Raw genomic sequence first — 54,781 nt, 5'->3', positions numbered from 1 at the left:
CTCGTCGGCGAGGGCGAGCGCACCGGCGCCGACCTGGTCGTCGCCTCCCGCTACATCGCCGGCGGCAGCCGGGCCGGACTCGCCGGGAGCTACCGGATCGCCGTCTCCCGCGGGGCGACCTGGCTGACCAAGGGGCTCTTCCCGCGGGCGCTGCGCGGGATCAGCGACCCGATGAGCGGCTTCTTCGCGATGCGCCGCTCGGCCGTCACCGCGGACGCGCTGAAGCCGCTCGGCTACAAGATCCTGCTGGAGCTGGCGGTGCGCTGCCGTCCGCGCCGGGTCGCCGAGGTGCCGTTCGTCTTCCAGGACCGCTTCTCGGGGGAGTCCAAGTCCACGGCCCGCGAGGGCATGCGCTTCCTCGCCCATCTCGCCTCGCTGCGCTCCGCGACCCCGCTGGCCCGCATGATCGGTTTCGGGCTGATCGGGCTCTCCGGTTTCGTCCCGAACCTGGCCGCGCTCTGGCTGCTCACGCACGCCGGGATGCACTACCTCCCCGCCGAGATCGTCGCCAACCAGGCGGGGGTGCTGTGGAACTTCCTCCTCATCGAGTCCCTGCTCTTCCGCGACCGGCGCCGGCACCGGCACTGGGCGGACCGGGTGGGGCGGTTCGCCCTGCTGGCCAATGCCGATCTGCTGCTGCGCATCCCGTTGATCGCGGTGTTCGTCGCGCGGTTCGGGATGGAGGTGCTGGCGGCGACGGCGCTCGCGCTGGTCACCACCTTCGTCCTGCGGTTCGCGGCCACCGAGGCCCTCGTCTATCTGCCGCGCAGGTCGCGTGCGCCGCGTACCCCGAGCACCCCCGGCGCCCCGCCCGAGGCGGGTCGCCACTCCAGGAGTTGAGCCGCACAGAAGGGATCCTTTCGATGCGTCTGACGATCCGGCGGAGGTCCGGGCGGCGGGCCGCCCTGCTCGCCGTCGGGGCGATGACCGCGGGCCTGCTGCTCACCGCACCGCAGCAGGCCACGGCCGGTCCGCCCAATCTGCTCTCCAACCCCGGCTTCGAGACGGCCGGCCCGGCCGGCGCCGACATGCCGTCCTGCTGGTCGAAGTCCGGCTGGGGCGACAACGACTTCACCTTCGCCACCGTGGCCCAGGCGCACACCGGCACGAAGGCGATGAAGGTCTCCCTCACGCGCCGCGTGGACGGCGACCGCAAGGCCCTGGTCACCGAGAACAGCACCTGCGCCCCGACCGTCACGCCGGGGAGGCAGTACGACCTGTCGGCCTGGTACAAGTCGGACACCCCGGACGTGTCGGTGACGGTGTTCCGGCGGGAGGCCGCGACCGGGACCTGGCAGTACTGGACCGACCTGCAGAATCCGCCGGTCAGCGCCGCCTGGGCGCGTACGGAGGTCCGTACGCCGGCGGTGCCGCCGGGCACCGACAAGATCGCGTGGGGGCTGTCGGTCTACGGGGTGGGCACGCTCACCACCGACGACTACGCGCTGGAGGAGGTGGGCGCGGTGCCGCCGCAGCCCACCTGTTCGGGCACGGCGGAGGAGTGCGCCAAGGGCAAATGGGAGGTGATCCCGGCCAAGAATCCGGTGCGTTCGATGCACGCCGTCGTGTTGAAGAACGGCAAGGTGCTGCTGATCGCCGGGTCGGGCAACGACATCGCCCAGTTCAACGCGGGCACCTTCACCTCGGCCGTCTACAACCCGGCGAACGGCACCTTCAAGACGATCCCGACGCCGGTGGACATGTTCTGCGCGGGCCACGTGCAACTGTCGGACGGCCGGGTGCTGGTGATGAGCGGCAACAAGGGGTACCCGTCCGCCGACGGCAGGATCGGCTACCAGGGGCTGAAGGACAGCTACGTCTTCGACCCGGTGACCGAGGCCTACACGAAGACGAACGACATGAACGGCGGGCACTGGTACCCGTCGGCGACGGTCCTCGGCAATGGTGACGTGATCTCCTTCGGCGGGCTGAAGGAGGACTCCACGGGCAACGTGACCGCCGAGAAGTTCTCGGCGGCGCAGAACAAGTGGCTGCCGATGAACGAGGTCAACCAGACCTGGTCGTACTGGGGCCTGTACCCGTCGATGATCCTCATGCAGGACGGACGGCTCTTCTACTCGGGCAGCCACACCTTCGGCAACGGCACCCAGGGCAGCGGCGCCTCGGTCTACGACTACGCCGCCAACACCGTCACCGACGTGCCGGGCCTGCGGAACAAGGACCAGCGCGACGAGTCGGCGAGCGTACTGCTGCCCCCGGCGCAGGACCAGCGGGTCCTGACCATCGGCGGCGGGAACAACGAGACCAACCCGGCCGCGAACCGGATCACCGACATCATCGACCTGAAGAAGCCGAGCCCCGGCTACACGGCCGGCCCCGACCTCCCGCAGGGGCTGGTCGACACGGGCACGGGCAAGCGGCCGCAGACCGGCGCCGAGGGCAAGATGTACGTGTCGGCGGTGCTGCTCCCGGACGGCAAGGTGCTGGAGACCGGCGGCGGCCTGCACGACCGGGCGGACCCCGTATTCGAGGCCTCCTTCTTCGACCCGGCGACCAACACCTACCAGCCGGGCCTCGCCACCGACCCGATCCCGCGGACCTACCACTCGGCGTCGTTCCTGATGCCGGACGGCCGGGTCATGTCGGTCGGCGACAACCCGGGCAACGGCACCTACAACCACAACGTGTCGATCTACACCCCGCCCTACCTGTTCAAGGGCGCCCGCCCGCAGATCACCTCGGTGATCGACACGCAGTGGGTGTACGGGGACACGCAGCGGATCACCGTCAACCGCCCGGTCGCCAAGGCGGAGCTGATCCGTCCGGCGGCGGTCACCCACTCCTCGGACCCCAACCAGCGGTTCGTGGACCTGCCGATGACCGTCAACGGGAACAACATCGACCTCAACGTGACGAGCAACCCCAACCTGGCGCCGCCCGGCTGGTACATGCTCTTCGCGGTCGACGCGAACGGCGTCCCGTCCCTCGCCACCTGGGTGCACCTGGGCGGCCCGTCGGCCCTGGCGGCCGCCCAGGAGCAGCCGTCCGCGCACGAGCACTCCTTCGCGGACAAGCTCGGGCCGGCCAAGCAGAACCCGGCCAAGCGGGACTCCGTACCCGTCGCGCCCGGCGTGGCGGGCTGCGACCGGCACTACGGGACGGTCAACGTGTGCGTGCCGACCCGCTTCCCGGCCGAGGTGAAGGAGACGGCCAAGGCCCGCTGTGACTGGCTGGCCTCCCACCAGTACCCGAAGCGGCTGAAGGTCAACGGCAGCGACCCGCTGCGCCTCGACCCCGACGGCGACGGCCACGCCTGCTGATCCCGACGGGAAGGGGCCCGGCCGCGCGCTCGCGGCCGGGCCCCTTCTGCGGGCTCAGTGCGCGTAGGCGGCGAGCGAGATGCCGATGTAGTGGGCGACGAAGGCGGCCAGGGTCAGCAAGTGGAAGACCTCGTGGAAGCCGAAGAAGCGGGGGGAGGGGTTGGGCCGCTTCATGCCGTAGATGACGCCGCCCGCGCTGTAGAGGAGGCCGCCGACGATCACCAGGACCAGGACGGCGATGCCGCCGGTGCGCATGAAGTCGGGCAGGAAGAAGACCGCCGCCCAGCCCATGGCGATGTAGCAGGGGGTGTAGAGCCAGCGCGGGGCGCCGACCCAGAAGACGCGGAAGGCGATGCCGGCGGCGGCCGCGATCCACACCGCCCACAGCAGGGTCCGTCCCGTGGAGGGCGGGAGCAGCAGGACGGTCAGCGGGGTGTACGTGCCCGCGATGATCAGAAAGATGTTGGCGTGGTCGAGCCGGCGCAGGATGGCCTCGCCGCGCGGCCCCCAGGTGCCGCGGTGGTAGACCGCGCTGACACCGAAGAGCAGGCAGGCCGTGAGGACGTAGACCCCGCAGGCCACCCGTGCCCGGGTCGAGTCGGTGAAGGCCATCAGCACCAGGCCGGCGACGACCACGGCCGGGAACATCCCGAGGTGCAGCCAGCCGCGCAGCAGCGGCTTCTCCTCCAGGGCGGTCTCAGCCGTCTCCAGGGCCTCGACTACCGGTGTGGCCTCGGCGGCCGGGACGGTGGCGGGGTCAGAAGTCATGAACGCCATGCTACCTACGGGCCCGTAGGTTTCCGTCGGTCGTCTTTACGGAAGATTGACGGACGTGGCAATGCTCACGTGAGAGGCCCTCTGGACATATGCGCACATCCACCGGATGATCAGATGAGTGCGGTCGGCACCGGATGAGCGGAGCGCGAAGCGTCCGGGTCGCAGCCCCCACGGGGCAAACACCAAACACACCCCTCAACAAGGAGCAATCGTGGCGCGCGACAACGCGGCTCCCACTTCCATCCCGACGAACCACCAGGAGCTGATCTCCTGGGTGGACGAGATCGCAGCCCTCACCCAGCCGGACCGCGTCGTCTGGTGCGACGGCAGCGAGGGCGAGTACGAGCGCCTGTGCGAGGAGCTCGTCGCCAAGGGAACGTTCAAGAAGCTCGACGAGACGAAGCGCCCGAACTCGTACTACGCCGCCTCCGACCCCTCCGACGTCGCGCGCGTCGAGGACCGGACCTTCATCTGCTCCGAGAAGGAGGAGGACGCGGGCCCGACCAACCACTGGAAGGCCCCCGCCGAGATGAAGGAGATCTTCGCCGGCGGCGAAGGCATCTTCCGCGGCTCCATGAAGGGCCGGACGATGTACGTCGTCCCGTTCTGCATGGGCCCCCTCGGCTCCGAGCTCTCCGCGATCGGCGTCGAGATCACCGACTCCGCCTACGTCGCGGTCGCCATGCGCACCATGACCCGCATGGGCAAGGCCGTCCTCGACGAGCTCGGCACCGACGGCTTCTTCGTCAAGGCCGTCCACACCCTCGGCGCTCCGCTCGCCGAGGGCCAGGCGGACGTGCCGTGGCCGTGCAACACCACCAAGTACATCTCGCACTTCCCGGAGACCCGCGAGATCTGGTCCTACGGATCCGGCTACGGCGGCAACGCCCTGCTCGGCAAGAAGTGCTACGCCCTGCGCATCGCGTCCGTCATGGCCCGCGACGAAGGCTGGCTCGCCGAGCACATGCTGATCCTCAAGCTCACCCCGCCGCAGGGCGAGGCCAAGTACGTCGCCGCCGCGTTCCCGTCCGCCTGCGGCAAGACCAACCTGGCCATGCTGGAGCCCACCATCCCCGGCTGGACCGTCGAGACCATCGGCGACGACATCGCCTGGATGCGCTTCGGCGAGGACGGTCGCCTCTACGCGATCAACCCCGAGGCCGGCTTCTTCGGCGTCGCGCCCGGCACCGGCGAGCACACCAACGCCAACGCCATGAAGACCATGTACGCGAACACCGTCTTCACCAACGTCGCGCTCACCGACGACGGCGACGTGTGGTGGGAGGGCATGACCGAAGAGGCGCCCAAGCACCTCATCGACTGGAAGGGCAACGACTGGACTCCGGACTCGGAGACCCCCGCCGCCCACCCCAACGCCCGCTTCGCCGTCCCGGCCTCCCAGTGCCCGACGATCGCCCCCGAGTGGGAGGACCCCAAGGGCGTCCCGATCTCCGCGATCCTCTTCGGCGGCCGCCGCGCCTCCGCCGTGCCGCTGGTCACCGAGTCCTTCGACTGGAACCACGGCGTCTTCATCGGCTCGAACATCGCCTCCGAGAAGACCGCCGCCGCCGAGGGCAAGGTCGGCGAGCTGCGCCGCGATCCCTTCGCCATGCTGCCGTTCTGCGGCTACAACATGGGCGACTACATGGGCCACTGGGTCGACGTCGCCAAGGGCAAGGACCAGTCCAAGCTCCCGAAGATCTACTACGTCAACTGGTTCCGCAAGAACGACGCGGGCAAGTTCGTGTGGCCCGGCTTCGGCGAGAACAGCCGCGTCCTGAAGTGGATCGTCGAGCGCCTCGACGGCACCGCCGAGGGCGTCGAGACCCCCATCGGCATCCTGCCGACCAAGGACTCCCTCGACCTCGACGGCCTGGACCTGCCGGCCGCGGACCTCGACTTCCTCCTCACGGTCGACAAGGAGGTCTGGCGCGAGGAGGCCGCCCTGGTCCCCGAGCACCTGAACACCTACGGCGACCACACTCCGAAGGAGCTGTGGGACCAGTACCACGCACTCGTGGAGCGCCTGGGCTGAGCCAGGACGCGCCCTGAAGAAGGGCCAATGAACGTGGGAGCCCCCGACCAAGCGGCGCCCACCGCTGTGGGAGCCCCCGACCAAGCGGTTCCCACCGCTGCACCGGCCTGTCCTCAGGAGCGTCCGCGCTCCTCCAGATAGGCCGTGTGCGTCTGCTGACGGCGGGCCTCTGCTTCGCGGAGGTCCGCCGTCACGCTTTCCGCCTCCTCGAACAGCAGGTCCAGCTGCCGCTCCAGGTGCCGCTCCGGGGACTCCCCGCCCGGCGTCAGCCGGTTCCACCAGCGGGTCCGGTGGTACGTGTCCACGCACTCCGGCACGTCCCGCCGGATCGCCCGGGACAGCCCGTGCACCGCCTCCGGCTCGGTGACCAGGACCTCGGCCACCCACCCCGGCTCCAGCAGCGCCCCGTACAACTCCAGCAGCCCGGCCCGCCGGCTCCCGGCCGCCTCCGGCAGCTCCACCTCGGCCAGGTACTCCCGCAGCCGCGCGAAGTCCCCGCGCAGTACGTCGAGTTCCTCGCTCGGGTCGAACGGCGGCGGCGCCACCCGCTCCGGCGGGGCGATCAGCGCGCCCGCCCCGTACAGCCCGGCCACCACCAGCGGCCAGTACCCGCCCCCCACCCCGGCGAGGGTGAGGCCGAGGCCCACCACGCCACAGGCGGAGCCGGTCAGGTTCTTCCCCGACTCCAGGTAGCGGAGCACCCGGCCCGCCACCCCGCCGCCCCCGCGGCCGCCCCTACTGGTAACCACGGATCTCCTCGAAGGCTCCGGCCAGCGAACCGGTGCCGCCCGTCGCGTCGAAGAGCCGCCCGCCGGTCAGTTCGGTGATGTGGGTGAGCTCCTTGCGGTCCGAGTCCCCGAACAGCACCGCGAAGACCGGCGCCTGCCGCTGCGCCTCGGGCAGGGCCGCGTAGAAGGAGTCGAAGTGCCCGGCCCCGACGCCCTCGGTGTTCTCCCCGTCCGTCATCAGCACGATCGAGGTGAACGCGTCCGCGCCGCCCTTGCCGAGGTGCTGGTAGGCCGCCTCCAGGCTGCTGTAGACCGCCGTACCGCCGTCCGGCTCCAGCGACTTCACGTCGCCGCGGATCGCGTCCAGCGCCGGCCCCGGATTGCCGGGCTCGACGACGTGCGTCAGCACCTTCCTCACCTTGGAACCGAAGGGCAGCAACGTCACCTCCTCACGGTCCCGGAACCGCCGGCCCGTACCCGAACTCCCGCTTCCCGTCAGATCGGTGAGCGCCGACTTCAGGCGCCCGATGCGGTCGTCCTCGCTCATCGAACCCGAGGTGTCCAGCACGTACACCGTCCGCGAGGGCCGGCGCAGCTCGTTCTCGTACGAGGCCAGCAGCCCGTCCGCCACCGCACGCGAGCCGGGGAAGGGCAGCTCGTGCCGCTTCTCGGGGTCCAGCCCGGGAGCCGGCGCCACCCCGGCCGCGACCGGCCGGCGGAAGGTCTGCTCGGTGATCGCCCTCTGCGCCCCGGGGCCGCGCAGGTAGTCCGTCAGCGCCCGTCCCGCGTCGCGCGCCCCCTCCGGGGCCGAGGTCAGCAGGGTCAGCGGGTAGTGCGCGGTGACCACGCCGTCGCGCGGCCGGATCACCGTCAGCGGCGCCTTCGCGTCCTTCGCGTCCCGGTTCATGGACAGCAGCACCGACTCGTAGTTCACCAGCGCGTCCACGTCACCGCGCTTGCCGTACGCGGTCGCCAGCCAGCCGGAGGAGCCCGAGGTCAGCTTCTGCCCGGCGAAGAACTCCTTCAGCTTGGGCCGGGCCGCCTGCACGTCCGCGTCGCTCAGCGCCGCCTGCGCGCCCGACAGCCCCGACGCCACCGAGACCAGCGCGGAGAAACCGGAGTTGGAGCGCACCGGGTCCGTCATCCCGTACGTCAGCTTCCCGCCGGCCACCGCCTCGTGCACCGCCGACCACGTCACCTCGCCGGGCTTCCAGCCCAGCCGGGCCAGCGCCTCCGGCTTCACGCCGATGGCCACCGGCGAGGACATCACCGGGGTCTCGCTGGACAGCCTCCCGGCGGCCTCGGGCCGCAGCCGCAGGTAGTCGTTGGACGACAGCCAGACCGCGTCGTACCTCCCGTCGGCCTTCCCCGAGGCGATCTGCTCGACGGCGTCGAGGGTCCCGGACGAGGTCAGCTCGACGCTCACCCCGGTGGCCGCCTTCGCCGACCTCAGCACGGGCTCCATGTCGGAGAGTTCACTGGAGGCCAGCACCCGCAGGTGCCCCTCCCTGTACTTCGACTCCGCCGGCTCGGCCGCGCCCTCGCCGGTGCAGGCCGTCGCCGTGACGAGCGTGGCGAGTGCGATCAGCGCACCGGTCCAGCCCCGCCTCACCGGGCACCGCCTTCGAGCGCACCGGCGGTACGGGTACGGGCCAGGTACGCCGAGGCGGTCCGCAGCTCCCCGGCCAGGGACTCCACCGTCGCCGCCATGTTCTGCGTCGCCTGCACCTTGAAGGTGTCGATCGCGTCGAGGGTCCGGTAGATCTGGGCGAAGGCCGTCCGCAGCGTCTGCGCTCCCACCGCCGGATCGGCCGCGATCCGCTGGATCTCGCCGCTCTGCGTGGCCAGCATCTCCGCGTTGCCCCGGATCAGGTCCTCGGTGGTTCCCTTCAGGGCGTTGACCTGCTCGATCACCGTGCGCTGGCTGTCGAGGGCCGCGGCCAGCATGACCGCGATCCGCAACGCCGAGACAGTGGTGGTGGCCGCCCGCTCGACGCCCTTGATCAGCTCGTCGTTGTTGCGCCGGACCACGTCCATCGCCAGGTAGCCCTGCGCGCACACGGCCAGTTGCGTCAGCAGGTCCTGGTGCTTCTGCCGGACCGGGAACAGCACGTCCGCGCGCAGCGCGTCGGCCGCCTGCGGGTCGGTGCGCTCCGCCTCGGCGATCCGCTGCTCGACGGCCCCGTCCAGGGCCTCGGTGAGGACGGCGTACTCCTGGAGCTTGCCCATGGTCTCCCACAGGCGGGCCCGCTCGGTGTGCAGGGCCGCGTTGTCGCGGCGCAGCTCGTCCTGGCCGCTGCGCAGCGAGCCCACGATCTTGTTGAGCGTGGCCTGCGAGGAGGCGTACTTCGCCACGTGGTCGCGGAACCTGTTGCCGCCCGGCAGCTTCGCCAGCAGCTTGCCGAGCCCCTTGCCGGGCGTCTCCCGCGGGTCGAGGTCCTCGACGGTGCGGCGCAGTTCGACGAGGGAGCCGGAGACGCGTGCCTGGGCGTCGCCGCCGCCGTCCGCGCCGAGGGAGCGCACGGCCCGCTCCAGCATCCGGTTGGACTGCTGGGCGGCGCTGCGGATGTCGGCCGCGCCGAGCCCGGCTATCTCGCCGATGCGCTGCGCGAACTCGGGGGAGCGGGCGTCGATCCCGGCGAGCGAGCCCACGTACTCCCCGGCCCGGCGGGCCATCTCGTCGCGTACGCCGTCCTGCAGCGGGACCAGCCCGGAGGCCTGCTCACGGCGGACGGGCGGGACCGGCTCCGGTGCGCTGAGGACGAACGTGCCGTCCTCGGGAGGTGTCAGTGTCATGGTGTGGGCCCCTAACCCCTGGCGCGCTGGGCGAGCGCCATGAGGATCTTGACGGTGGGTGTGCCGACCTGGCGGATGCCGGTCAGCCCGGGGTTGAGGTAGCCGGCGTGCGGTGCGGTCGCGGCGGTGAACTCGGGCACCCCGTCCTGCGGGCGGAACCCGCGCCGTACGGCCAGCTCGCGCAGCCTCGGATCGGTGGCGAGGAGGGTCCCCAGCTCCTTGGCCCGCTCGGTGATCGGGACGAAGGTGTGCGCGGTGTTGACGGTGGTGTCCGGGTAGAGCACGACCATGTCGCCGGGGTTCTGGTGCTGGAGCAGCAGCGAGGCCACCTGGGACTCGTACACCAGGATGAGCGGTTCGCCGCTGCCGCTGATGAAGGCCCGGAAGGGGGCGTCGGTGCTCTGCTCGAGGGCGCCCTGGACGGAGATCAGCTTGCGCATCAGCGGTGCGGTGCGCTCGATCCCGGCGTCGTCGGCGACCACGCTGTTGCCGTTGGCGACGTTGGAGGTGGCCGCGAGGAAGAGGGCGCCGGAGTTGGAGGAGGCCGGATCGGTGGTCTTGACGAACACCGTGCCGGTCAGCTCGGCGTGGGCGGCGGAACCGGGCAGCTGCTGCCAGGTGCGGTCCTCGGCAGCGGCCTTGAGGAAGGGACCCATGAGCAGGGTCCCGAGGTTCTTGCCGGTCATCCTGGCGAGGCCGTTGTCGGCCAGCACCTTCGCGGCGCCCGGGCGGGCGATGACCACGAGCGGGGAGTAGAAGGGCTTGGTCTCCTGGGCGCCCTTCACCCCGGCGGCGGCCGCGACCTCCTTGGCGGGTTCACTGCTGCCGGGGAAGGCGAAGTCGAACTCCTCGAGGGCGAGCTGGTCCATCGCCCAGGAGCCCGAGGTCTCCGTCTTGACGGTGTAGCCCTTGGCGGCAAGGGCCTTGACGACGTCGGGGTCGCGGAAGAATTCGGACTTCTCCGAGCCGATGACGCCACGCACGGTCTTCGTTGCCGTGGTTTCTGGGTGATCCTGCCCCTGGAAGGCGACGACGTAGAGCACGCCGCCGATCAGGAGGAGGCCCAGGACGATTCCTAGGATGCGTCTCACGGGTGCAGCGTGCTCGCGGAAACCCACATTCCGCGCTGAGTTGAATGAACGTCAGGTGTCCAGGCGGTCCCACTTCGAAATGCTGTGTGAGCCCTCGGGTGCTGGTGGGCGGGGCGGCCGCCCGGGAGGATCGGGGCATGGGCGTGAGCGCGTTGAAGTGGCAGGGCTGGCTGGTCGGCCTGGTGACGCTGGCCGGACTGCTGGTGTTCGCCCCGCTGGGCCTGTACGTGTGGGCGAGCGGCGGCGAACCCCCCGGGGCGCCGCCCAGGGCGGCCCTGGAGGACGTACGGGTCACCGGGTGCCGAATCGATCCGGCCAGCCGGCGGGTGGTGGCCGCGGTGGAGGCGGCGGGGCGGGCCGAGGGCGTCGGCGCGTACGTCGTCACGGTGGAGTTCCGCGACGGCGCCGAACCGGACCCCGAGCGCCGGGCCGCCCAGGCCCTGTTGCGGATCCCGGGCGTGGCCCCGGGCGCGACCGAGCACGGGGAGACGGTCGGCCCCGTGTGGCCGGTGGCGACGGTGCCGTGGTGCGGGGTCGCGGGAGCGGAGTTCGAGCGGACGCCCGAGGCGCCCTGAGGCGTCCGGTCCCGCGCCGGCGGCCCGCGCCGTGCGGCGCGGGCCGGTGTGGGCTCAGCGGGTCACTTCACCTTGACGACGACGGTGCTGCACACCTTGTCGGCGAAGGTCTGCTTCTTGGCGTCCCACAGCGGCCAGAGCCAGCCGAGGTAGCAGGGGATGCCGTCGAGGATGTGCGCCAGCTTGCGCACGAAGGCCATGCCGAAGCCGAGGGTCGCGCCGTCGGCCTCCTTGTGGAGGCTGATGCCGACGACCTTCTTGCCGATCGTCTGGCCGGTGGTGCCCTCCTTGTAGAGCTGGAAGAAGAACATGCCGAGGGCGTACAGCATGCCGATGAGGCCGAGCACGCCGGCCGCCGCGGAGTCGGAGTCCCCGCCGCTGATGGCCGCGCCGATGCCGGCCAGCGCGTACATCGGGCCGGCGATGATCAGGGCGTCGAGCAGGTACGCGCCGACGCGCAGGCCCCAGTGGGCCAGCGGCGGCATACCCGCACCGGGCATGCCGGGCATGCCGGGCTGCTGCGGGTAGCCGTAGGCCGGCGGCGCCTGCTGGGGGTAGCCGTACTGCGGAGCACCGCCCTGCGGGGGCTGCTGCGGGTAGCCGTACTGCGGGGGGACGCCCTGCGGCGCCTGCTGCGGGTAGCCGGGCTGGCCCTGCGGGGGCTGCTGGCCGTAGGGGTTGTTCGGGTCGCCGAAGCTCATCGGTGAAGTCTCTCCAGGCTGCTGAAACGGGGACGAAGCGGCGTGGAGGAGATGAACTTGTGAGCGGCCTCCCCCGTGCTGCCGCGAACTTTCAGCCCTCATCGTGTTCGGAGCACCGGATTCTGTCCAATTCCCGCCCCTGTCACGCACCGCGGGGGGTGCCGCGGGGCCTGTCGAGCGAGCCCGGTGGACACCGGGACGTGGCACCCGGTCCGGAGCCTCCGCGGCCCCGGACCGGGGCCGTCTAGAGGGCGCCGGCCAGGTCCGAGGACTTCAGGGCGGCGGCGTGCGCGTCCATGCGCTCGGCGGCGAGGATCGCGGCGGTGGTGTCGGCACGGGACGCGGCGACGAGGAGCGCGCGGGCGGCGAGGTCGTGCGCGCGCTGGTGCAGCGCGGCGGTGTCCACGGCCGTGCGCTGCGGCGCACGTGCGGGCTGGGACCCGCGCAGCCGGGCGACCTGGACGGCGATCTCGGCGGCGGCCTCGTCGAGACCGAGCTCGTCGGTGACGGCCAGCAGGGCCGCGAGATGGCCGGCGAGCTGGATGTCCAGCGCTTCGCCGCGGCTGCTGTGCGGATAGTCGGACGGTGCGGCGCCCACGCGGTGGACGACCGACTTGGTGCGGATCGGCTCGTACATGAGGTGGCCTCCTGCGTGGTCAGGAGACCATCCTACATTGGATTGGTTCTAAAGTTGAGCTGGATCCTGTTGTTGGTCGTGCGTGTCCACCGCTAGAGCTGGCTGTAGCCGTCGAGGAAGTTGCCGATCCGCGTCACGGCGTCGGCCAGATCCGTGGCGTTCGGCAGGGTCACGATCCGGAAGTGGTCGGGCTCGGGCCAGTTGAAGCCCGTTCCGTGCACGACCATGATCTTCTCGGCCCGCAGCAGGTCGAGGACCATCTGCCGGTCGTCCTTGATCTTGTAGACGGACGGGTCCAGACGCGGGAAGGCGTACAGGGCGCCCTTCGGCTTCACGCAGGTGACGCCGGGGATCTGGGTGAGCATGTCGTACGCGACGTTGCGCTGCTCCAGGATCCGCCCGCCGGGCAGGACCAGGTCCTCGATCGACTGCCGGCCGCCGAGCGCCGTGGCCACGGCGTGCTGCGAGGGCATGTTCGCGCACAGACGCATGTTGGCCAGGATCGTGAGGCCCTCGATGTAGCAGGTGGCGTGCTTCTTCGGCCCGCAGACCGCCATCCAGCCGGCCCGGTAGCCGGCGACGCGGTAGTTCTTCGAGAGGCCGTTGAAGGTGAGCGTCAGCAGGTCGGGGGCGATGGCGGCGGTGTTGTGGTGGACGGCGCCGTCGTAGAGGATCCGGTCGTAGATCTCGTCCGAGCAGACGACCAGGTTGTGGCGGCGGGCGATGTCCGTCAGCCCGCGCAGCATCTCCTCGTCGTAGACCGCGCCCGTGGGGTTGTTCGGGTTGATGATCACGATCGCCTTGGTGCGGTCGGTGACCTTGCGCTCGATGTCGGCGAGGTCCGGCATCCAGTCGGCCTGCTCGTCGCAGCGGTAGTGCACGGCCGTACCGCCGGCGAGGGACACGGACGCGGTCCACAGCGGGTAGTCCGGTGCCGGGACCAGCACCTCGTCGCCGTCGTCGAGCAGCGCCTGCATCGACATCTGGATCAGCTCGGAGACGCCGTTGCCGAGGTAGATGTCCTCGACGTCCAGGTCGATGCCCTTGGTCTGGTAGTGCTGCATGACCGCGCGGCGCGCGGAGAGCAGCCCCTTCGCGTCCCCGTAACCGTGGGCGTTGCCCAGGTTGCGGAGCATGTCCTCAAGGATCTCCGGCGGGCAGTCGAAGCCGAAGGCCGCGGGGTTGCCGGTGTTGAGCTTGAGGATGCGATGACCTGCTGCTTCGAGCCGCATGGCCTCTTCGAGCACGGGGCCGCGGATCTCGTAGCAGACATTGGCGAGTTTGGTTGACTGGATCACCTGCATGACGGGAGCTTACGGGCCCGGGTGCGGGCTTGACGTGCCTTTTCGAAGACAGGCTCGAAGAGCGAAATGTCCCATTTCGGGTAATGGGTGGGTGGTGGCGGCGTCCCCCCTTGGAATCCGGGGCCGGCGCGTGCTGCGACCTGCGGAATGGGTGGGGGTGGGGCCGGCGGAAAACCGCGATGTTGCGCTCGTCACCTCGGTGGACGGGTGGGGGCCGAGGGTGACGGGGTACTCCGTCCGAGTTCCCGCCGGGTTCCCGGCCGGAGTGTCCCGGCTGAGTACGTCGGCTGAGTACGCGCACTCATGCGGCGGGGCGGGGTCCCGTGGAGGCTGGGCGCATGAACCAGGGCAAGTGGAAGCCGGCGGACCACCGCCGGGGCGCGGAGAGGGTGGGCACGGCGATCGTGGCCGCCGCGGGCGCCCTCATGGCGGCGGGGGCGGTCTTCGCGGCGCTGCTCTTCCTGGTGTTCTTGGACAGCGGCTACTGAGGGGCGCGTGCAGTGGAGTTCGTAGTCGGTGACATGGCGATCACCACGGTCGGCACGGACGGCGACGACCGGGCGATCGAGTTCCTGGTCAGGCCGGAAGGGGCCGCGGCCGAGGGGCACTTCGCGATCTTCCGCGAACACGACGAGGGCTGGGAGTCCGCCCGCATCACCATCGCCCCGGAGTCGGCCGCGATCCCGGTGGCGGCGGTCGAATGGGCGGTGGAGTTCGCACGCGAGTACCTGTGAGGGGTGGCGGCCCGCCCCGCGTTGTCGGTGCCCCCGCCTACCCTTCGGGACATGAAGCCACTGCGGGAGGCACCCAAGACCATCGCCCACCTGCGGCCCGAGCCGGGCCCGGGCGCCGTGCAGGTGGTCCGGGGCGAGCCCGGCACCCGGGTGGCCGGCACGGCGCGTACCGGGTGCGTCCACGACCATGCGTGAGCCCGAGGTGCCCTGGGCGGGCTCGGGGGCGGTCCACGAGGACCTCCTCGCGGCGAAGGCGCTGGTCTACGACGCTTGCGGGTTCACGTCCTCCAGGCCGGTGCCCGAGGCGGAGAGCGCCGAGTACGGGGCGTACACGTTCACGCTGAACGGCCTGCGCGTCACCTTCCGCGCGGCCAGGACCACCCCGACCAAGGCCGGGCAGTTCGTCACGGTGTGGAAGCGGTCCGAAGAGGGGCCGATCCGGCCCCTCGACGTGGCGGACCCCGTCGACCTCCTCGTCGTCAGCACCCGGGACGCGGACGGCTTCGGGCAGTTCGTCTTCTCCCGCGAGGTGCTGCGCGAGCGCGGCGTCCTGTCCGTGGACGGGGCGGGCGGCAAACGCGCCTTCCGCGTCTACCCGCCGTGGACCGCGGTGGAGAGCCGGCAGGCCCGGGCGACACAGGCGTGGCAGGCCGACTGCTTCCTGCCCGTGGGCACCGGCACCCGGGTCGACCTCACCCGGGCCCGCACCCTCCTTCAGCCGTAGCGGGGTGTCGGCGGCGGGGGCGGGCGGTGGGGGCGTGGCACGATCGGCGGCATGCAGTACCGGTACGCCACCGAGGCCGACGCGCCCGCCATGGCCGAACTCTTCGCCGCCAACCACCACGACGCCCTGACGGAACGGCAGCGGGCGGAGCAGGGGTTCGTACAGGGCCGCTTCGACGCCGGCGTCCTGGAGGCGATGGCCCGGGCCGGGGAACTGCTCGTCGCGGACGACCGCGGCCGGATCGCCGGCCTGCTCGCCCTCTCGGTGGCGGCGGACCTGGCCGATCCCCCACCACCGGTCACGGGCCTGCTCCGCGCGCAGGACACCCTGGAGTGGGACGGGCACCCCCTCGGCGAGACGCGGTGGCTGCTCTACGGGCCGGTCGTGGTCGACGCCGCGTACCGGGGGCGCGGTGTGGCCCGGGCCCTGTTCACCATGGCCGTGGCGGCGGCCTCGGAACGGGCGGACGCGATCGTGGCGTTCATCGAGGCCGGCAACGTGCCGTCGTGGCGGGCGCACGTCGACGGCTTCGGCATGGTCCCGCTGGGCGAGTACGTCGCGGCCGGCCGCACGTACGACGCCGTAGCCGCGCCGACCACCTGACCCGCCCCGCCTCCCGGCCCCGCCCAGCGCCTCAATCGCCGGCGAGGCTGAGTTTGCGCGGCCCAGGCCGGATGGTGCGGCGCGGCTGGCCGGTGCGGCGCAAAGACCGGGGCTCCGCCCCGGACCCCGCTCCTCAAACGCCGGAGGGGCTGAATTTGCGCGGCGGAGGCTGGATGGCGCGGCGCAGCCGAGGGTGCGGCTCAAGGATCGGGGCTCCGCCCCGGACCCCGCTCCTCAATCGCCGGAGGGGCTGGATCGAGCTGGGTCGGTTGGGGTGGGGGTGGGTGTGTGTCGGGGTGATCCCCGCAGGGTGCCGAACGCACTGCCGCCGAGCTGTCCGACCTCCCGACACGTTCGGCGCCCGAGGAGACGCCCCGGCGCGCGCCCGCCCCCACCACAACCGACCCCCGCTCCCGCTAGGTCGCGCCGCGACAGGCCCCCACACCGGCCCAAGCGGCGCAGCCGACCGCGCAGCTGACCCGCGCCACGCCGAGCGGTCCCCGAGGATCGATTCGTCCCGTTCCGTGCGAACGGCAGCCCACCGCGCCAGCCCGGGGCTGCCGGGAGCCGGTCCCGTGCGGGGATCCGTACGCGCTACCCCTCCAGGATCACCAGCGGGATCTCGCGGGGCCGGGCGGTCCTCTGGTCGTCCTCGAACGGCGGCCAGAGGGCCGTCATCATGTCCCAGTACGTCTCCCGCTCCTCCGGCGTCGCCGTGCGCGCCGTCGCCTTGACCGTGGCCGCGCCGACCTGGAGGCGGACCTCCGGGTGCTCCGTGAGGTTCAGGTACCAGTGGGGGTGGTCCGGGGCGCCGTCGCCGGCGGCCAGGACGACGAAGCGGCCCGCGTCCTCGCCGTAGATCAGCGGGGTGCGGACGGTGCGGCCGGTGCGGCGGTCCACCGTGGTGAGCAGCAGGGTGGGGACCCCGTGCCACAGGTGCCCGTCGGCGCCCGCGGTGGTGACGTACGCGCGGACGTGGTCGAGCCGTGGGCCGGGTCGCGGGTCCGTGGGGTGTTCCCAGTCGACATCGAGTGCGTGCATTTACCTGTCCTTAGGGTCGTGGCCCCCTGGCGGCTAACGAGCATTAACGATTCTGGATGCGCACGACCCGTAGCGCACCCCTGTAGGTCTGGACCAAGCTCGACGCATGGATCTGGAGCTGAGGCACCTCAAGATCGTCAGGGCCGTCGCCGACGCCGGGAGTCTCACCCGGGCCGCCACCGCCCTCGGCCTCGCGCAGCCCGCACTCAGCACGCAGCTGAAGCGGATCGAGCGGGCGCTGGGCGGGCCGCTGTTCGTGCGCGGCCGGGAGGGCGTACGGGCCACCCCGCTCGGGGAGCTCGTACTGGAGCGGGCACGGGTGCTGCTGCCCGCCGTGTACGAGCTCCAGGAGGAGGCCAAGCGGTTCACCCGGCAGGGGGCGCAGGGCCACCGGCTCGGCGGGACGCACGGCCCGCTGCTCGGCGGGCTCGTGGACCGGCTCGCGCGCGCGGAGCCCGGGGTGCCGGTGACCACGTACACCTCCTGGTCCGAGCGGGAGGTCGCCGGGAGCGTCGCCGACGGGCGGCTGGACTTCGCGCTGGTCGGTGTCTGCGGGGAGAGCGCGCCGCCCGAGCCGGGACGGCTCGCCTGGATGGAGGTGGCGCGGGACCCGGTGCACGTGATGCTGGCCGAGGACCATCCGCTGGCCCTCGCCGCCCGCGACGAGGTCGACCTGGCCGAGCTCGCCGCCGAGGCGTGGGCGGACGTGCCGGGGGACGGGTGCTTCGGGGACTGCTTCGCCGCGGCGTGCGTGCGGGCCGGGTTCACGCCCGCCTGCGTCTACGAGACCGACACCGCGTCGTGCGTGCACCTGGTCCAGGTCGGGCGGGCGGTCGGACTGTGCCGGGCGACGTTCCCGGCGACCGCGGGGGTGGTCACGCGGCCGCTGGCCGGCACGCCGCTGGTGTGGCGGCACCTGCTGGGCTGGCACCCGGCCGGGCGGGCCGCCGCGCGGGCCGCGGAAGTGCTGGGGCTGGCGCGGGCTGCGCATGCGGAGGCGTTGGGGCGGGCCGGGGGCCTGCGGCCCGCTCTGCCGTGGTCCGCTGCCTAGCCCACCACCCGGCCGCGGCTCCGCTGCCGGGGCTCCGCCCCGGACCCGCGCCTCAAACGCCGGCGGGGCTGGATCCGCGTGGCCCAGCCGGGTGGCGCGGCGCAAGGATCCGGGGTGTCGCAGCCTTGGGCGCGGCTGCCTACGGCAGGTAGCGCTCGATGACCTGCGGGCCCTCCTTCTCGATCAGCTCGCGTGCCTTCGCGACCCGCTCCGGAGTCGGGTCGTGGCCGGTCGCCATCACGAGGTCCTCGGGGTCGTACGGCCGTTCCCCGCCCGTGAAGAGCCGGTCCGACCGTGTGGGCTGCTCGTCGGGTTCACTGACCATCGCGTACCTCCTACGGTTTCCCCTTCCCCTGGCCCCATGGTCCGACCCCCGGCCCATGAACGCCACCTCGACGCCCTCGGCGCCGCGGGCATAGCACCGGGGGAGGGGCCAACCGGCAGCTCCCGCAAGCCGGTTCGGATTTCTACGGTTTCCGCAGACGCCACCGGAAACCGAGGAGACCCCCCATGCTCAAGCGACACGCCCGCACGGCGTGTACCGCCCTGGCCGCCGCCGGGCTGCTGCTGGCCGGGACGGGCGGCGCCACCGCCGACTCCGGCCCCGCCGCCCCCTCGGCGGCGACGACCCTGCGCACCGCCGACGCCCCGCCCGAGCTGCTCGCCGCCATGCAGCGCGACCTCGGCCTGACCCCCACGCAGGCCAAGGCCCGACTGGCGCACGAGGCCGAGGCGGGGGCCACCGCCGCCCGGCTGCGGGACCGGCTCGGCGCGGCCTTCGCCGGGGCGTGGGTGGACGGGGCCGACGCCGCCACCCTCACCGTCGCCACCACCCGCGCCGCCGACACCGCCGCGATACGGGCCACCGGAGCCCGGGTGCGGCTCGTCCCCCGCGCCCTGGCCGACCTGGACTCCGCCAAGGCGGCCCTGGACCGGGCGGCCACCGCCGCGACGCCCGTGCGGTACGTGGACCCGCGTTCCAACTCCCTGGTCGTCGAGGAGACCGAGCCGGGCGCGGCCGCGCGGCTGCTGGCCGCCACCGGGACCGACGCGGCCCTGGTCACGGTGGTCCGTACGGCCGAGGCCCCGCGTCCGCTCTACGACCTGCGCGGCGGCGACGCGTACTACATGAACGGCAGCGGCCGCTGCTCGGTCGGCTTCCCGGTCACCAAGGGGACCGTGCACGGCTTCGCCACCGCCGGACACTGCGGTCGCGCCGGCACCACCACCAGCGGCTTCAACCAGGTCGCGCAGGGCTCCTTCCAGGCCTCGGTCTTCCCCGGCAACGACATGGCCTGGGTCGCCGCCAACACCCAGTGGACCTCCACCCCGTACGTGAAGGGCAGCGGAGGTGCGAACGTGCAGGTCACGGGCTCGGTGCTACAGCCGGTCGGGGCCTCGGTGTGCCGTTCCGGCTCGACCACCGGCTGGCACTGCGGCACGATCCAGCAGCACGGCACCAGCGTCACCTACCCCGAGGGCACCATCTCCGGGGTGACCCGTACGACGGTCTGCGCCGAGCCGGGCGACTCCGGGGGCTCCTACATCTCCGGGAGCCAGGCCCAGGGCGTCACCTCGGGCGGCTCCGGCAACTGCTCCGGCGGCGGGACCACCTTCTTCCAGCCGCTGAACCCGATCCTGTCGGCGTACGGACTGACCCTCAAGGTCACCGGCGGCGACCCGGGCCCGGGTCCCGGCCCCGGCGAGCCCGAGCCGGGCGGCACCTGGAAGGCGGGCACCGTCTACGCGGCCGGCGCCACCGTCACCCACGGCGGCGCGAGCTACCGCTGCCTGCAGGGGCACCAGGCGCAGCCCGGCTGGGAGCCGCCGAACGTCCCCGCGCTGTGGCAGCGCCTGTAGCAGAAGCGGAGCATGCCGGTGCCGTGGCTGCCAAGGGGGGAGTCACGGCACCTCCGCGTGCCCGGGGTCAGACGAGGACCGCGGCCAGCGTGCCGAGGGCGCCGAGCACGGTCAGCAGGCCGCAGATCGCGAGGTTCACCGTCCGGTGCTCCCAGAAGACCGCGACGAACTCCCGGATGGTGGCGCTCGGCCAGTAGTACTTCGCGGTGGGCGCACCCAGCACCTGACCGTTGACGCCGGTCTTGCGCGCCAGCATCGCCGCCCGGAAGGCGTGGAAGTTGTTGGTGACCACCACGCACCGGTAGCCCGGATCGTGCGCCTCCATGAGCTCCCGGCTGAAGCGCATGTTCTCCTCGGTCGTGGTGGACCGGTCCTCCAGCACGACGTGCTCCGCCGGCACGCCCTCCGCGATCAGCCAGTCCGCCATCGCCCGGGCCTCCGAGACCTTCTCGTCCGAGCCCTTGCCGCCCGAGACGATCAGCACCGGCGGCCGGCCGCCCCGCGCCAGCTGGCCTTCGTAGATCTGCTGTCCCTTGCGCAGCCGCGAGGCCAGCAGCGGCGGCACGCGGTCCCCGCCGATCAGGCCCGAGCCCAGCATGACGACGTGGTCGACGTCGCCGCGCACCTTGATCCGCCCGTAGAGGAAGGCGTAGCCGAGGAAGCAGAAGAAGACGAAGGAGACGTAGCCGGCCACCACGGTGAGCGTTCCGGCGATGCCGCCCAGCACGGGGGAGCCGACCACGCCCACGAGGACCAGCAGGGCGATCAGCGCGAAGATCGCGAGACCCGCGAGCATCGACAGCAGGTTGGCCGGCCGCAGGCCCTCCTTGCGGACCATGGTCACGCCGTTGCGGACGAGGAAGACGCCCAGCGCCACGACGGCGAACGCGGGTGAGGCGAAGACGAGCACGGCGATCGTGACGGCCGCCCAGGTGGGCAGCTTGCCCACTTGGAGGAACAGCGCGGAGCAGGCGCTGAGGAGGGTCAGTCCCAGGAGCACGGCGTTGCTGAAGCGGCGCCGGTCCTGCCGGACGCTTATGCAGAACGCGAGGAACAGCAGGGCGGCGAGGGCGAAGGCGACCATGCCGCCCATCGTAGGCGTCCGGTCTACCGAAGATCGCGGGCGGTCCGGCGCACGGAACGCCCGGCCGGCACGTCCGTCCGGCGCACGGAACGCCCGGCCAGCACGTCCGTCCGGCGCCCGTCGCGCAGGACGAAGCGCCCGTCGATCAGGACGTGCGGGATGCCCGTCGGCAGCACCCGCGGCCGCTCGTACGTGGACCCGGCCGCGACCGTGCCGGGGTCGAAGAGGACGAGGTCGGCGCGGTACCCCACGCGGACCAGGCCGCGGTCGGGCAGGCGCAGGCGCGCCGCGGGGCGGCCGGCGAGGTGGGCCACGCACTCCTCCAGGGAGAACAGGCCGAGTTCGCGGACGTAGCGGCCGAGGTAGTGCGGGAAGGTGCCGTAGGCGCGCGGGTGCGGTTTCGCACCCTGGAGGATGCCGTCGGACCCGCCGGTGTGGACACGGTGGCGCATGATCGCCCGGACGTTCTCCTCGTGGCCGACGTGCTGGAGGACGGTCGGCGCGAGGCGGTCGTCCAGCAGCAGCCGGCGGGCGGTCTCCCAGCCGTCCAGGCGCGTGCCGACGTACCCGGCGAGGGCGGGATCGGCGACGCCCGAGATCTCGACCGTCGACCAGTCGACGGGGACCCCGTGACAGCCGTCCGCGCCCTCCACCTCCAGCGCGTGGCGGATCCGCCCGGCCTGGACGCCGTCGCGCAGGCGGGCCAGGACCGCCTCCGGGCCGCCCTCGTTCGCCCAACCGGGCAGGAGCGCGACGAGGGTGGTGCAGCCGGGGGTGTACGGGTAGCTGTCGAGGGTGATGTCGGCGCCCTCGGCCAGGGCAGCGTCGAGCAGGGCGAGCAGCTCGGGCGCGCGGCCCTCGTTCTCGCCGAAGTTCATGGTGGCGTGGGCCAGGTGCAGGGCGCAGCCGGCCTCCCGGGTCAGCGCGACCATCTCGGCGTACGCGGCCAGCGCGCCGTGGCCGTACGAGCGGTGGTGCGGGCAGTAGTAGCCGCCGTACCGCGCCACCACCCGGCACAGTTCGGTCAGTTCGGATCCGGAGGCGTACATGCCGGGGGTGTAGGTGAGGCCGGAGGACATGCCGACGGCGCCCTCGGCGAGGCCGTCGGCGACGAGCCGGCGCATCCGGTCCAGCTCGGCCGCGGTAGCGGGGCGGTCCTCCCAGCCGAGGGCGTGGGCGCGGACGGTGCCCTGCGGGACGAGGTAGGCGGCGTTCACGGCGATGCCCTCGCCGCCGAAGCCGCGGTCCAGGCGGTCGAGGTAGCCGCCGACCGTGCGCCAGTCGAAGTCGATGTCGTCCCCGGGGCCGTTCCACCCCGCGATGGCGGCCCGCACCTCGCCCAGGGTCCGGTCGTCGGCCGGCGCGTACGACAGGCCGTCCTGGCCGAGGACTTCGAGGGTCACGCCCTGGGCGGCCTTCGCGCTGTGGTCCGGATCGCGGAGCAGGGCGAGGTCGCTGTGGGCGTGCATGTCGACGAAGCCGGGCGCGAGGGCCAGGCCGTGCGCGTCGAGGGTCCGGCGGCCCCCGGGGAGCGAGCCGATCTCGGCGATCCGGCCCTCGTGGACACCGACGTCCGCGGTGTACGAGGGCCCGCCCGTGCCGTCGACGACGCGGGCCCCCCGGATGACCAGGTCCACCGGTCCGTTCCTAGAAGAAGGTGCGGACGTAGTCGGTGACGGAGCCGTCCGCCTCCACGACCGGGATCAGCGGCCACTTCTCGAAGATCGTGCAGGGATGGGACATGCCGAGCGCCACCCAGTCGCCGACCTGCACGTCGTCCGCCGAGTCGGTCTCCAGCCAGGCGTGCTGGTCGGACAGTTTGACCACGCGGATGCCGGTGGCGGGGCGTTCGACGCCGGTGAGGGCGTCGCGGACCAGCTCGGCCTCCGGCAGGCCCAGGTCGTAGGCGATGTCCCGCTTGCCCGCGTTGACGAAGGCCTGGGTGGGGGAGGGACGGGAGACGACCTGGGTCCACAGCCGGAACGCGGGGCGCAGGCCGCCCTCTTCGGGGTGGCGGTTGAAGGGGGTGAGGCGGGTGTACCAGCCGTGGTCGTGGGAGACGTACGCGCCGGAGCGGAGCAGCTTCAGGGTGGGGCGGGACAGCTCCGGGAGCTCGGCGAAGACGTCGGCGACGGCGTCGAACCAGGCGGAGCCGCCCGCGCTGACGACGATCTCCTCCAGGTCGGCGGCGAACCGGCCCGCCTTGTCGAACTCGACGGCCAGGGCGGTGAGCCGGCGCAGGTACGCGTGGACGCGCTCCGGGTCGGCGTCGGGCACCTCGGCCTCGTAGCCGCCCGTGCCGACCAGCCGCAGGGTGGCGGTGGCGGCGACCGCGTCGGCGACGGCGCGGCAGTCCTCTTCGGTACGGGCACCGGTGCGGGCGCCCTCGCCCGCGCCGAGCTCGACGACGACGTCGACGACGGCCGGGGCGTCGCGCAGGGCCCGGTCCATGAGGTGGACCCCGCGCACGGAGTCGACGTAGCAGACGAAGCGGAAGTCGGGGTCGGCGGCGAGCTCGCCCGCGACCCAGCGCAGGGCGGCCGGATCGACGAGCTCGTTGGCGAGGAAGATCCGCTGGATGCCGAAGGCGCGGTAGACGCGCGCCTGGTGGGGAACGGCCGCGGTGATGCCCCACGCGCCGTGGTCCAGCTGGCGGCGGAAGAGCTGCGGGGCCATGCAGGTCTTGCCGTGCGGGGCGAAGGCGAGGTCGTGCCGGGCGGCGTAGGCGCCGAGCGCGGCGAGGTTGTGCTCCAGCGCGTCGGCGTCGAGGGTCAGGACGGGTGTGGTGAAGCCGCCGGTGTGGAGGTCCCGTCGCTGGGCGGCGAGCTGCCCGACGGTGAGGCCCTGCGTCTGGGCGTCCGGCGGGAGCCCCTTGAACCGGTGGTCGACGAGCTCGTCGGCGAGGTCCTGGACGGGGTCGCTGGCGCTGGCCATGCGGGTGCCTCCCGGGGGGTTGCGTGGTGTGCAACGGTCGTTGCGTATGCCGCTGCACGCTGTCTAACATCCCGGGTGACGGCGGGTCAACGCGCGTGGCCGCGCCACCCCCTGCGGAGCCCGGGGCCCGGCGGAGCCGGGTGGGTCTGGACGCGTACGGAAGGGGACGGGCGATGAGCCAGTCGGTGGAGCGGGCGCTGCGGATCCTGCCGCTGCTCGCGAAGGGCCCCGCCCCGCTGGGGGCGGTCGCGGACGAGCTCGGCGTACACAAGAGCACCGCCCTGCGCCTCCTGCGCACGCTGGACGAGCACGGCTTCGTCTACCGCCAGCCCGACGGCCGCTACCGACTGGGGGCCGGGCTCTTCGCGCTCGCCGCCGAGGCCGTCGAGAACCTCGACGTACGGGAGATCGCGCACCCCCACCTCGTCGAACTCAACCGGGCCACCGGCCACACCGTTCACCTCGCCCTCCACCAGGACGACGAGGTCGTGTACGTCGACAAGGTCGACAGCCGCTACCCCGTCCGCATGTACTCCCGCATCGGCAGGCCCGTCCCCCTCACCGTCGCCGCCGTCGCCAAGCTGCTCCTCGCCGACCTGCCCGAGGCCGAGCGCCGGGCCCTCGCCGAGCGGATCGAGTACCCCCGCTACACCCCCCGCTCCACCCCGGACGCCGCCGCCTTCCTCCGCGAGCTGGACCTCGTGCGCGAGCAGGGCTGGGCCACCGACCTCGGCGGGCACGAGGAGTCCCTCAACTGCCTCGGCGCGCCCGTGCACGGGCCGGACGGGCGGGTCGTCGCCGCGCTGTCCGTCTCCGCGCCCGGCGTGGTCGTCTCCGCCGACGGGCTCCTCGCACTGCTGCCGCAGGTCCTCCGCACCGCCGTCGCCATCAGCCAGGACTACTCAGGAGCACAGGAGAGAACGTGACCGCGAACACCGCAGGCACCGCGAAGACCGCCCTCACCCCCGACACCCACACCGTTCCGCCCGCGAGGTTCTCGCACGGCGTGCGCAAGGGGAACATCCTCCAGGTCGCCGGCCAGGTCGGCTTCCTCCCGCACGTCGACGGGCGGCCGCCCACCCCCGCCGGGCCGACGCTGCGCGAGCAGACCCTCCAGACGCTGGAGAACGTCCGCTCCGTCCTGGAGGCGGGCGGCGCGAGCTGGGACGACGTGATGATGATCCGCGTCTACCTCACCGACACCGGGCACTTCGCCGAGATGAACGGCATCTACGACGCCTACTTCGAGCAGCAGGGCCTGAAGGAGGCTCCCGCCGCCCGCACCACCGTCTACGTGGGCCTGCCCGCGGGGCTGCTCGTCGAGATCGACGCCCTCGCCGTCCTCGGCTGAGCCGCGGCCGGGCACGCGGGTGGGGCGCCCCCCTGGCGGCGGGGCGCCCCGTTCACGCGCGTACTAGGAGCAGTACTGCGCTTCCTTGCCGATCGAGCGGTACATGCAGTCCGCGTTCTCCAGCAGCTGGAGCACGGCGTCCTTGTTCCGCGCGGTCTCGCGGTCGATCACCTCGTCCGGCGGGTAGAAGCCGCCCCCGCCGCTCTCCGGGTACATCTCGAAGGTGTAGGCGAAGATCTTCTGGTTGCCCCACAGCCAGTCGTCGATCGTGCCGTCGGTGATGTACAGGTCGCTCGACTGCTCCGGCGTGTAGCCGTTGCTCGCCGCCATGCTCGTGCCGATCTTCTTGTACACGGCGAGGTCGTCGGCGGTCAGGCCCGGGGCGGTGTCGTTGTAGGTCCAGCCGAAGGGCCACAGGACCAGTTCGCTGTACGTGTGGAAGTCGATCGCGGCCTTGATCTGCTGCTTGCCGCCGATCACCCGGCTGCGGACGAAGTCGGAGACGACCTTCACCTCGGGCGCCGACTCGGCGGCCGCGCCCCGGTAGGTCTCGGAGCTCTTGCTGCTGCTGGAGCCGCCGCAGCAGCCCCACTTGTAGTTCCAGTTCCGGTTCTCGTCCGTGCCGATGTACGAGGATCCGCTGTTGGGCTGGCGGTTCTTGCGCCAGGAGCGGTACGAGCCGGTGGCGATGTCGTACTCGCCGCCGTCCGGGTTGAGGTCCGGGACGATCCAGATCTCGCGGCTGTTGACGGCGTTGGTGACCCGGGAGTCGGTGCCGTACTTGGAGCCGAACTCCTTGAGCAGGTAGAGCGCCATCTCGACCGTCAGGTGCTCACGCGCGTGCTGGTGGTGGGTGAAGAGCACCTCGGGCTCGGCCTCGTCGGTCGCGACGTTGTCGCTGATCTTGATGGCGATGAGGTCCCGGCCCTGGTACGACTTCCCGATCACCTGCTTGCTCATGATGCCCGGGTACTGGGCGATGCGCTGGTCGATCTCCGTGTTCATCTCGGCGTAGTTGTGGTACTTCGAGTCGGCCGAGGGGAAGTCCATCGGGCTGGCCGCGATGCCGGGAAGGGAGCGGTCCGGCGGCCCGGGCAGCGCGGTCAGCCGGTAACCGAGCGCGCGCAGGTTCTTCGCCTGCATGGTGTCCGCGCTGACCACGACCGTGTGGTCGTCCACCTCGTCGATCGAGACGCCCGTGCGGAGCAGGGCGGTGCGGTCGGCGGGGGTGGAGGGGCCGTGGATCCGGTACTGGACGATGGCCTCGTCCTGGGTGGCGGTGGACGGGGTGGGCGGTGGCGATGCCGTCGCGCTCATGCCGTAGGCGGGTGCGCCGAGCGCGAGTGCCAGCAGGGCCGCCGTGACGGCGGCCCTCCGGCGGGTATGGAGCCGCATGCGTTCTCCTGGGTGGGAGTGTGGGGGTAGCCGTGCGGACGCGCACAGCGTGCTCTCATGGCATGTTCCGGTCAAGGACCCGCCGTGCGGGCCGAACCGATCCGGCCACCCCCACACGTACCGCCTACGGGAGCCCGTGGACCTTGGGACCCACCGAGTTCGACCAAGCACTACCCGCCTTGGCGTCCCAGTTGGTCGACCAGGTCATCGCACCGCGCAGCCCCGGGTAGGTCTTCGACGGCTTGAAGGACCCGCAGTTCGTCCCCCTGGCCAGGCAGTCCAGGGCGTTGTTGACGACGGTCGGGGAGACGTAGCCGCTGCCCGCGCCGCTCGGCGAGGCCGGGACGCCGATGCCCACCTGGGAGGGGTCGAGGCCGCCCTCCAGCTGGATGCAGGCGAGCGCGGTGAGGAAGTCCACCGAGCCCTGGGAGTAGACCTTGCCGTCGCAGCCGTTCATCGAGCCGCTGTTGTAGTACTGCATGTTGACGACGGTGAGGATGTCCTTGATGTTCAGCGCCGTCCTGAAGTAGCCGCCCTGCGTGGACTGCATGTCGATGGTCTGCGGGGCCATGGTGATGACCAGCGACGGGCCGGCCTTCGCGGACAGCGCGCGCAGCGCCTGCGTCATGTAGGTCGGGTTGAGGCCGTTCTCCAGGTCGATGTCGATGCCCGTGAAGCCGTACTCCTGCATCAGGGCGTACGCGGAGTTCGCGAGGTTGTTCGCGGAGGCGGAGTCGTTGACCGAGATGGTCCCCTTCTCGCCGCCGACGGAGAGGATCACCGACTTGCCGGCCGCCTTCTTCGCGGCGATGTCGGCCTTGAACTGGGCGACTGTGTAGCCGCCCAGGCCGGCCGAGTCGAGGTTGAAGGTGATGGCGCCGGGCGTGGTGGTCGCGTCGGCGAAGGAGACGGCGATGATGTCGTACTGCGCGGAGACGTCGGAGATCCTCTGGACGGTCGCGCCGTTGTTGAAGTTCTGCCAGTAGCCGGTCAGGGCGTGCCGGGGGACGGCCGGCCCGGGACCCGGCCCGGGGCCGGTGCCGGTCGTGGTGCCGGTGACCGGAGCGGACTTGGCGCCCTCGCCCGCGGCGTTGTAGGCGCTCACCTGGAAGGAGTACGAGGTCGCGGCGGCGAGCCCGGTGATCTGGGTGGAGGTGCCGGAGGTGACGGTCTGGACGCGGACGCCGTCCTGATACACGTAATAGCCGGCGGCCCCGCCGACCGCGTTCCACGAAAGGGTGAGGGCGCTCGCGCTCTGGCCGGAAACGGCGGTCCCCGCGGGGGCTCCCGGGACGCTCGGGCCGGGGTCCGTGCCACCGCCGCCGTCCGGTCCGAAGACGCTGAACTCGTCCACGACGTAGGCCGGCTGGCCGTACCAGCCGTGCGTGTAGACCGTGACCTGGGTGGTGCTCGGCCCGGTGCTGAAGGTGGTGGAGAGCTTCTGCCAGCCGGCGCCCGATCCGGGGGTCCACGTGGACACGTCCTGGGTGCCGGTCCCGGTCGCGCCGAGGTAGACGTAGCTGCCCTGGACCTGCGTGCTGAGCGTGTAGGTCGAGTTCGGCTTGACTGTGACGGTCTGACTACAGCGGGCGTTGTCCTGTCCGGCCGGGGTGGCCTTGAGGGCGCCGGCTCCGGCGTACACGGGCGAGGAGACGGAGGCGCCGGTTCCGCCGGTGCAGGACCAGTTGGCGAGGCCCGACTCGAAGCCGCCGTTGCGGGCGACGTTGACGTCCGCGGCCTGTGCGGTACCGGTGGCCAGGGCCGTCAGGCCGCCCGCGGCGAGGGTGGCGGCGAGGGGGAGGGCGAGGGAGCGTATGCGGTTCACGTGGGCTCCGGTGGGGGGAGGAAGGTGGTGAAGGGAGGGGAGGACCGGGTGGGGTGGGTCCGAACTCAAGGCGTGCGCTGCCAAGTTGGTCCAGACCAATCCTCGTGTCAAGAGTCTTTGCGATGTGGCTTGAAATGACCGAAGGGTCGATCCCTGTTGTCCGGGTTTCCCGCCACCTGTGACAGAGGGCGGCCGGACGGGAATCGGCAAGGCCCTGCCCCGCCTGGGGTGACGCGGATATGGTGCTGAGGCAAGGGGGAAGCTCGTCGATCGTTTGCTGTCGCGCAGTGCGAGTGCGCGCGCGGCGTCTTCGCGTCCGGCGCGCGACGGGCCCGTGGCACACGGGTGAACGTGGGGGAACGGGGGAATTCACGTGCCGACCGCCATCGCTGTCACCAGCGCCGATCTGGTACTCCCGGCCCCTGACCGGCACACGCCCGGGGCCGCCGTGCTGCACCCGCCCGAGCAGCTCGACCTGGAGGGCGCGCTCGCCGAGACCGGCGCACTGCTGGAGCGGCACGGCCACCTCGTGGCCCTCGTGCCGCCCTGGCTCCCGCGCGCCACCGTCCAGCGGCTGCACACCGTACGCGCCATCCTGGAGACCGACCGGATCGCGCTCCTCGGCATCGATCTGCCCCCGCTGGGCACCGCCCTGCTGGTCCGTCAGCTGCGCCAGCTCAGCGTCTGCGACTTCAGCCCCGGAATCATCGCCTCCGCGGCTCGACTGCTGTCCCACTACGTCTACGCGGGCGCCCTGCTGGGCTCGGTCGCCAAGCTCGACAGGGTCCGGGTCCCGGTCGGGCTGGGGGCGCACGCCAGGTCCTGGTCGCCGAGCGCGCAGTTCGCCGTACTGGCCCACCCGACGCCGCACCTGGCCAAGCTCGGGGCCGCCGGGGCGCAGCCCTCGGCCGCGGTGCCCGCCGGCCCCGGCTTCGCCACGCAGCTCACCTTCGCCCGCGGCCAGCTCACCTCCGACTGGGTCACGGCCGAACTCGCCCCCGCCTGGCAGGTGCAGGGCGTCATGGAGAACCCGCTGCCGGCCGGCTCGCCCGGCTGGTGGGGCACCCAGAAGCTCGTCGAGTTCGCCGCCGGCATCCCGGACCTGTCCGTGCTCTACCAGCTGGTCGCCTCGGTCCGGCGCGAGCAGTGCCGCTGGTGCGGCCTCGAACTCATCGGCGACCGCTGCGGCTTCTGCGCCGCCCCGCTCACGCCCGCGCCCGCCGCGCCACCGCCGCCGGCGAGCACCGCCCGATCCAGACCCTGACCGACCGACTCCTGCGAACGAACGAAGAACGGCGAGGTAGGAAGACCGATGAACTCACGCCAGCGCCGCGGCGTCATCCTGCTGCTCCTGTCGGTCCTGTGTGCCCTGGGGGCCTTCGCCGGAGTCCTCGTGGTGATCGGCGACGTCAACTCCAAGGTCGGGGCCGAGGTCGTGGCCTACCGCGCCAAGGGCGACATAGCGCCGTACAGCCCGCTCGCCGCCGGGCAGTTCGAGGAGGTACGGATCCCCAGGCGCTGGCTGTCCGAGACCGCCGTCACCGACCTCGGCGCGCTCAAGGACAAGATCGCCCTCACCACCCTGAAGAAGGGCTCGCTGCTCCAGGCGGACATGTTCGTCGACCGTCCGCAGCTCCAGCCCGGCGAGCAGGAGATCGCCATCATGATCGACGCGGCGACGGGCGTGGCCGGCAAGATCACCTCCGGTGCCAAGGTCAACATCATCGCCACCTTCAAGGGCGCCAAGGACACCGACCCCTCGCGGTCGGTGATCATCGTCGCCAACGCCCGCGTCCTGGGCGTCGGCCGGCTCACCGCGCTCGAGGCCAGGGACAGCGACCGCAAGGGCCCCGCCGAGGCGGTCCCGATCACCTTCGCCCTGAACACCAAGGACACCCAGCGCGTCGCGTACGCCGAGTCCTTCGCGGAACACGTGCGCCTGGCCCTGGTGGCCCCCGGCACCGACTCGGCACCCGCCCCGGGCGACCGTACGTACACCCTCGACGGGGACAAGTGAGGCAGCACGGATGACCACCCGAATCCTCCCCGCGGTCGGCGACCCGGACGCCGCGCGTGCCCTCTCCACCCTCCTCAGCCAGCTCCCGTCGGCGGAGCCGGCCCCACCGGTCCCCGACTCGACCTCGCTGCTGGACACCCTCGCCCGGATGGCCGTCGACTCCATCGACGAACTGCCCGAGGTCGTCCTCGTCCACGAGCGCATCGGCCCGGTGCCCGCCCTGGAACTGGTCCGCGAAGTCGCCCTGCGCTTCCCCGCGGTGGGCGTCGTCCTGGTCTCCTCCGACGTCGGCCCGGCGCTCTTCTCCGCCGCCATGGACGCGGGCGCGCGCGGCCTGATCGGACTCCCGCTCTCCTACGAGGAACTGGCCGCCCGCGTCCAGGCCGCCGCCCAGTGGTCCGTGGGCGTACGCCGCCACCTCGGCAAGGGCTCGGCCGCCGACGTCTTCACCGGGCCGGGCGGCCGCGTGGTCACCGTCACCGGGGCCAAGGGCGGGGTCGGCACCACCTTCACCGCCGTGCAGTTCGCGCTGGCCGCGGCCGCCTCGGGGCGGCGTACGGCACTGGTCGACATGGACCTCCAGGCGGGCGACGTGGGCTCGTACCTCGACGTGCAGTTCCGCCGCTCCATCGCCGACCTCGCCGGGATCCAGGACATCTCCCCGCGGGTCCTCCAGGACGCCGTGTACGACGACCGCACGGGCCTGGCGCTGCTGCTGGCCCCGGCCGACGGGGAGCGGGGCGAGGAGGTCGATGACCGGGCCGCCCGGCACATCGTCGGGGCCCTGCGCAGCCGCTACGAACTCGTCGTCGTCGACTGCGGCACCCAGGTCACCGGCGCGAACGCCGCCGCGGTGGAGATGGCGGACGTGGCGGTGCTGGTCACCACCCCGGACGTGGTCGCGGTACGGGCGGCCAAGCGGATGGTCCGGATGTGGGAACGCCTCCAGGTGCGCAAGGCGGAGGACACGGCGATGGTCGTCAACCGCTGGAGCAAGCACACGGAGATCCAGCCCGCACTGATCGAGAAGATCACCAAGACCCGCGCCACCCGCACCCCGGTCCCGGCCGCCTTCAAGGAACTCCAGGCGGTGGTGGACGCGGGCCGGGTCCAGGACCTCGACAACCGCTCGACGGTCAAGCAGGCGCTGTGGACGCTGGCCGGCGAACTCGGCCTCCTCTCGGCCCCGGACACCGCCGCGACCCCCGCCGCCCCGGGCGCGGCGGTCGCCGTACGCGCCGCCGGCGCCGTGTCCCGCCTGCGCCGCGGCCGGGAGGGCTGACGGATGCCCGCCCGGAGAGGGGACCGGGGCCAGGTGGCGATCGAGTTCGTCGGCACGGTCCCGCTGATCCTGCTGCTCGTGGCGGCGGTGTGGGAGTGCGTACTGATCGGCTACGCGTTCTCCCTGGCGGGCAACGCGGCGGACGAGGGGGCGCGGGCGGGGGCGGTGAAGGGGGACGCGGCCTGCGCGGCGGCGGCGAAGGAGCACATCGGGGACGCGTGGAACCTCCGGGTGTCCTGCGAAAAGTCCGGGGACATCTACCAGGCGAAGGTCACCCTGGGGATCCCGGTCCTCTTCCCGGGCCTCGACTTCGGCGAGATCGACGGCACCGGCGGCGCGGCGTTGGAGAAGGAGGCGAAGTGACGTGAGGCGGCGTATCCGTTCCGACCGGGGGCAAGTGGCCCTGGAGTACATCGGTTTCGTGCCGATCCTGCTGTTCGTCGCCCTGTGCGCGATCCAGCTCGGCTGGGTGGCGTACGTCCACGAGCAGGCGGACACCGCCGCCCGTACGGCGGCGCGCGTGGAGGCCCAGCACCCGGGACGGGGGGAGGCCGCCGGATACGCCGCCATCCGCGAGGGACTCCCGGCGACCGTCAGCGTGCCCCCGGGGGGCGACGCGGTCACCGCGACCGTGACCATACGGATCAACTCGATCATCCCCGGGCTGTCCCTCGAACCGGCCAAGGCGACGGCGGTCATGCCCAACGACGACCCGAAGGTGACCGGACCATGAGCCTGCGTTCCCGGGTCAACACCCCCGACGACCGGCACAGCCCCCGCGAGGACGGCCGGCTGGTCTCCTCCTACCGCGCCAAGCTGCTGGAGGAGATCGACCTCGCCGAGATGTCCGCGCTCGCGCCCGCCGAGCGCCGGGCGCGCCTGGAGCGCGTACTCGGCCACATCATCAGCCGCGAAGGCCCCGTACTCTCCACCGTCGAGCGCGCGCAGCTGATCCGCCGGGTCGTCGACGAGGCCCTCGGTCTCGGTGTGCTCGAACCGCTCCTCGAAGACGCCTCGATATCCGAGATCATGGTCAACGGCCCCGACCAGATCTTCGTCGAGCGCGCCGGCCGCGTGGAGCAGCTCCCGCTCCGCTTCGCCTCGCACGAGCAGCTGATGCAGACCATCGAGCGCATCGTCTCCACCGTCAACCGCCGCGTGGACGAGGCCAATCCGATGGTCGACGCGCGCCTGCCCAGCGGCGAACGCGTCAACGTCATCATCCCGCCGCTCTCCCTGACCGGCGCGACCCTCACGATCCGGCGCTTCCCGCGGGCCTTCACCCTGCACGAGATGATCGCGCTCGGCTCCCTCGACGAGCAGATGCTGCTCCTGCTGTCCGGGCTCGTCGCCGCCAAGATGAACCTGATCGTCTCCGGCGCCACCGGCACCGGCAAGACCACCCTGCTCAACGCCCTCTCCGGCCTGATCCCGGAAGGCGAGCGCATCATCACCATCGAGGACTCGGCGGAACTCCAGCTCCAGCAGGCGCACGTGATCCGCCTCGAATCCCGCCCGCCGAACGTGGAGGGCAAGGGCCAGATCACCATCCGCGACCTCGTACGCAACTCCCTTCGCATGCGCCCCGACCGCATCATCGTCGGCGAGGTCCGCGGCGGTGAGACCCTCGACATGCTCCAGGCGATGTCCACCGGCCACGACGGCTCCCTCGCCACCGTCCACGCCAACAGCTCCTCAGACGCGCTCATGCGCCTGCAGACCCTCGCCTCCATGTCGGAGGTGGAGATCCCCTTCGAGGCCCTCCAGGACCAGATCAACAGCGCCGTCAACGTCATCGTCCAGCTGACCCGCTTCGGCGACGGCTCACGCCGCATCACGGAGATCTCCATCCTGGAATCCCACGGCCGCGAACCCTTCCGGATCACCACCGTCTGCCGCTTCGCGGCCCAGCCGATGGCGGCCGACGGGCGCGTGCACGGCTACTTCGAGTACTACCCGCTGCCGCGCCGGATCGCCGAGCGGCTCTACATGAACAACCAGCCCATCCCGCAGGCCTTCGGGGTCGCCCTGCCGGACGACCCCCTCACCACGCCGCACATCACCCGGACCGCCCTGTGAACCCACTGATCCTCCTCACCCTCGGCGCCACCCTGCTCGCGTGCGTGCTCGTCGTCGCGGGCCTCCAGGCGTACGTCGCCGGGCGCGCCCAGCGCGCCGCCCTGATCGAGCGCCTCTCGTCGAGCGGAATGCCGGAGCCCCTCGGGCGGCGGCGCCGCTTCCGGGGCGTCGACCGGCGGCTGCGCAGAACCACGCTGGGCCGCCGCATCGAGCTGAAGCTGGCGACCACCGGCCTGGACCTCACCCCGGGCGAGTTCTTCGTCTACATGCTGGGTTCGGTCGCGGGCGTCTGGCTCATCGCGTCCGCCCTCCTCGCGCCGTTCTTCGGTCCGGTGGCGGGCGTGATCGGCGTCTGGGCGGCCAACGCCTTCCTCAACTGGCAGCGGGCGCGGCGTACGGAACGGTTCATCAACCAGCTCCCCGACCTGGCCCGGATCCTCGCCAACGCCACCCAGGCCGGGCTGGCCCTGCGTACGGCCATCGGCATCGCGGCCGAGGAGCTGGAGGCTCCGGCGGGCGAGGAACTGGCGCGCGTCGCCGACCGTCTCGCCGTGGGCCACTCCATCGATGAGTCCCTGGGCGAACTCACCGAACGACTCCCGTCACGGGAGCTGGTCGTCCTCGTCTCCACCCTCGTCCTGTCCGCCCGCGCGGGCGGCGCGATCGTGGACAGCCTGCGCAACCTGACGGTGACGCTGGAACAGCGCAAGGAGACCCGCCGTGAGATCCGTACCCAGCTGTCCCAGGTGACGGTGACGGCGTACCTCGTCCCGTCCATCGGACTCGGCTCGCTGCTGCTCGTCGACATGATGATGCCGGGCGCGCTGGACCGGATGACGGGCGCGTTCCTCGGCCAGACGGCCGTACTCGTCGCCCTCGGCCTCTTCGCCCTGGGCTTTATCCTCATCCGCCGCCTGTCGAAGATCGACGTGTGAGGGGGCGGACGGGACGATGACCGGACTTCTGCTCGCACTGGCCGTGGCCCTGTCGGTCCTCGGCGCGTTCCACGGCATCCGCCTCTACCGCGCGGACGTGAAACTGCCCACGGACCTCGCGCTCGCCCTGGAGGTGGGCGCGACCCGCACGACGGCGGTCGGCTCCCTCGTCGACCGCATGGGCATCCGCTGGGCTCCGCTGGTACTGAGGGCGATGGGCCCGGCCCGGGTCGCCCGCAAGCGCCGCCAGATCGACATGGCGGGCAACCCCGCCGGCCTCACGATCGACCGGTACGCGGCCCGGCGGGCGGTGTACGGGGCCCTGGGCGCCCTCGGCGCCTTCTCCATGCTGATCAACGGCCAGCTGGTCGCCGCCCTGCTCATGGTGGCCTTCGGGCTCTTCTGGATCGAGGCCGGCCTGTGGTCGGCGATCAGGGTCCGCCGCGACCACATCGAGCGGACCCTGCCCGACTTCCTCGACGTGCTCGCCGTGGTGGTGAGCGCCGGGCTGGGCTTCCGGCAGGCACTGGACCGGGTCGCGGACAAGTACGAGGGGCCGTGGGCGGACGAGATCCGGATCACGCTCCAGCAGATGGACATGGGTGTCAGCCGCCGCCAGGCCTTCGACGAACTGCGCCGCCGCAACGACAGCGAACAGGTGGCGCAGTTCGTGACGGCCCTCCAGCAGGGCGAGGAGCTCGGCTCCCCGATCGTCGACACCCTGATCGCGATCGCCGAGGACATGCGCCGTACGGACGCCCAGAACGCCCGCCGCCGGGCGGCCCGGGCCGTCCCCAAGGCGACGTTCGCCGTGACCATGTTCATGCTGCCCGGCACGCTGATCCTGCTGGTCTGCGGCTTCGTCTACGGCGCGAACGTCGACTTCGGCGCGCTGTTCGGGGGTGGCTGAGCCATGGCCCGGCTGAGCGTGCTCATCGCCGACGGCAACCCGGTCATCAGGGCGGGCCTGGCGGCGATCCTGAGCGCGGCCGGGGACCTCGAGGTGACGGCCCAGGCGCAGGACGGCCGCGAGGCCCTGAGCCTGACCCGCCGACACGCCCCGGACGTGATCCTGCTGGACGTCCGGATGCCGGGCGTGGACGGCATCTCGGCGCTGCCGCACCTGGTGCAGCTGGCGCCCGTACTGATGCTGACGTACAGCAGGGAGGCCGACATCATCTGCGAGGCGTTGTCGTTGGGCGCCGGCGGCTACCTCGTGCACGGCGAGTTCACGACGGACGAGCTGCTGAGGGCGGTGCGCGACGCCCCACTGGGCCGCCCCCACTTCACCCCGACGGCGGCGAGCGCCCTGCTCGCGGAACTCCGGGCCTCTTCGCATCCGCAACGAGCTGTGGCACAGTCTTCTGAGCGGATGCACAACTCTGTTGTCTTCGGGCTGAGTTCCCGGGAGGTGGAGATCATGGACCTGATCGCGTCCGGGATGAGCAACCAGCAGATCGCCGCCGCCTGCTTCATCAGCGAGAAGACGGTGAAGAACCACATCAACCGCATCTTCGCGAAGCTCCAGAGCGCCACGCGCAGCGAGGCGATAGCCCGCTGGCTGGGAACCGCCCGTCCAGGAGTGACCGGTCATGGGTAGACAGAGTGCGCAGTGGGTCCGTAATTGGGTCCCGGGACCCTTGGTCACGACTGGTGACGCGCCGTACCGTCCGCAGATCGACACCGGTACCGGCCCGGGAGGGAACCCCCATGTCACAGAACACGCTGCTGAAGGCCGCCGTGGAGGCACGGATCAGGGTGAACGGCTGGGCGGACACGGCCGTAACAAGCCTCCGCAAGCGCCACGCCCACTCGGACCGCGGCCAGACGGCCTTCGAATACCTGGGCATCATCCTGGTGGTCATCGTGATCGTGGGAGCGATCGTCGGTTCCGGAGTCGGATCGGAGATCACGAAGCGGATCAAGCAGGCGGTGACGGATATCAAAGCCGGCTAGTGGACGCCAGGGGGGAGCCTGGGCGTGACCGGGGGCAGGCGTTTCCCATCTATGTGGTGGTCGTGGCGGGCCTGCTCTTCGCCGCGCTCGCCTTCTTCGTCATCGGTCAGGCGTCGGTCAGACGAAGCGATGCCCAAGGAGCCGCGGACGCCGCCGCTTTGGCTGCTGGGCGCGAGGCCAGGGACAAGCTGCTGCTCGGTCTCGACCTCGCCGTGCTGAAGCCTGCGGACTGGAAGAAGATCGTGGATGGGGATTTCTTCAAGGCCGGTGAGGCATGTGCGGCGGCGGAAGCCTTCGCGGCGAAGAACGACGCGAAGGCAACGGGGTGCGATGCCTCCCTCCTCCCGAAATTCACCGTCACGGTGGAGACGAACGGGACAGTGGGAGAGTCGGTGATTCCTGAGACCGGCAGCATGCACGGGACGGCGACGGCCACGGCCTTGATCGAGTCGAAGTGCCGTCTTGGCACGGTCTCCACTCCGAGTCCCACCCCCACAGTGCCGCCTGAGGGCGGCTCACCGACCGCTACGCCAACGCCTTCGCCCACGCCGATTCCGTCAAAGGTGACCTTCAGTTGCAGCGGGGAGCTGATCGAGATTGATCCGCTGCATCCGGGCTCGCTCAAGGCATTGACCAAGAAGCTGTTCAGCGTGCGACTCGTCGGCTGACAGGGAACGAGAGACAAGGAAGCGTTCGTAAATGAGCATTCGGCGCATGGTGAAGGTCCGTGGGGGAATGGCCGTTGCAGGTGTGGCGGTCATGGCCCTCACGTTGGCCGGGTGTGGCGGCGATGGCGACAACGGAAAGCCGAAGGACCCGCAGAAGTCCTCCACGCCGCAGTCTCAGGGGGCGGGTTCTCAGAACCCGGCGCCGAGTGCAAGCCAGGGCGCGGAGCCGACCGAGGTCATCGGCACGCTGAATGGACAGGCCGGCATGACCCTTCTGATCAACTCGGCGCGCCGAGAATCCGGTGGCTTCCTCACTGTCACCGGGCAGATCAAGAACACAGGCAGCCAGTCGTACAAGGACACCGTGGCCTGGCGTGGGATCGAGCTCAAGGGGACCGGAGAGTCGGTGGCCGGTGCCACGCTGGTCGACAAGGCCGGGAAGAAGCGCTACTACGTGCTTCGAGACACGGAGTCCAGGTGCCTGTGCACGACAGGAGTCTCCAGCGTCGATGCCGGCCAGGTGATCCCCTTCTTCGCTCAGTTCCCGGCACCCCCGGCTTCTACCACCGAGGTGGAATTCAGCCTCCCGACCTTCGCCGCGGCCGTTGTCAAAATCTCTGGGTGACCCCATGACCACACGCCATCAAGTAGCCGCAACTGTCATAGTCTCCGCACTCGTCGTGGCCGGAGCGCACCTCATCGGGGCGACCGCCGCCTACGCCGATGACGTGAAGCCATCCGTACCCCCCGGCACCGAGCCGTCCGCCTCCGCCCCCGTGGCCATCGACTCCAACGCCCCCGGGCTGAAGATCCCGCAGGGCGGGACGCTCGCGCCGGTCAAGGTGCTGGACATCGCCGAGGTCGTCGAAGACCTCGGCGGGGAGCAGCGGCGGCAGGAGACGAACCAGACCGTCATGATGGCGCTGCAGTCGGAGGTGCTGTTCCCGGAGAACAGCGCCGTCTTCAACGCCCAGGCCGCCGCCCGCATCCAGGCCATCGCCGCCGAGATCAACACGCAGAAGGCGACCCGCGTAAGGGTGTTCGGCTTCACCGACGACCAGGGCAGCTACGAGCACGGCAAGGAGCTGTCCAAGCAGCGCGCCGACGCCGTGCAGGCCGAGCTCTCCAAGACCGTCACCAATCCCGCGGTCGTCTTCGACGTCCGCGGGTACAGTGAGGACTACCCGATCGCCGACAACAGCACCGAGGAAGGCCGCAAGAAGAACCGCCGCGTCGAGATCACCTTCCCCCGCGGCGCCGAAGGCGGCTAAGAACGTGAACGGCGCGGTGGTGCGCGCGGTCCGGCCCCTCCCCTGTCGGGGCCGGTCCCGTGCGGCGTCCGCTCAGTCGAACTGGCCTGGCTGGTAGTCGCCCGCCGGCTGCTGGACGATCACGTTCATCCGGTTGTACGTGTTGATCAGCGCGATGAGCGAGACCAGCGCGGCCAGCTGGTCCTCGTCGTAGTACTTGGCCGCGTCGGCCCACGCCTCGTCGGTGACGCCACCGGCCGCGTCGGCGATGCGGGTGCCCTGCTCGGTCAGTTCCAGGGCCGCCCGCTCGGCGTCGGTGAACACCTTCGCCTCGCGCCAGGCCGCGACCAGGTTGAGCCGGATCGGGTCCTCCCCGGCGTGCGTGGCGTCCTTGAAGTGCATGTCGGTGCAGAACCCGCAGCCGTTGATCTGGCTGGCCCGGAGCTTCACCAGCTCCTGCGTGGCGTGCGGCAGGGTCGAGTCCGAGATGACCTTGCCCGCGGAGTTGATGTACCGGGCAAATTTGTTCGCGACCGCGTTGCCGAAGAAGTTGAGACGCGCTTCCATCGTTCTCTCCTTGCCGTGTCGACCGTTACACAGCCTTGACGGAAATCGCGGCCCGGATGTGACAGCTTCGCGGACCGAGTGGATGTGACCTGAGTCACATGGCCGGGAGGAGGAGTTCCGCGATCTCCTTGGCCCGGTGCGCCGGCTCCGGGCCCGGGTTCAGTGCGGCGACCGCCGTCGCCCCCTCCGTCAGGATCAGGAGCCGGTCGGCGAGGGCCGGGTCGGCGAGGGCCGGATCGGCGGTCAGGTCGACCAGCAGGGCGCGCAGTTCCGCCTTGTGGACCCGCACGATCTCCGGCGCCGCCGCGCCCAGCTCCCCGTACGTGTTGAGGAACGCGCAGCCCCGGAAGTCGGGCTCGGTGAACCAGTCCGCCAGCCAGTCGAACACCGCCAGCACGCGCGCCCGCGGCTCGGCGGGGGCGAGCGCCGCCGTGCGCAGGGAGTCCAGCCAGCGCTGGTCGCGGCGTTCCAGGTAGGCGGTGACGAGGGATTCCTTCGCCGGGAAGAGTCGGTAAAGGCGCTTGAGGGGGACCCCGGAGGCGGTGCGGACGCGGTCCATGCCGACGGCCTGGATGCCGTGCCGGTAGAACAGCTCCTCCGCCGCGTCGAGCAGCCGGGTCCGTGCCTCTTCGTCGTCCATGAGGGCAGGGTAGCCGGTTTCCCCTTGCGGCGAGAACGCTCGTTCTCTTACGCTGGAGAACGATCGTTCTCGCCTTTCCCTCCCACCGCCAGAGGATCCGCCATGACGCGTCCGCCCCTGCCCCCCTTCACCGAAGAGTCCGCCCGAACCAAGGTCCAGGCCGCCGAGGACGCCTGGAACAGCCGCGACCCCGAGCGGGTCGCCCTCGCGTACACGGAGGACTCGGTCTGGCGAAACCGCGACAGGTTCCTGGCCGGCCGCACCGAGATCCGCGCGTTCCTCGCCGACAAGTGGGAACGCGAGCTCGACTACCGCCTGCGCAAGGAGCTGTGGGCCTTCACCGGCAACCGCATCTCGGTCCGCTTCGAGTACGAGTGGCACGACGCCGCCGGCCAGTGGTGGCGCAGCCATGGCAACGAGCAGTGGGAGTTCGCCCCCGACGGCCTGATGAGCCGCCGCGAGGCCAGCATCAACGACGTACGGATCGCGGAATCGGAGCGGCGGCTGCGGACAGCCTGAGCCCCCCGCAGCAGCCGCCCGGCTACGGCCCGTCGAGCGGCGCGGCGGCGGCGTCGACCTCGTCCCTCGTGAAGCCCGTCCGGAACCTCAGCTCGTCGGCGCCCAGCGCGTCGACCGTCACGTCGATCAGGACCCGCCAGCGCCGTGCGACGTCCGCGGGGATCTCCACCCCGTCGGCGGGAAGCGTTTTCCTGATGTCGCGCGCCAACCCCAGGAGCTCCGCGGGCTGTTGCGGTGCCATGCCGGCCGCCGCCCATCGTTCCCCGGGAACGCCGTGGATTTCCTTCGTCACCTGGAAGAGGATTCCGAACTGCTCCGCGGACACGGTCACCGAGGACACGTGATCACTCCAGCTCATCGTAGTAGGTCTTGCCTTCCCGCGGCGTGAAGACGGTTCCGCCGTCGCCGTCCTCGATGATCACGGCATTCTTATCGGTGTCCCAATATGCCACCCGGCCCCGCTTCAGGAATTTGGGCTGCAGCACGGTCGGCACGTCCCCGTTGATCACACCGTCCACGTAGAACTCCAGCGCCTTCGGGCTCACGTCCTTCACGTAGTGCTCGAATCCGGCGGGATCCTGGGCGCGTGCTCGGGAGTGGTCCGCGATGTTCTGGGATATGTCGTCGACCTGGGGGCAGGGGGAAAGCCCCATCGGGTCGGCCCAGGTCAGCGGGTTGTGCACATAGGCGGTGGGATTGGGGGCGGGGCCCAGGCCGAGCGGGTCGACGCTGAGGTAGCGGCACGCCTCGGGGTCGTAGTGGCGGTGGACGTTGTAGTGCAGGCCGGTCTCCGGATCGAAGTACTGGCCGGGAAAACGCAAGGGCGTGTACGCCGTGCTCGCCGCCGCCCACGTCGTCGTCCCCCACAGTGTGCTGCGGGCCCGCCACACGAGGGCGCCCGACTCGTCGATCAGCTCGCTCGGAGCGCCGACGAGGTCCGTGACCATCAGGAAGAAGCGCTCGTCGATGACCTCCTGGGGGGCGTCGGCCCGCACGATGCGCTCCGTCTGGGCCAGCGGCCGCATGCCGCGGTGGTCCCAGGTCAGCGCCACCGTGTGGGGCAGTTGCTCCGACTCCGTCGTCTGCTCGCACAGGACGGCCGAGTCCCAGGTGAAGGTCACCTGCTCCACCACGGTCCCGCCGCCGTCGGCGAGGCGCTGCTTGGCGATGCGGCGGCCCAGCGCGTCGTAGAGGTAGCGCCACACCGCACCGTCCGGTGTGGTCACCCGGACCAGCCGGTCCTCGGCGTCCCACGCGTAACGCCACGTCTCGGGCTTGCGCGACAGCCGGGTCCTCTGCCGTACGACGACCCGGCCCTGCGCATCGTGCTCGTAGCGCACGGCTCCGGCCCGGGTGAGGCGCGTGCCGGTGTACGAGCGGGCGCCCGCGGCCTCCTGGCCCGGGTGGACCGCGGGCCAGGAGGCGTCGGTCTGGTTCCCGGTCTCGTCGTAGGCGTAACGCTCGGTCCAGCTCGCCGCGTGCACCGCGGTGACGCGGCCCGCCGGGTCGAGTTCGAAACTGCGGCGGCCCGACAGGTGGTCGTCCACGGCGAGGAGGTTGCCGTCGGCGCGGTAGGTGTAGGAGCGGCGCTGCAGCAGACCGTCCTGTCCGCTGACCCGCTGGTCGGTGAGCCGTCCCAGGGCGTCGTACTCGCTCTGGAGGGTGGCGACCCCGCCGAGGTCGCGGGCCAGCTCGCGGCCCGCCGCGTCGTGCTCGAAGGCGAAGGTGCGGCCGGAGGCGGTGAGTGCGGTCCGCCGGCCGGCCGCGTCGTACGCCCAGGTGCTGAGCGCGCCGCTCGGGGTCGTCCGGCTGATGCGTCGGCCCAGCAGGTCTTGGGTGAAGGTGAGCCGACGGCCGTTGACCGTCTCGGACACGAGGCGTCCGAAGCGGTCGCGCATCCATGTCGTCGTGGCGTCGGGGCACGAGGCGCCGGCCAGTTCGTCGAAGACGTCGTACTCGAAGGTGGTGACCGCCCCCTCCGCGTCCTTGCGGACGATCTGGCCGAGCGCGTTGTACTCGTACCGGACGGTCTGGCCGAGCCCGTTCGTACGGGAGACGAGACGGCCGGCGGCGTCGTAGGAATAGGTGATCACACGGCCGTCGAAGTCAGTCTCGGAGGTGAGCCGGCCCGCCGGGTCGTAGGTGTAGTCCCACGTGAGCCCGCGGGGGTCGGTGACCCGGACGAGCCTGAGGTTGGAGTCGTGGGCGAACTCGTAGCGCACGCCGTCGGGGCCGGTGCGTGCGGTCAGGAGGTCGAAGTCGGTGTACTCGTAGGCCGACACGCCTCCCGTCGCGTCGGTGTGGGTGACGCAGTTGCCCTCGCCGTCGTAGGTCCACGACCGCATGGTCCCGTCGGCGTCCGTGCGGTGCGTGAGCTTGCCCTCGGCACTCCAGAGCAGGCGGACGACGGCTCCCAGCGGGTCGGTGATCGCGACCGGCCGGCCGAAGCCGTCGCGCTCGTACCGCGTGGTCGCACCCAGCGGATCGGTGACGGCCACGGGGAGCCCTGCCCGGTCGCGGCGCAGCGCCGTGGTTCCGCCGAGGGCGTCGGTGACGGTAACGAGTTCGCCGCCCTCGTCGTAACCGAAGACGGTCGTCGCTCCCGACGGGTTCGTGACCGAGGTGCGGTTGCCGCGCGCATCGTAGGTCTGGTGCGTCGCGTTGCCGTCCGGGCCGACGATGCGCACCGGAAGGCCGAGTGCGTTGTACTCGGCGCGGGACCGGCGTCCGTCCGGCCGTTCCACCGTGGTCAGCCGGCCGTGCTCGTCGTAGGTGTAGCGGCTGACGTGGCCCAGCGGGTCCGTGCGCGACAGCAGGCGGTGGTGCCGGTCGTACGCGAAGCGGGTGAGGGCGCCGAGGGCGTCGATGTCGGCCACGACCTGGTCCCGGTCGTTGACGAGGTGCTGTTCGGTGTTGCCCAGGCCGTCCGTGAGCGTGGTGACGCGCAGGCCGGTCGCCGGGTCGGTGCCGTCCCAGGTGAAGCGGGTCTCCAGATGCCCGGCCGTGCCCGACTGGTAGGTGCAGCGGTCCCGCTCGTCGTACGTGTAGTCGAAGCGGCTGCCGTTGGAGTCGGTCCACGAGGTGATGCGGCCGTGCCCGTCGCAGTCGAAGCGCAGCGAGCGGGCGCCGCCGCGCACCTCGGTGAGGTGTCCGTCCTCGTACCCGTAGTTCCGGACCGTCAGGTCCGTTCCGCCGGGGCCCGCGCCCGCCAGCCGCAGGGCCGTGACCCGTCCCCCCTCGGTCGTGAGCCGGAGCCGGTAGCCGCCGTGGTGGGTGATCGAGGCCGGTGCGCCGCAGTCGTCGTACTCGAAGGTGATCCAGCGGCCATTGCGGTCGTCGACCTGGGTCAGGAGGGCGAGCCCGGCCGTGTGGTCGGTGAAGTGCAGGACCTTGCCCGTGCCGGGGTCGGTGATCGTGTAGCCGCCGTCAACCCGGTCGAGGGGCCACTGCCGTCCGTGGGTGGGCATGACCGGGAGCCCGGGTGCCGGGTGGGGGTAGGCGAGGATGCTGCCCTCGTCACAGCTGAAGAGGACACCCTCGGAGTCGATGTCCAGGCGCTGGTCGATCGTGGACGACCACGTCGGGCCGAACCAGCGGCCGGACCGGCGGGAGGAGTCGAACGTCCGCTGGAACACCAGGGGCAAGGAGCCCGGCAGGGTGAGGTCGGTCTGGGGCAGCAGCATGCGGCCGGTCGCGATGTCGACGGGGTCCTTCTTGCACACCGTTTCGCCGCACCGCCGGCCGTTGCTGTCGGGACCGCGCTCATGGTCACCGCGGGCCGGCGGCTTCTCGCCGTCCGGCAGGTGGCGGGGCGTGCGCAGGCCGGCGCGCAGGCCGCCGCGCACGAGGCCGGCACCCTTGGTCCCGATCGCCTCGGGGATGAGGCGGCCGATGAACTCCGCCGGGTCTCCCTTGGCGGCCTCCCAGGCGTTCTTCAGCGTGCGATCGGGGTTGGCGGCGGAGGAGGCCAGCCCGGCGAGGATGGTGTTGACGCCCTTGTAGTAATCGGCGGGGTGGGTGAGGTTGTAGGGGTCCGCGGGGTTGACCGCGCGCACGAAGTTGATCAGCCCGGCGCCGCCCTTGATGATGCCGCCCGCCAGGTGCAGGTTCTCCACCCCCGACGCCATGCCGTGGTCGACGATCTCGCTCATGAGCTTGTCGCGACCGGTGGGCTCCTTCGGCGCGAAGGCCATCGCCGCCGAGACGGCGCCCTTCGCGGCCTCGCCCGCCTCGTTGCGCGCACGCCGGGCGTCGCTCAGGATCTCCCGGGCGCGGGCCCGCTTGGCAGCGCCCGGATCCTCGAACGGGCCGGGTGCGGGCAGCGGGGCGTCGCTCGTACGGGCGGCGTTGTAGGCGTCGACCTTCTTGTTGTGGGCGTCCACGGCCTTGCGGGAGTCGCTGTCGCCCTCTTTGTACAGGGCGATGGCCTCCCTGGCCTTTCCCTGCGCCGTGCTGATCGCCTTGGAGTACGCCTCCAGGGCCTTGGCGGCGTCACCGAACGCGTCCGCCGCACGCAGCCAGTCCGTCGGCAACGTCTGGAACTTCTCGCGGAAGGTGTCGGCCGCCTGGCCCTTCCAGTTGGCCGCGTCGAGCTTCTTCATGCCGCTGCCGACCAGGTCGAACGCCTTCTGGAAGTCCTGGAGATGAGCCACCGAGGTGGCGACCTTCTCCGGCTTGCCGTGGATCAGCTCCTCGGCCTCCTCGGTCTGCCCGAGCTGTTGCTCCCCCACCTTCGCACCCAGGGAGGACGCGCTGTCGTCGCCCCAGTCCTCGACGGCGTCGGCCCAGTCCTCCGCGCCCACCTTCTCCAGGGCCCCGCCGACTTTGTCGGTGGTCCAGTCGATACCTTCCCCGAGCAGCACCTTGCCCTTGTCGATGCCGCTGTCGACCTTGTCTATGAACTTGTCCGTCAGGCCGCCCCAGTCCACCATCAGCGGTTCTCTCCCCAGCGCGGTTCCTCGGCCTGCTCGATCGTCTCGCGGGAAGGATCGAGGTCGTCCTTGAGCTGTTCGTCCATCCGGTCGCGGACGGCCGGGTCGACGAGTCCGGACCGCTCCATGGCGTCGAGCTGCGCGTCCATGACGTCGTAACCCGTGTCCTTCCAGGTCTGCTTGACCTCTTCGTGCGCCTCGGAGAACGAGTCGCCCCTCCAGTCGGCGCCGTCCCACATGTGCTGGTCGCGGACCCTGCTCCAGTTCATCTCCTTGACGTCGTCCTCCGACAGGTGCGGATTGCCGTTCAGGGAGTTCACGCCGATCTTGAAGGAGTCCTTGATGTACTGGTCCTGCTCGGCGAACGATCCCGCGGACAGGCCCACGCCCTGCGCGAACACGTTCCCTCGCAGGGTCAGTGCCCGGACCCCCCACTCCCACCGCTCGCAGAACGTCCTGAACTCCGCCGTGAGGCCGTCGTGTCCGAGCTCCATGCCCGACAGGGCCAGGTCGGAGAAGCCGCGCCCGGCGGACGCCTCACCGATGGAGCCGAGTTCCTTCAGTTCGGCATGCGCCTTGTTGATGCCGCGCGCGATCTCGACCATCGCCCATGCCGGCGCTTCGAGATCCGGACCGTTCCCGCTCACTGCGCCTCCCCGAGGTCGACTGCCGCCGCGGCGGGCACGATGCCTTTGACCGGCGGGAACAACACGCCGTCGTCACTGCCCGCGTCCAGCGCCACGCCCGCGGGGCCCGGCACCATCGGAACCAGCGCGTCCAGCAGCCGGGCTCCGAGGACGGTGCGGTAGGTCCACTCCCGGGCGGCGTCCCCCTGGGCCTGGGCGAACCGGGCGAGCGCCTGCTCGTCGGAGAAGGCGCAGATCCAGCGCACGCCGTTGAAGTCGGACGTCCACAGGCTTCCGTACGCGTCGAACGGAACGAGCACCGCGGTGCGGCGGAACTCGCCTAGCAGCGCGGCGAATTGCCGTCGTGCGGTGGTCAACGCGTCGTCCGCGCCGGCGGCTTCGGCCGGCTCCGGCGCGGGCTCGACCGGCTCCGGCGGTGCGACGGGCGGATCCGCCACCGGCCAGGCGGTCAACTCCGAAAGTCTTGAGACGCGTTCAGTCCTTGTCGTGTCATCCCCGTTGTCACTCACCGACGCATGCTGACACGACGTACCTTCCGACGGCCAGGCGAAGCCCGGCCCCGCGGGAACTGTTCCGGAGCTGATACACGGGCCGGCTCGGGGGGAGTGCCGGGCTCCGCCCCGTCCCGCGGTCGGCGCCAGCCGGCTCAGGACTCCTGGTGGTGGGCCTGGGTGATGAGGTCCGTGGCGACCTCCAGGGCCGCCAGGCGGGTTTCCTCCGGGTCGCCCTCCACGTGCTGGAGGAACATCATCCCGGCGTGCAGCGTGAACAGCGCGCTGACGCAGCGGACCTGGTCCGTCAGCGGTCCGTCCTGCGTGCGCAGCAGCTCCACCAGGCGGAACAGCCGCGCCTTCACCGTCTCGCCGATGCTCAGCTCGCGCATGGTCGCCTGGTTCTCCTGCATGAACCGGTACAGCGCCGCGCCCGCCGCCATCGCCTCGCTGTAGCGCCGCAGCACCTCGCGCTTGGTCTCCAGGGTGCGCGGCTGCTCCTCGGCCCATGTGATCAGCTCGTCGATGGGCCGGGTCAGGTCCTCGAAGATGCTGATGATGATGTCTTCCTTGGTCTTGAAGTGGTAGTACAGCGCCGCCTTCGTGACCTCCAGCCGCTCCGCGATCTCGCGCAGCGACGTCTTCTCGTACCCCTGCTCGACGAAGAGCTCCAGTGCGACGTCCTGGATGCGCTGACGCGTGTCGCCACGGCGGCGCTGCGGACTGCTGCTGGACATGGCTCTCCCCAATTACTTACTTGACGCCCGGCTAGTTACGGGTCTACCGTCCCCAGTGTAGTGAACTAGCCGGGCGGCAAGTAAGTGCCGGTGCGGGACGATGTGCGAGTAGTAGGGCCAGGGGAGTGGACATGGTGGACTCAGTCAAGCCTGCGGGGACTTCGGAGGAGGTGAAGCCGCGCAGCGTACGGGTCGTCCTCATGGCGCTCATGATCGCGATGCTGCTCGCCATGCTCGACAACATGATCATCGGTACCGCGATGCCCACGATCGTCGGCGAGCTCGGCGGCCTGGAGCACCTCTCCTGGGTGGTCACCGCGTACACGCTGGCCACCGCGGCCTCGACTCCCATCTGGGGCAAGATCGGCGACATGTACGGGCGGAAGGGTTCCTTCCTCACCTCGATCGTCATCTTCCTGATCGGCTCCGCGCTCAGCGGCATGGCCCAGGACATGGGTCAGCTGATCGGCTTCCGCGCGATCCAGGGCCTCGGCGCCGGCGGTCTGATGGTCGGCGTCATGGCGATCATCGGCGACCTGATCCCGCCCCGTGAGCGCGGCAAGTACCAGGGCATGATGGCCGGCGTGATGGCCCTCGCCATGATCGGCGGCCCGCTCGTCGGCGGCACCATCACCGACCACATGGGCTGGCGCTGGTCCTTCTACATCAACCTGCCGCTCGGCGCCGTGGCGCTCGCCATGGTGACGGCGGTGCTGCACCTGCCGAAGAAGACGGAGCCGGGCGTCCGCCCGAAGATCGACTACCTCGGCGCGGCCCTGCTGACCATCGCCATCACCTCCACCGTCCTCGTCACCACCTGGGGCGGTACGGAGTACGCCTGGGGCTCCGCCCAGATCATCGGCCTGATCGTCGTCGGCGTGCTGTCGACCGCCGCCTTCCTCTACGCCGAGACCAAGGCCGAAGAGCCGGTCATGCCGCTGCACATCTTCCGCAGCCGCAACTTCACCCTCATGTCGGTGATCGGCTTCCTGGTCGGCTTCGCGATGTTCGGCGGCGTGCTGTACCTGCCGCTGTTCCAGCAGTCGGTGCAGGGCGCTTCCGCCACCAACTCCGGCCTGCTGCTCCTGCCGATGCTGCTCTCGATGATGGTCGTCTCGCTCATCGCGGGCCGCGTCACCACCAGCAGCGGCAAGTACAAGATCTTCCCGATCATGGGCGGCGCGCTGATGGTCGTCGGGATGTTCCTGCTCGCGACGATGGACACCGACACCACCCGCCTGGTGTCCGGGCTCTACATGGCCGTCCTCGGCGCCGGGCTCGGCTTCCTGATGCAGATCACCATGCTGGTCGCGCAGAACAGCGTCGACATGAAGGACATGGGCGTCGCGTCGTCCTCGGCGACCCTCTTCCGTACGCTCGGCGGCTCCTTCGGCGTCGCGCTGATGGGTTCCCTCTTCACCAGCCGGGTCACGGACACCATGGCCGAGCGGCTGGGGCCGGAGGCGGCCGGGGCCGCGGGGTCCGCGCAGCTGGACGCGGCGAGCCTGGCCAAGCTGCCGGAGGTCGTGCGGGACGCCTACCAGCACGCGGTGGCCGCCGGTACGCACTCGGCGTTCCTGCTCGGCGCGGGCATCGCCGTACTGGGCTTCGCGGCGGCCTGGTTCGTCAAGGAGGTCCCGCTGCGGGGCGCGGGGCCCGCGGCGCCGGCGCCGGCCGCGGCCGCGGCGCAGGACGAGGCCGTCGCGTCGGCGACGCAGGAGTCCGTCGCGCGCTGACGGTTCCAGAACGGAACAGCACAGGCGGTGCCACCGGAAGGGTCGGGGGCACCGCCTGTTGGCTGCGCCGCGGGTTGGCTGCGCCGCGGGTTGGCTGCGCCGCTTGAGCCGGGTACGGGGGCGGTTGCGCGGGTTGGTTGCGCCGCTCGGGGCGGTGTGGGGGGCCTGTCGCGGCGCGGCCGAGCGGGTGTGGGGGTCGGTTGGGGTGGGGGCGGGCGCCGGTTGGCTGCGCCGCTTGGGCCGGGTACGGGGGCGGTTGCGCGGGTTGGCTGCGCCGCTCGGGGTGGTGTGGGGGGCTGGTTGTGGCGCGGCCGGGCGGGTGTGGGGGTCGGTTGTGGTGGGGGCGGGCGCGCGCCGGGGCGTCTCCTCGGGCGCCGAACGTGTCGAGGGGTCGGAGAGCGGAGCCTTGTTGTGTTCGGCACCCTGCGGGGATCACCCCGACACACACCCACCCCCACCCCAACCGCCCCGGCCCGCCGCACAATTCAGCCTCCGCCGCGCAAGTTCAGCCCCTCCGGCGTTTGAGGAGCGGGGTCCGGGGCGGAGCCCCGATCCTTGAGCCGCACCTCGGCTGGGCCGCACCAATTCAGCCCCGCCGCGCAAACTCAGCCTCGCCGGCGTTTGAGGCGCGGGGGTCTGGGGCGGAGCCCCGGGGTTTGAGCCGCGCTGTACAGCGGTGCTGCACCACAGCCCTTGCCGTACCTTCCGGCAGGGCCGCGCAAACTCAGCCTCGCCGGCGTTTGAGGCGCGGGGTCTGGGGCGGAGCCGCGGGGTTTGGGCCGCACCGGGCGGCTGCGCCGGACCATCCGGCCGGCGCGAGCAGTTTCGCCTCGCCGGCGGGGTTAAAGTCCCATCAGTCACTTTGGTGTCATTACGGGGAATTTAAGGCCCAATTGACTGGAACTCCTCGCCGGACCCACACGTCCTGATCCACAGAACGCTCGCACAGCGGATGGGGAGTGGACACTTCATGAGGCTCATGGCGGGAGAGAGCAAGCGCAGCATTCGGGCAGGGGCCGTCGTCGTGGCCTCGGCCGCCGCCGTCGCGGCGACTGTGTGGGGGGTGGCGACCCTGGTCGAGCCGGGCAAGGCCACCACGCAGCAGAACGTGGCCCGGCCGACGGACCCCGCCGGCGGCGCCGGGTCGCAGCCGCAGGGGATACCCGAGGACATCGCCCACGGGTCGGAGGCCGGGGAGAGCGCCGTCAACATCACCATCGACGACGGCCCCGACCCCCGCTGGACCCCCAAGGTGCTGGACGTCCTCCAACGCCACGACGTCAAGGCGACCTTCTGCATGGTCGGCCCGCAGGCCAAGGCGCACCCCGACCTCGTCAAGAAGGTGGTCGCGGCCGGACACCGGCTCTGCGACCACACCATGGACCACGACACCGCCATGGACAAGAAGCCCGTCGCCTACCAGGAGCGGCAGATCCTCGACGCGAAGAAACTGATCGAGGAAGCCGCGGGCGGCGGCGCGAAGGTGGAGTACTACCGGGCCCCCGGCGGCGCGTTCACCCCCGACAGCCGGCGCATCGCCGCCGCGCACGGGATGCGGCCGCTCGGCTGGAACGTCGACACGAAGGACTTCGGCAAGCCCGGCACGGCTGCCATCGTCGACGCCGTGAAGCGCGAGATCGGCAACGGCCCGACCGTCCTCTTCCACGACGGCGGCGGCAACCGCGCGCAGACCGTCGACGCCTTCGACCAGGTGCTGGACTGGCTCAAGGAGCAGGGCCGCCCCACCGGGTTCCCGGTCCGCACCGCCCCCTGACACGCCGTCCGCCCGGCGAACGGGTGACGGTCGACCGTGCGGAGCCACCCGCGTTGTTCCCTGGGAGGAACACCCGTACGCACCAGGAGGCTCCTGTGGCCATCGCCCCCGGCAAACTGTCCGACCCCTCGGTCGGCGCCCTCGTCGCCGCCGTCAACGCGCACGACAAGGACGCCTTCCTCGCGGTCCTCACCGCCGACGCGACCCTGTCCGACGACGGTTCCGACCGCGACCTGCACGAGTGGATCGACCGCGAGATCTTCGACTCCGGCGGCCACATGGACGTCCAGTCCGAGTCCGACGGCGGCCGCACCCTGCTCGTCAACTACCGCAACGACACCTGGGGCGAGATGCGCACCGCCTGGCGCTTCGTCATCGCCCCCGGTGGCGGCCGGATCAGCCGCATCGAGACGGGTCAGGCCTGAGAAGGCGGCCGCTCCCGTACGGGTGAAAGCGCACCCGGCGTCGTTCCGGCCCGCCGGAGGGTCCCGTTGGGCCGGGCATGAAGCGCACCCGCATCGCCGCCCTCGCCCTCGCCACCGCCGCGGCGGCCCTCGCTCCCGTCCTCGGCCAGCCGGCCACCGCCGCGCAGGCGCCGTACGTCCAGGACCCGGCGGGCGGCGAGAAGGACATGAGGTCGATGTGGACCAAGGACGAGATGCACAAGGTGGAGGGGCAGTTCCGCCTGTACCCGGGGGTCCAGTACAAGACGGTCACCCGCCCCGGCCACCCCGACGCGCCGGACTACGAGCGCCGGGTCGGCGACCCGAAGACGCTGGCGTGGCTGCCCTCGTACGAGTTCGCCTGGTCGGTGTCGGACTCGACGGTGGTGAAGAGGGCGGTGACGGTCAAGGAGGGCACGCACCCGATCGTCGTGCGCGCCGTGCTGCGGACGGCCAAGGGGGCCGAGGTGGCGCAGGTGCGCAAGGAGCTGACGGACAAACCGGCGACCGGGCGGGAGAAGGTCGCGGGTGGCAAGCGGATCGCCTGTGACACCGGTGAGTACACGGTGGAGTGGTCGGTGACGCGCTCGGGCTACGGGACGCTCACGGGCACGCTGCGCTGGAACTCCAGCTGCGAGCAGTACCGGACGGCGTTCGCGGCCAACGGCGGGCAGCAGCGCTGACGGGTGGGGTCCGGCCGCCCCGCGCACCTTGTGGGTGCTCGGCGGGCGACTGGGCCGCGGCCTTGGATCAAGTGCCGTAGTGGCCATGGTGCCGCATGGGGTGCTCTGCGGCAGCGGGCGAAAGCCCCGTGTCGAGGGTCTTTCAGTTCTTCTTCGCGGCCTGGTTCGCCTGGGCGGCGATGTCCTCGAGGACGGCCTTCGGGTCGCCGTTCGGTTCCACGGCGCGGCCGATGTTGCGCTTGATGGTGTCGCTGACCGTCAGCCAGGTCGGGTCGTTCACCGGGTAGAGCTGGGCGCCGCGCAGGGCGTCCAGGAACTGCTGGTCGTTCTTGTCCAGGCCGCCGCCGGCCGGGGTGCGCGAGGCGGTGACGGTGGAGGGCAGCAGGTGGTAGCGGTCGGCGAACTCGGTCAGGTTCTTGTCCTGGTAGACGAAGTCCAGGAACTTGGCGATCTCCGCGCGCTTCCCGTTCTGCTTGAAGGCCATCATCCAGTCGGCCACGCCGACGGCCGGCGGGTTCTCCCCGGCGCCGAGGTCGTCCGAGACGGGCATGGCGGTGGTGGTGACGGTGATGCCCTTGGCGCGCGCCTCGTGGGCGAGTGACGGGTAGCCGTTGAGCATGCCGACCTCGCCGCGCAGGAAGGCGGCGAACGCGTCGGCGCGGTTGAGCTTCGAGGGCGGGACCGGGCCGGTGAGACCGGGCGCGACCAGCTGGTCCTTGACCCAGCCCCACGTCTTGATGTTCTGGTCGGAGGCCAGGGCGTAGTTGCCGGCGCTGTCGGCGTAGCCGCCGCCGTTGCTCAGCTCCCAGATCATCGCCTCGGCGTGCGCCTCTTCCGGGCCGAGGGGCAGGGCGTACGGGTACGCCACGCCCTTGTCCTTGAGCGCCTTCGCGGCGGCCTTCAGGTCGGACCAGGTCTTCGGGGCCTCCTTGACGCCGGCCTTGGTGAAGAGCGCCTGGTTGTAGAAGAGGAGGCGGCTGCTCGCCACGAAGGGCAGGCCGTAGAGGGTGTTGCCGACGGAGCCGGCGTCGGCGAGCGGCTGGAGGAAATTCGCCTCGGCGGTGACCGAGAGGAGTTCGTTCGCGGGATAGAGCTGGCCCTGGGCCGCGAAGTCCGAGTAAGAGCCCATGAGCGCGACATCCGGCGCCTTGCCGGCCTTGACCATACGGGAGACCTCGCGGTCGATGTCGGCCCACGGAAGGAGTTTGACGTCGACCTTGATTCCGGGGTGGGCCTCGGTGAACTCGGCCGTCATCTTGTCCCAGTAGGGCTTGGAACTGGTGGCCGGGCTGTCGCCGTATTCGGCGGCGACCAGATGCAGCGTGCCGCCGTCACCTGCACTGTCACCGGAGCCACCACATCCGGCCAGAGGCATCAACAGGCCGAGCACGACCGTGGTGGCAGTCGTGCCGAAGATTCTTCGTCGCACGGGTGTATTCCCCTGATTTTCTTTTGGATCCCGTTGTTACTTATGAGTTGCTCCGGGCTGAGGTGTATCTGGATGTGCCCGTTGGCCGGAATTCTCTCCCGACGCAGGGGTGGTTGATTGCATTGGGGGCGCAGTTGTGGTCAATGCTCCAAGTGCGGCTTTTCCGGCTGGTGTTTTCCGATATGTGATCGACTAATCGGACGCGCGTAGACCTGCCGAAAAGCCCGTCTCCGGTCACGGAAACGGGCTGCGGGCGGGTGAGGGCCCCGGCGGGCCCCGCGGCTCAGTCGGCGAACTCGCCGGCGTACGGGTCGGGCTCGCCCGTCTCCGGATTGCGGCCCTCCTGCCAGCGCCGCTGGGCCTTGCGCCAGTGCACGAAGCTGAGGTGGCCGCCGTCCCAGAAGGTGATGCTGACGGGGCTCACGTCGAACTCGTCGGAGCAGAGCCGGTAGAGGAACTCGGCCATGCCGTACGGATACACCGCGAAGGAGTCGGCGGTGTGCCGCCCGCAGACCAGGACCGGCCACCGGTCCGGATCGGGGTCGGAGGTGAGCCAGCACAGGATGTCCGAGCCGCCGGTGACGCCCCAGGCGATGATCGCCTCCGGGTCCACGTCGAAGGCGGCACGGCCGCCCTCCGTCTCCCAGGCCTGCCGGGCGTTCTCGGTCTCCTCGGCCATCTCCGCCGGGTCCCACTGGAGCCCCGGCTTGGGCAGCGGCAGCAGGATGCTCGCCTCGCCGTTGATGGAACCCGCGCCGTAGCGGCCCATGAACGCGATGAAATCGGCCGGGAACCGGGTCCCCCAAGCGGCCTCGGCCGCCTGCCAGTCGATGTCCTCGTCGGCGCCGTGCGTCGCCGGCATGATCTGCTCCAGCGCCTTGATCCGCGCGTTCTCCGTCATGCCGCTCCCCTGATGCCCCACCTCAACCGCCCCAACCTACTGCCGCGCAGGGGTACCGCCTAGTCGCGCGTGAGACGCCCCGGTACGTCCACCTTGACGGTGGTCCCGGGGCGCAGCCCCCAGCCGGCCATGGCTCCGGCCGCGGCCTCCAGGACGTGCCGGGAGCGCAGGCGCGGCAGCCCGAGGCGGCCCGGGGGCATGGTGACCACGGCGAGCACGCGGAGGCTCCGGTCGAGGTACGCCACGTCGATCGCGAACCGCATGCGGAAGGTGTGCACGCTCGCGGCGGGGGTCAGCAACAGCGCGCCGTCGATCCCGTCCCGGCCGAGCAGGCCGCGGGTGCGGGCGCCGTACGAGGCGGCGACCTCCAGGGGGAGGCGGGCCGCGCCGATGTGCAGGGTGCCGGTGCCGTCCTGCCAGTTCGCCATGCGGGCCAGCCTAGGGGGGGGGGGGGGGGGGGGGGGGGGGGGGGGGGGTTGCCCCCGGGCCCCCACGCCTCACCCACCGGCGGGGCTGAAAGCCCGGGGTCCCCCCCCCTCCCCATAGCCCCAAAAACCAGGGGGGTGTAA

56 protein-coding genes (1 of these 56 running past the window's edge) are annotated in these 54,781 nt (G+C 71.4%); 31 read left to right on the top strand and 25 right to left on the bottom strand.

Going from position 1 to position 54,781, the window contains the following annotated elements; genetic code table 11:
• Positions 1–840 carry the 3' portion of a glycosyltransferase gene (locus ACZ6JT_RS11570; RefSeq protein WP_469209231.1) on the top strand. It extends 381 nt beyond the left edge of the window, so 840 of the gene's 1,221 nt are visible here — the last part of the coding sequence; its start codon lies off the left edge, out of view; its stop codon occupies positions 838–840.
• A 23-nt stretch (positions 841–863) separates the two neighbouring features.
• Positions 864–3,281, top strand: a complete 2,418-nt coding sequence (locus ACZ6JT_RS11565; RefSeq protein WP_469209230.1) for a galactose oxidase-like domain-containing protein — start codon at positions 864–866, stop codon at positions 3,279–3,281.
• 54 nt (positions 3,282–3,335) lie between these two features.
• On the opposite strand, the gene trhA is transcribed toward ACZ6JT_RS11565, so the two are convergent.
• Positions 3,336–4,049 (bottom strand): PAQR family membrane homeostasis protein TrhA, encoded by a 714-nt coding sequence (gene trhA, locus ACZ6JT_RS11560; RefSeq protein ID WP_469209229.1) that lies wholly within the window; start codon positions 4,047–4,049, stop codon positions 3,336–3,338.
• A 220-nt stretch (positions 4,050–4,269) separates the two neighbouring features.
• On the opposite strand from trhA, the gene ACZ6JT_RS11555 reads away from it, so the two are divergent.
• Positions 4,270–6,093, top strand: coding sequence for a phosphoenolpyruvate carboxykinase (GTP) (locus ACZ6JT_RS11555; RefSeq protein WP_469209228.1), 1,824 nt, complete (start codon positions 4,270–4,272; stop codon positions 6,091–6,093).
• A gap of 113 nt (positions 6,094–6,206) precedes the next feature.
• On the opposite strand, the gene ACZ6JT_RS11550 is transcribed toward ACZ6JT_RS11555, so the two are convergent.
• From ACZ6JT_RS11550 to ACZ6JT_RS11535, 4 genes are read right to left on the bottom strand one after another with little or no spacing between them, the layout of a single operon-like run.
• The gene (locus ACZ6JT_RS11550) at positions 6,207–6,842 is read right to left on the bottom strand and encodes a hypothetical protein (RefSeq protein ID WP_469209227.1); all 636 of its coding nucleotides are present in this window, start codon (positions 6,840–6,842) and stop codon (positions 6,207–6,209) included.
• On the bottom strand, positions 6,829–8,433 hold the full coding sequence (locus ACZ6JT_RS11545) for a substrate-binding and vWA domain-containing protein (protein ID WP_469209226.1): 1,605 nt from the start codon (positions 8,431–8,433) through the stop codon (positions 6,829–6,831). The genes ACZ6JT_RS11550 and ACZ6JT_RS11545 overlap by 14 nt, the downstream gene beginning before the upstream one ends.
• Complete coding sequence (locus ACZ6JT_RS11540; protein WP_469209225.1) at positions 8,430–9,617, bottom strand: toxic anion resistance protein; 1,188 nt, start codon at positions 9,615–9,617, stop codon at positions 8,430–8,432. The genes ACZ6JT_RS11545 and ACZ6JT_RS11540 overlap by 4 nt, the downstream gene beginning before the upstream one ends.
• A gap of 11 nt (positions 9,618–9,628) precedes the next feature.
• On the bottom strand, positions 9,629–10,708 hold the full coding sequence (locus ACZ6JT_RS11535) for a substrate-binding domain-containing protein (RefSeq protein WP_469209224.1): 1,080 nt from the start codon (positions 10,706–10,708) through the stop codon (positions 9,629–9,631).
• A 143-nt stretch (positions 10,709–10,851) separates the two neighbouring features.
• On the opposite strand from ACZ6JT_RS11535, the gene ACZ6JT_RS11530 reads away from it, so the two are divergent.
• Positions 10,852–11,283, top strand: a complete 432-nt coding sequence (locus ACZ6JT_RS11530; protein WP_469209223.1) for a hypothetical protein — start codon at positions 10,852–10,854, stop codon at positions 11,281–11,283.
• Between the two features lie 62 nt (positions 11,284–11,345).
• On the opposite strand, the gene ACZ6JT_RS11525 is transcribed toward ACZ6JT_RS11530, so the two are convergent.
• From ACZ6JT_RS11525 to ACZ6JT_RS11515, 3 genes are all read right to left on the bottom strand, one after another.
• Positions 11,346–11,984 carry an RDD family protein gene (locus ACZ6JT_RS11525; protein WP_469209222.1) on the bottom strand — a complete coding sequence of 213 codons (639 nt, stop codon included), beginning with the start codon at positions 11,982–11,984 and terminating at the stop codon, positions 11,346–11,348.
• Between the two features lie 244 nt (positions 11,985–12,228).
• Positions 12,229–12,621: an SCO4983 family protein gene (locus tag ACZ6JT_RS11520; RefSeq protein ID WP_469209221.1), complete on the bottom strand. Its 393-nt coding sequence runs from the start codon at positions 12,619–12,621 to the stop codon at positions 12,229–12,231.
• A 92-nt stretch (positions 12,622–12,713) separates the two neighbouring features.
• A complete protein-coding gene (locus ACZ6JT_RS11515) occupies positions 12,714–13,925 on the bottom strand; it encodes a pyridoxal phosphate-dependent aminotransferase (protein ID WP_030714139.1) in 1,212 nt (403 codons plus the stop codon).
• 338 nt (positions 13,926–14,263) lie between these two features.
• Between ACZ6JT_RS11515 and ACZ6JT_RS11510 the strand changes: the two genes are divergently transcribed.
• From ACZ6JT_RS11510 to ACZ6JT_RS11490, 5 genes are read left to right on the top strand one after another with little or no spacing between them, the layout of a single operon-like run.
• A complete protein-coding gene (locus ACZ6JT_RS11510; protein ID WP_469209220.1) occupies positions 14,264–14,413 on the top strand; it encodes a hypothetical protein in 150 nt (49 codons plus the stop codon).
• Between the two features lie 12 nt (positions 14,414–14,425).
• Positions 14,426–14,659: a hypothetical protein gene (locus tag ACZ6JT_RS11505; RefSeq protein WP_469209219.1), complete on the top strand. Its 234-nt coding sequence runs from the start codon at positions 14,426–14,428 to the stop codon at positions 14,657–14,659.
• Positions 14,660–14,710: 51 nt separating this feature from the next.
• Positions 14,711–14,854, top strand: a complete 144-nt coding sequence (locus ACZ6JT_RS11500) for a hypothetical protein (RefSeq protein ID WP_469209218.1) — start codon at positions 14,711–14,713, stop codon at positions 14,852–14,854.
• Positions 14,847–15,383: a MepB family protein gene (locus tag ACZ6JT_RS11495; protein ID WP_469209217.1), complete on the top strand. Its 537-nt coding sequence runs from the start codon at positions 14,847–14,849 to the stop codon at positions 15,381–15,383. The genes ACZ6JT_RS11500 and ACZ6JT_RS11495 overlap by 8 nt, the downstream gene beginning before the upstream one ends.
• Before the next feature lie 51 nt (positions 15,384–15,434).
• Positions 15,435–15,986, top strand: a complete 552-nt coding sequence (locus ACZ6JT_RS11490) for a GNAT family N-acetyltransferase (RefSeq protein WP_469209216.1) — start codon at positions 15,435–15,437, stop codon at positions 15,984–15,986.
• Positions 15,987–16,580: 594 nt separating this feature from the next.
• Here ACZ6JT_RS11490 and ACZ6JT_RS11485 read toward each other — a convergent pair.
• A complete protein-coding gene (locus ACZ6JT_RS11485) occupies positions 16,581–17,027 on the bottom strand; it encodes a nitroreductase/quinone reductase family protein (protein ID WP_469209215.1) in 447 nt (148 codons plus the stop codon).
• A gap of 106 nt (positions 17,028–17,133) precedes the next feature.
• Between ACZ6JT_RS11485 and ACZ6JT_RS11480 the strand changes: the two genes are divergently transcribed.
• Positions 17,134–18,078 carry a LysR family transcriptional regulator gene (locus tag ACZ6JT_RS11480; protein ID WP_469209214.1) on the top strand — a complete coding sequence of 315 codons (945 nt, stop codon included), beginning with the start codon at positions 17,134–17,136 and terminating at the stop codon, positions 18,076–18,078.
• Positions 18,079–18,217: 139 nt separating this feature from the next.
• On the opposite strand, the gene ACZ6JT_RS11475 is transcribed toward ACZ6JT_RS11480, so the two are convergent.
• Positions 18,218–18,403 (bottom strand): hypothetical protein, encoded by a 186-nt coding sequence (locus ACZ6JT_RS11475; RefSeq protein ID WP_365483091.1) that lies wholly within the window; start codon positions 18,401–18,403, stop codon positions 18,218–18,220.
• A gap of 185 nt (positions 18,404–18,588) precedes the next feature.
• Between ACZ6JT_RS11475 and ACZ6JT_RS11470 the strand changes: the two genes are divergently transcribed.
• Positions 18,589–19,938: a carbohydrate-binding protein gene (locus ACZ6JT_RS11470; RefSeq protein ID WP_469209213.1), complete on the top strand. Its 1,350-nt coding sequence runs from the start codon at positions 18,589–18,591 to the stop codon at positions 19,936–19,938.
• A gap of 67 nt (positions 19,939–20,005) precedes the next feature.
• On the opposite strand, the gene ACZ6JT_RS11465 is transcribed toward ACZ6JT_RS11470, so the two are convergent.
• The 3 genes from ACZ6JT_RS11465 to ACZ6JT_RS11455 are packed head-to-tail and all read right to left on the bottom strand — an operon-like array spanning position 20,006 to position 23,956.
• A complete protein-coding gene (locus ACZ6JT_RS11465) occupies positions 20,006–21,022 on the bottom strand; it encodes a YdcF family protein (protein WP_469209212.1) in 1,017 nt (338 codons plus the stop codon).
• Between the two features lie 23 nt (positions 21,023–21,045).
• Positions 21,046–22,659, bottom strand: coding sequence for an N-acyl-D-amino-acid deacylase family protein (locus ACZ6JT_RS11460; RefSeq protein WP_469209211.1), 1,614 nt, complete (start codon positions 22,657–22,659; stop codon positions 21,046–21,048).
• 10 nt (positions 22,660–22,669) lie between these two features.
• Complete coding sequence (locus ACZ6JT_RS11455; RefSeq protein ID WP_469209210.1) at positions 22,670–23,956, bottom strand: alanine racemase; 1,287 nt, start codon at positions 23,954–23,956, stop codon at positions 22,670–22,672.
• Positions 23,957–24,129: 173 nt separating this feature from the next.
• Between ACZ6JT_RS11455 and ACZ6JT_RS11450 the strand changes: the two genes are divergently transcribed.
• On the top strand, positions 24,130–24,882 hold the full coding sequence (locus ACZ6JT_RS11450) for an IclR family transcriptional regulator (RefSeq protein ID WP_469209209.1): 753 nt from the start codon (positions 24,130–24,132) through the stop codon (positions 24,880–24,882).
• Complete coding sequence (locus ACZ6JT_RS11445; RefSeq protein ID WP_469209208.1) at positions 24,879–25,307, top strand: RidA family protein; 429 nt, start codon at positions 24,879–24,881, stop codon at positions 25,305–25,307. Before ACZ6JT_RS11450 ends, ACZ6JT_RS11445 begins: the two co-directional genes overlap by 4 nt.
• 63 nt (positions 25,308–25,370) lie before the next feature.
• Here the strand turns inward: ACZ6JT_RS11445 and ACZ6JT_RS11440 are convergent, their stop codons facing one another.
• Complete coding sequence (locus ACZ6JT_RS11440) at positions 25,371–26,702, bottom strand: M14 family metallopeptidase (protein WP_469209207.1); 1,332 nt, start codon at positions 26,700–26,702, stop codon at positions 25,371–25,373.
• A gap of 124 nt (positions 26,703–26,826) precedes the next feature.
• Complete coding sequence (locus ACZ6JT_RS11435; RefSeq protein WP_469209206.1) at positions 26,827–28,527, bottom strand: chitinase; 1,701 nt, start codon at positions 28,525–28,527, stop codon at positions 26,827–26,829.
• Positions 28,528–28,900: 373 nt separating this feature from the next.
• Here ACZ6JT_RS11435 and ACZ6JT_RS11430 point away from each other — a divergent pair, with 373 nt between their 5' ends.
• From ACZ6JT_RS11430 to ACZ6JT_RS11370, 13 genes are all read left to right on the top strand, one after another.
• Positions 28,901–29,791, top strand: a complete 891-nt coding sequence (locus tag ACZ6JT_RS11430) for a hypothetical protein (RefSeq protein WP_469209205.1) — start codon at positions 28,901–28,903, stop codon at positions 29,789–29,791.
• A gap of 48 nt (positions 29,792–29,839) precedes the next feature.
• Entirely contained in the window at positions 29,840–30,544 is a 705-nt protein-coding gene (gene cpaB, locus ACZ6JT_RS11425) for a Flp pilus assembly protein CpaB (protein WP_469209204.1), read from the top strand.
• A 10-nt stretch (positions 30,545–30,554) separates the two neighbouring features.
• Positions 30,555–31,826 carry an AAA family ATPase gene (locus ACZ6JT_RS11420; protein WP_469209203.1) on the top strand — a complete coding sequence of 424 codons (1,272 nt, stop codon included), beginning with the start codon at positions 30,555–30,557 and terminating at the stop codon, positions 31,824–31,826.
• Between the two features lie 3 nt (positions 31,827–31,829).
• The gene (locus ACZ6JT_RS11415) at positions 31,830–32,189 is read left to right on the top strand and encodes a TadE/TadG family type IV pilus assembly protein (RefSeq protein ID WP_469209202.1); all 360 of its coding nucleotides are present in this window, start codon (positions 31,830–31,832) and stop codon (positions 32,187–32,189) included.
• A 1-nt stretch (position 32,190) separates the two neighbouring features.
• Entirely contained in the window at positions 32,191–32,559 is a 369-nt protein-coding gene (locus ACZ6JT_RS11410) for a TadE/TadG family type IV pilus assembly protein (protein WP_469209201.1), read from the top strand.
• The gene (locus tag ACZ6JT_RS11405) at positions 32,556–33,905 is read left to right on the top strand and encodes a CpaF family protein (protein ID WP_030714076.1); all 1,350 of its coding nucleotides are present in this window, start codon (positions 32,556–32,558) and stop codon (positions 33,903–33,905) included. Before ACZ6JT_RS11410 ends, ACZ6JT_RS11405 begins: the two co-directional genes overlap by 4 nt.
• Positions 33,902–34,840 (top strand): type II secretion system F family protein, encoded by a 939-nt coding sequence (locus tag ACZ6JT_RS11400; protein WP_469209200.1) that lies wholly within the window; start codon positions 33,902–33,904, stop codon positions 34,838–34,840. Before ACZ6JT_RS11405 ends, ACZ6JT_RS11400 begins: the two co-directional genes overlap by 4 nt.
• Positions 34,841–34,856: 16 nt before the next feature.
• Positions 34,857–35,750 (top strand): DUF5936 domain-containing protein, encoded by an 894-nt coding sequence (locus ACZ6JT_RS11395; RefSeq protein WP_469209199.1) that lies wholly within the window; start codon positions 34,857–34,859, stop codon positions 35,748–35,750.
• A gap of 3 nt (positions 35,751–35,753) precedes the next feature.
• Positions 35,754–36,440, top strand: coding sequence for a response regulator (locus ACZ6JT_RS11390; RefSeq protein WP_469209198.1), 687 nt, complete (start codon positions 35,754–35,756; stop codon positions 36,438–36,440).
• A gap of 110 nt (positions 36,441–36,550) precedes the next feature.
• Positions 36,551–36,796, top strand: a complete 246-nt coding sequence (locus ACZ6JT_RS11385) for a hypothetical protein (protein WP_469209197.1) — start codon at positions 36,551–36,553, stop codon at positions 36,794–36,796.
• A complete protein-coding gene (locus ACZ6JT_RS11380; protein ID WP_469209196.1) occupies positions 36,796–37,464 on the top strand; it encodes a pilus assembly protein TadG-related protein in 669 nt (222 codons plus the stop codon). Before ACZ6JT_RS11385 ends, ACZ6JT_RS11380 begins: the two co-directional genes overlap by 1 nt.
• A 31-nt stretch (positions 37,465–37,495) precedes the next feature.
• Positions 37,496–38,089, top strand: a complete 594-nt coding sequence (locus ACZ6JT_RS11375; RefSeq protein WP_469209195.1) for a hypothetical protein — start codon at positions 37,496–37,498, stop codon at positions 38,087–38,089.
• Between the two features lie 4 nt (positions 38,090–38,093).
• Positions 38,094–38,735: an OmpA family protein gene (locus ACZ6JT_RS11370; RefSeq protein ID WP_469209194.1), complete on the top strand. Its 642-nt coding sequence runs from the start codon at positions 38,094–38,096 to the stop codon at positions 38,733–38,735.
• A gap of 72 nt (positions 38,736–38,807) precedes the next feature.
• Here ACZ6JT_RS11370 and ACZ6JT_RS11365 read toward each other — a convergent pair whose 3' ends face one another.
• Complete coding sequence (locus ACZ6JT_RS11365; RefSeq protein ID WP_469209193.1) at positions 38,808–39,281, bottom strand: carboxymuconolactone decarboxylase family protein; 474 nt, start codon at positions 39,279–39,281, stop codon at positions 38,808–38,810.
• Positions 39,282–39,375: 94 nt separating this feature from the next.
• Positions 39,376–39,921 (bottom strand): TetR/AcrR family transcriptional regulator, encoded by a 546-nt coding sequence (locus tag ACZ6JT_RS11360; protein ID WP_469209192.1) that lies wholly within the window; start codon positions 39,919–39,921, stop codon positions 39,376–39,378.
• 102 nt (positions 39,922–40,023) lie between these two features.
• On the opposite strand from ACZ6JT_RS11360, the gene ACZ6JT_RS11355 reads away from it, so the two are divergent.
• Entirely contained in the window at positions 40,024–40,440 is a 417-nt protein-coding gene (locus ACZ6JT_RS11355) for a nuclear transport factor 2 family protein (protein WP_469209191.1), read from the top strand.
• A 22-nt stretch (positions 40,441–40,462) separates the two neighbouring features.
• Here ACZ6JT_RS11355 and ACZ6JT_RS11350 read toward each other — a convergent pair whose 3' ends face one another.
• The 5 genes from ACZ6JT_RS11350 to ACZ6JT_RS11330 form a co-directional block, all read right to left on the bottom strand.
• Positions 40,463–40,798 (bottom strand): hypothetical protein, encoded by a 336-nt coding sequence (locus ACZ6JT_RS11350; protein ID WP_469209190.1) that lies wholly within the window; start codon positions 40,796–40,798, stop codon positions 40,463–40,465.
• Positions 40,785–45,371 carry a putative T7SS-secreted protein gene (locus ACZ6JT_RS11345; protein ID WP_469209189.1) on the bottom strand — a complete coding sequence of 1,529 codons (4,587 nt, stop codon included), beginning with the start codon at positions 45,369–45,371 and terminating at the stop codon, positions 40,785–40,787. Before ACZ6JT_RS11345 ends, ACZ6JT_RS11350 begins: the two co-directional genes overlap by 14 nt.
• Complete coding sequence (locus tag ACZ6JT_RS11340; RefSeq protein ID WP_469209188.1) at positions 45,371–46,018, bottom strand: hypothetical protein; 648 nt, start codon at positions 46,016–46,018, stop codon at positions 45,371–45,373. The genes ACZ6JT_RS11345 and ACZ6JT_RS11340 overlap by 1 nt, the downstream gene beginning before the upstream one ends.
• The gene (locus ACZ6JT_RS11335; protein WP_469209187.1) at positions 46,015–46,527 is read right to left on the bottom strand and encodes an SseB family protein; all 513 of its coding nucleotides are present in this window, start codon (positions 46,525–46,527) and stop codon (positions 46,015–46,017) included. Before ACZ6JT_RS11335 ends, ACZ6JT_RS11340 begins: the two co-directional genes overlap by 4 nt.
• Before the next feature lie 137 nt (positions 46,528–46,664).
• The gene (locus ACZ6JT_RS11330) at positions 46,665–47,246 is read right to left on the bottom strand and encodes a TetR/AcrR family transcriptional regulator (protein WP_469209186.1); all 582 of its coding nucleotides are present in this window, start codon (positions 47,244–47,246) and stop codon (positions 46,665–46,667) included.
• A 131-nt stretch (positions 47,247–47,377) separates the two neighbouring features.
• Here ACZ6JT_RS11330 and ACZ6JT_RS11325 point away from each other — a divergent pair, with 131 nt between their 5' ends.
• From ACZ6JT_RS11325 to ACZ6JT_RS11310, 4 genes are all read left to right on the top strand, one after another.
• Positions 47,378–48,982: an MDR family MFS transporter gene (locus tag ACZ6JT_RS11325; protein WP_469209185.1), complete on the top strand. Its 1,605-nt coding sequence runs from the start codon at positions 47,378–47,380 to the stop codon at positions 48,980–48,982.
• Between the two features lie 979 nt (positions 48,983–49,961).
• Positions 49,962–50,756 carry a polysaccharide deacetylase family protein gene (locus tag ACZ6JT_RS11320; protein WP_469209184.1) on the top strand — a complete coding sequence of 265 codons (795 nt, stop codon included), beginning with the start codon at positions 49,962–49,964 and terminating at the stop codon, positions 50,754–50,756.
• 95 nt (positions 50,757–50,851) lie between these two features.
• On the top strand, positions 50,852–51,181 hold the full coding sequence (locus tag ACZ6JT_RS11315) for a nuclear transport factor 2 family protein (RefSeq protein ID WP_376617551.1): 330 nt from the start codon (positions 50,852–50,854) through the stop codon (positions 51,179–51,181).
• Positions 51,182–51,258: 77 nt separating this feature from the next.
• On the top strand, positions 51,259–51,882 hold the full coding sequence (locus ACZ6JT_RS11310; protein WP_469209183.1) for a hypothetical protein: 624 nt from the start codon (positions 51,259–51,261) through the stop codon (positions 51,880–51,882).
• A 142-nt stretch (positions 51,883–52,024) separates the two neighbouring features.
• Here ACZ6JT_RS11310 and ACZ6JT_RS11305 read toward each other — a convergent pair whose 3' ends face one another.
• The 3 genes from ACZ6JT_RS11305 to ACZ6JT_RS11295 form a co-directional block, all read right to left on the bottom strand.
• Complete coding sequence (locus ACZ6JT_RS11305) at positions 52,025–53,311, bottom strand: extracellular solute-binding protein (RefSeq protein WP_469209182.1); 1,287 nt, start codon at positions 53,309–53,311, stop codon at positions 52,025–52,027.
• A 283-nt stretch (positions 53,312–53,594) separates the two neighbouring features.
• Complete coding sequence (locus tag ACZ6JT_RS11300) at positions 53,595–54,212, bottom strand: SMI1/KNR4 family protein (RefSeq protein WP_469209181.1); 618 nt, start codon at positions 54,210–54,212, stop codon at positions 53,595–53,597.
• 59 nt (positions 54,213–54,271) lie between these two features.
• Positions 54,272–54,640, bottom strand: coding sequence for a DUF192 domain-containing protein (locus tag ACZ6JT_RS11295; RefSeq protein WP_469209180.1), 369 nt, complete (start codon positions 54,638–54,640; stop codon positions 54,272–54,274).
• Positions 54,641–54,781 lie beyond the last annotated feature (141 nt).

The sequence above is a fragment of the Streptomyces sp. NPDC046308 genome (assembly GCF_055588065.1).
The sequence above is the reverse complement of the archived record's forward strand: the minus strand, read 5'-3'. Positions and strand labels throughout refer to the sequence as shown.

What these genes read in the sequence shown, in the direction of transcription:
- ACZ6JT_RS11480 (WP_469209214.1), top strand. Translation starts at nt 17,134, where the DNA reads ATGGATCTGGAGCTGAGGCACCTCAAGATCGTCAGGGCCGTCGCCGAC.
- ACZ6JT_RS11520 (WP_469209221.1), bottom strand. Translation starts at nt 12,621, where the DNA reads ATGTACGAGCCGATCCGCACCAAGTCGGTCGTCCACCGCGTGGGCGCC.
- ACZ6JT_RS11330 (WP_469209186.1), bottom strand. Translation starts at nt 47,246, where the DNA reads ATGTCCAGCAGCAGTCCGCAGCGCCGCCGTGGCGACACGCGTCAGCGC.
- ACZ6JT_RS11360 (WP_469209192.1), bottom strand. Translation starts at nt 39,921, where the DNA reads ATGGACGACGAAGAGGCACGGACCCGGCTGCTCGACGCGGCGGAGGAG.
- ACZ6JT_RS11370 (WP_469209194.1), top strand. Translation starts at nt 38,094, where the DNA reads ATGACCACACGCCATCAAGTAGCCGCAACTGTCATAGTCTCCGCACTC.
- ACZ6JT_RS11385 (WP_469209197.1), top strand. Translation starts at nt 36,551, where the DNA reads ATGTCACAGAACACGCTGCTGAAGGCCGCCGTGGAGGCACGGATCAGG.
- ACZ6JT_RS11300 (WP_469209181.1), bottom strand. Translation starts at nt 54,212, where the DNA reads ATGACGGAGAACGCGCGGATCAAGGCGCTGGAGCAGATCATGCCGGCG.
- ACZ6JT_RS11405 (WP_030714076.1), top strand. Translation starts at nt 32,556, where the DNA reads ATGAGCCTGCGTTCCCGGGTCAACACCCCCGACGACCGGCACAGCCCC.
- ACZ6JT_RS11345 (WP_469209189.1), bottom strand. Translation starts at nt 45,371, where the DNA reads ATGGTGGACTGGGGCGGCCTGACGGACAAGTTCATAGACAAGGTCGAC.
- ACZ6JT_RS11365 (WP_469209193.1), bottom strand. Translation starts at nt 39,281, where the DNA reads ATGGAAGCGCGTCTCAACTTCTTCGGCAACGCGGTCGCGAACAAATTT.
- ACZ6JT_RS11325 (WP_469209185.1), top strand. Translation starts at nt 47,378, where the DNA reads ATGGTGGACTCAGTCAAGCCTGCGGGGACTTCGGAGGAGGTGAAGCCG.
- ACZ6JT_RS11495 (WP_469209217.1), top strand. Translation starts at nt 14,847, where the DNA reads ATGCGTGAGCCCGAGGTGCCCTGGGCGGGCTCGGGGGCGGTCCACGAG.
- ACZ6JT_RS11510 (WP_469209220.1), top strand. Translation starts at nt 14,264, where the DNA reads ATGAACCAGGGCAAGTGGAAGCCGGCGGACCACCGCCGGGGCGCGGAG.
- ACZ6JT_RS11395 (WP_469209199.1), top strand. Translation starts at nt 34,857, where the DNA reads ATGACCGGACTTCTGCTCGCACTGGCCGTGGCCCTGTCGGTCCTCGGC.
- cpaB (WP_469209204.1), top strand. Translation starts at nt 29,840, where the DNA reads ATGAACTCACGCCAGCGCCGCGGCGTCATCCTGCTGCTCCTGTCGGTC.
- ACZ6JT_RS11450 (WP_469209209.1), top strand. Translation starts at nt 24,130, where the DNA reads ATGAGCCAGTCGGTGGAGCGGGCGCTGCGGATCCTGCCGCTGCTCGCG.
- ACZ6JT_RS11470 (WP_469209213.1), top strand. Translation starts at nt 18,589, where the DNA reads ATGCTCAAGCGACACGCCCGCACGGCGTGTACCGCCCTGGCCGCCGCC.
- ACZ6JT_RS11565 (WP_469209230.1), top strand. Translation starts at nt 864, where the DNA reads ATGCGTCTGACGATCCGGCGGAGGTCCGGGCGGCGGGCCGCCCTGCTC.
- ACZ6JT_RS11465 (WP_469209212.1), bottom strand. Translation starts at nt 21,022, where the DNA reads ATGGTCGCCTTCGCCCTCGCCGCCCTGCTGTTCCTCGCGTTCTGCATA.
- trhA (WP_469209229.1), bottom strand. Translation starts at nt 4,049, where the DNA reads ATGACTTCTGACCCCGCCACCGTCCCGGCCGCCGAGGCCACACCGGTA.
- ACZ6JT_RS11515 (WP_030714139.1), bottom strand. Translation starts at nt 13,925, where the DNA reads ATGCAGGTGATCCAGTCAACCAAACTCGCCAATGTCTGCTACGAGATC.
- ACZ6JT_RS11415 (WP_469209202.1), top strand. Translation starts at nt 31,830, where the DNA reads ATGCCCGCCCGGAGAGGGGACCGGGGCCAGGTGGCGATCGAGTTCGTC.
- ACZ6JT_RS11485 (WP_469209215.1), bottom strand. Translation starts at nt 17,027, where the DNA reads ATGCACGCACTCGATGTCGACTGGGAACACCCCACGGACCCGCGACCC.
- ACZ6JT_RS11420 (WP_469209203.1), top strand. Translation starts at nt 30,555, where the DNA reads ATGACCACCCGAATCCTCCCCGCGGTCGGCGACCCGGACGCCGCGCGT.
- ACZ6JT_RS11440 (WP_469209207.1), bottom strand. Translation starts at nt 26,702, where the DNA reads ATGCGGCTCCATACCCGCCGGAGGGCCGCCGTCACGGCGGCCCTGCTG.
- ACZ6JT_RS11525 (WP_469209222.1), bottom strand. Translation starts at nt 11,984, where the DNA reads ATGAGCTTCGGCGACCCGAACAACCCCTACGGCCAGCAGCCCCCGCAG.
- ACZ6JT_RS11310 (WP_469209183.1), top strand. Translation starts at nt 51,259, where the DNA reads ATGAAGCGCACCCGCATCGCCGCCCTCGCCCTCGCCACCGCCGCGGCG.
- ACZ6JT_RS11355 (WP_469209191.1), top strand. Translation starts at nt 40,024, where the DNA reads ATGACGCGTCCGCCCCTGCCCCCCTTCACCGAAGAGTCCGCCCGAACC.
- ACZ6JT_RS11475 (WP_365483091.1), bottom strand. Translation starts at nt 18,403, where the DNA reads ATGGTCAGTGAACCCGACGAGCAGCCCACACGGTCGGACCGGCTCTTC.
- ACZ6JT_RS11350 (WP_469209190.1), bottom strand. Translation starts at nt 40,798, where the DNA reads ATGAGCTGGAGTGATCACGTGTCCTCGGTGACCGTGTCCGCGGAGCAG.
- ACZ6JT_RS11375 (WP_469209195.1), top strand. Translation starts at nt 37,496, where the DNA reads ATGAGCATTCGGCGCATGGTGAAGGTCCGTGGGGGAATGGCCGTTGCA.
- ACZ6JT_RS11320 (WP_469209184.1), top strand. Translation starts at nt 49,962, where the DNA reads ATGGCGGGAGAGAGCAAGCGCAGCATTCGGGCAGGGGCCGTCGTCGTG.
- ACZ6JT_RS11500 (WP_469209218.1), top strand. Translation starts at nt 14,711, where the DNA reads ATGAAGCCACTGCGGGAGGCACCCAAGACCATCGCCCACCTGCGGCCC.
- ACZ6JT_RS11455 (WP_469209210.1), bottom strand. Translation starts at nt 23,956, where the DNA reads ATGGCCAGCGCCAGCGACCCCGTCCAGGACCTCGCCGACGAGCTCGTC.
- ACZ6JT_RS11295 (WP_469209180.1), bottom strand. Translation starts at nt 54,640, where the DNA reads ATGGCGAACTGGCAGGACGGCACCGGCACCCTGCACATCGGCGCGGCC.
- ACZ6JT_RS11490 (WP_469209216.1), top strand. Translation starts at nt 15,435, where the DNA reads ATGCAGTACCGGTACGCCACCGAGGCCGACGCGCCCGCCATGGCCGAA.
- ACZ6JT_RS11540 (WP_469209225.1), bottom strand. Translation starts at nt 9,617, where the DNA reads ATGACACTGACACCTCCCGAGGACGGCACGTTCGTCCTCAGCGCACCG.
- ACZ6JT_RS11390 (WP_469209198.1), top strand. Translation starts at nt 35,754, where the DNA reads ATGGCCCGGCTGAGCGTGCTCATCGCCGACGGCAACCCGGTCATCAGG.